This window comes from Microbispora sp. CSR-4, assembly GCF_008033685.1.
Taxonomy (GTDB): Bacteria; Actinomycetota; Actinomycetes; order Streptosporangiales; family Streptosporangiaceae; genus Microbispora.
This window is the reverse complement of the sequence record NZ_VJVX01000054.1, coordinates 1-57,671: the sequence shown is the minus strand read 5'-3', so window position 1 is coordinate 57,671 and position 57,671 is coordinate 1. Positions and strand designations below refer to the sequence as shown.

General features: G+C 70.7%; 50 protein-coding genes and 1 pseudogene (1 of these 51 running past the window's edge). 42 read left to right on the top strand and 9 right to left on the bottom strand.

What is annotated here, in order from left to right; all coding sequences use genetic code 11:
* From pdxS to FLV34_RS30970, 13 genes are all read left to right on the top strand, one after another.
* Positions 1 to 720 carry the 3' portion of a pyridoxal 5'-phosphate synthase lyase subunit PdxS gene (gene pdxS / locus FLV34_RS31030; RefSeq protein ID WP_147944781.1) on the top strand. The gene continues 195 nt to the left of window position 1, outside the view, so only the last 720 of its 915 coding nucleotides appear in the window; the start codon falls outside the window, past its left edge; its stop codon occupies positions 718 to 720.
* Between the two features lie 82 nt (positions 721 to 802).
* Entirely contained in the window at positions 803 to 1,228 is a 426-nt protein-coding gene (locus FLV34_RS31025) for a MarR family winged helix-turn-helix transcriptional regulator (RefSeq protein WP_147944780.1), read from the top strand.
* An 88-nt stretch (positions 1,229 to 1,316) separates the two neighbouring features.
* On the top strand, positions 1,317 to 1,907 hold the full coding sequence (gene pdxT / locus FLV34_RS31020) for a pyridoxal 5'-phosphate synthase glutaminase subunit PdxT (RefSeq protein ID WP_142648932.1): 591 nt from the start codon (positions 1,317 to 1,319) through the stop codon (positions 1,905 to 1,907).
* A 3-nt stretch (positions 1,908 to 1,910) separates the two neighbouring features.
* On the top strand, positions 1,911 to 2,663 hold the full coding sequence (locus tag FLV34_RS31015; protein WP_142648933.1) for a YebC/PmpR family DNA-binding transcriptional regulator: 753 nt from the start codon (positions 1,911 to 1,913) through the stop codon (positions 2,661 to 2,663).
* Between the two features lie 138 nt (positions 2,664 to 2,801).
* Positions 2,802 to 3,998 carry an enhanced intracellular survival protein Eis gene (eis, locus tag FLV34_RS31010; RefSeq protein WP_147944779.1) on the top strand — a complete coding sequence of 399 codons (1,197 nt, stop codon included), beginning with the start codon at positions 2,802 to 2,804 and terminating at the stop codon, positions 3,996 to 3,998.
* A gap of 110 nt (positions 3,999 to 4,108) precedes the next feature.
* Positions 4,109 to 4,738 (top strand): crossover junction endodeoxyribonuclease RuvC, encoded by a 630-nt coding sequence (gene ruvC, locus FLV34_RS31005; RefSeq protein ID WP_147944783.1) that lies wholly within the window; start codon positions 4,109 to 4,111, stop codon positions 4,736 to 4,738.
* A complete protein-coding gene (gene ruvA / locus FLV34_RS31000; RefSeq protein WP_142648935.1) occupies positions 4,735 to 5,355 on the top strand; it encodes a Holliday junction branch migration protein RuvA in 621 nt (206 codons plus the stop codon). Before ruvC ends, ruvA begins: the two co-directional genes overlap by 4 nt.
* 80 nt (positions 5,356 to 5,435) lie before the next feature.
* Positions 5,436 to 6,485 carry a Holliday junction branch migration DNA helicase RuvB gene (gene ruvB, locus FLV34_RS30995; protein WP_142648936.1) on the top strand — a complete coding sequence of 350 codons (1,050 nt, stop codon included), beginning with the start codon at positions 5,436 to 5,438 and terminating at the stop codon, positions 6,483 to 6,485.
* A 243-nt stretch (positions 6,486 to 6,728) separates the two neighbouring features.
* Positions 6,729 to 7,079 (top strand): preprotein translocase subunit YajC, encoded by a 351-nt coding sequence (gene yajC, locus FLV34_RS30990; RefSeq protein ID WP_142648937.1) that lies wholly within the window; start codon positions 6,729 to 6,731, stop codon positions 7,077 to 7,079.
* A gap of 41 nt (positions 7,080 to 7,120) precedes the next feature.
* Positions 7,121 to 8,911 carry a protein translocase subunit SecD gene (secD, locus tag FLV34_RS30985; RefSeq protein WP_312845752.1) on the top strand — a complete coding sequence of 597 codons (1,791 nt, stop codon included), beginning with the start codon at positions 7,121 to 7,123 and terminating at the stop codon, positions 8,909 to 8,911.
* A complete protein-coding gene (gene secF, locus FLV34_RS30980) occupies positions 8,911 to 9,945 on the top strand; it encodes a protein translocase subunit SecF (RefSeq protein ID WP_142648938.1) in 1,035 nt (344 codons plus the stop codon). The genes secD and secF overlap by 1 nt, the downstream gene beginning before the upstream one ends.
* Before the next feature lie 88 nt (positions 9,946 to 10,033).
* A complete protein-coding gene (locus FLV34_RS30975) occupies positions 10,034 to 10,540 on the top strand; it encodes an adenine phosphoribosyltransferase (protein ID WP_142648939.1) in 507 nt (168 codons plus the stop codon).
* A gap of 288 nt (positions 10,541 to 10,828) precedes the next feature.
* Complete coding sequence (locus FLV34_RS30970; RefSeq protein ID WP_142648980.1) at positions 10,829 to 13,009, top strand: bifunctional (p)ppGpp synthetase/guanosine-3',5'-bis(diphosphate) 3'-pyrophosphohydrolase; 2,181 nt, start codon at positions 10,829 to 10,831, stop codon at positions 13,007 to 13,009.
* A gap of 228 nt (positions 13,010 to 13,237) precedes the next feature.
* Here FLV34_RS30970 and FLV34_RS30965 read toward each other — a convergent pair whose 3' ends face one another.
* Together FLV34_RS30965 and FLV34_RS30960 are read right to left on the bottom strand one after the other, a co-directional pair.
* Positions 13,238 to 14,467 carry a DUF349 domain-containing protein gene (locus tag FLV34_RS30965; RefSeq protein ID WP_142648940.1) on the bottom strand — a complete coding sequence of 410 codons (1,230 nt, stop codon included), beginning with the start codon at positions 14,465 to 14,467 and terminating at the stop codon, positions 13,238 to 13,240.
* Positions 14,468 to 14,526: 59 nt separating this feature from the next.
* Positions 14,527 to 15,375 carry a peptidylprolyl isomerase gene (locus tag FLV34_RS30960; RefSeq protein WP_142648941.1) on the bottom strand — a complete coding sequence of 283 codons (849 nt, stop codon included), beginning with the start codon at positions 15,373 to 15,375 and terminating at the stop codon, positions 14,527 to 14,529.
* 269 nt (positions 15,376 to 15,644) lie between these two features.
* On the opposite strand from FLV34_RS30960, the gene FLV34_RS30955 reads away from it, so the two are divergent.
* Genes FLV34_RS30955 through aspS form a run of 3 tightly spaced genes read left to right on the top strand, consistent with a single transcriptional unit; the run spans position 15,645 to position 19,332 of the window.
* Positions 15,645 to 16,328: an MBL fold metallo-hydrolase gene (locus FLV34_RS30955; RefSeq protein WP_147944782.1), complete on the top strand. Its 684-nt coding sequence runs from the start codon at positions 15,645 to 15,647 to the stop codon at positions 16,326 to 16,328.
* Entirely contained in the window at positions 16,328 to 17,584 is a 1,257-nt protein-coding gene (gene hisS / locus FLV34_RS30950) for a histidine--tRNA ligase (RefSeq protein WP_142648942.1), read from the top strand. Before FLV34_RS30955 ends, hisS begins: the two co-directional genes overlap by 1 nt.
* Positions 17,581 to 19,332 carry an aspartate--tRNA ligase gene (gene aspS / locus FLV34_RS30945; protein WP_147944778.1) on the top strand — a complete coding sequence of 584 codons (1,752 nt, stop codon included), beginning with the start codon at positions 17,581 to 17,583 and terminating at the stop codon, positions 19,330 to 19,332. Before hisS ends, aspS begins: the two co-directional genes overlap by 4 nt.
* Before the next feature lie 71 nt (positions 19,333 to 19,403).
* Here aspS and FLV34_RS30940 read toward each other — a convergent pair whose 3' ends face one another.
* Positions 19,404 to 20,321, bottom strand: coding sequence for a peptidylprolyl isomerase (locus FLV34_RS30940; RefSeq protein ID WP_142648944.1), 918 nt, complete (start codon positions 20,319 to 20,321; stop codon positions 19,404 to 19,406).
* Between the two features lie 219 nt (positions 20,322 to 20,540).
* Here FLV34_RS30940 and FLV34_RS30935 point away from each other — a divergent pair, with 219 nt between their 5' ends.
* From FLV34_RS30935 to FLV34_RS30855, 17 genes are all read left to right on the top strand, one after another.
* A complete protein-coding gene (locus tag FLV34_RS30935) occupies positions 20,541 to 21,008 on the top strand; it encodes a DUF2231 domain-containing protein (RefSeq protein WP_142648945.1) in 468 nt (155 codons plus the stop codon).
* Positions 21,009 to 21,024: 16 nt separating this feature from the next.
* On the top strand, positions 21,025 to 22,344 hold the full coding sequence (locus FLV34_RS30930; RefSeq protein ID WP_147944777.1) for a replication-associated recombination protein A: 1,320 nt from the start codon (positions 21,025 to 21,027) through the stop codon (positions 22,342 to 22,344).
* Between the two features lie 126 nt (positions 22,345 to 22,470).
* Complete coding sequence (locus tag FLV34_RS30925) at positions 22,471 to 22,950, top strand: DUF948 domain-containing protein (protein WP_142648947.1); 480 nt, start codon at positions 22,471 to 22,473, stop codon at positions 22,948 to 22,950.
* The gene (locus FLV34_RS30920) at positions 22,950 to 23,219 is read left to right on the top strand and encodes a hypothetical protein (protein WP_142648948.1); all 270 of its coding nucleotides are present in this window, start codon (positions 22,950 to 22,952) and stop codon (positions 23,217 to 23,219) included. The genes FLV34_RS30925 and FLV34_RS30920 overlap by 1 nt, the downstream gene beginning before the upstream one ends.
* A 1-nt stretch (position 23,220) precedes the next feature.
* Positions 23,221 to 25,893 (top strand): alanine--tRNA ligase, encoded by a 2,673-nt coding sequence (gene alaS / locus FLV34_RS30915; protein WP_142648949.1) that lies wholly within the window; start codon positions 23,221 to 23,223, stop codon positions 25,891 to 25,893.
* Positions 25,894 to 25,900: 7 nt separating this feature from the next.
* Positions 25,901 to 26,404 (top strand): Holliday junction resolvase RuvX, encoded by a 504-nt coding sequence (gene ruvX, locus FLV34_RS30910; protein ID WP_142620615.1) that lies wholly within the window; start codon positions 25,901 to 25,903, stop codon positions 26,402 to 26,404.
* A complete protein-coding gene (gene mltG, locus FLV34_RS30905) occupies positions 26,401 to 27,435 on the top strand; it encodes an endolytic transglycosylase MltG (protein ID WP_168066096.1) in 1,035 nt (344 codons plus the stop codon). The genes ruvX and mltG (FLV34_RS30905) overlap by 4 nt, the downstream gene beginning before the upstream one ends.
* 198 nt (positions 27,436 to 27,633) lie before the next feature.
* Positions 27,634 to 28,788, top strand: a complete 1,155-nt coding sequence (mltG, locus tag FLV34_RS30900) for an endolytic transglycosylase MltG (RefSeq protein ID WP_147944776.1) — start codon at positions 27,634 to 27,636, stop codon at positions 28,786 to 28,788.
* The gene (locus tag FLV34_RS30895; RefSeq protein ID WP_147944775.1) at positions 28,785 to 29,648 is read left to right on the top strand and encodes a shikimate dehydrogenase; all 864 of its coding nucleotides are present in this window, start codon (positions 28,785 to 28,787) and stop codon (positions 29,646 to 29,648) included. Before mltG (FLV34_RS30900) ends, FLV34_RS30895 begins: the two co-directional genes overlap by 4 nt.
* Before the next feature lie 275 nt (positions 29,649 to 29,923).
* Positions 29,924 to 30,532, top strand: coding sequence for a translation initiation factor IF-3 (gene infC, locus FLV34_RS30890; RefSeq protein WP_221889944.1), 609 nt, complete (start codon positions 29,924 to 29,926; stop codon positions 30,530 to 30,532).
* Between the two features lie 141 nt (positions 30,533 to 30,673).
* Positions 30,674 to 30,868, top strand: coding sequence for a 50S ribosomal protein L35 (gene rpmI / locus FLV34_RS30885; protein ID WP_030504936.1), 195 nt, complete (start codon positions 30,674 to 30,676; stop codon positions 30,866 to 30,868).
* A 22-nt stretch (positions 30,869 to 30,890) separates the two neighbouring features.
* Complete coding sequence (gene rplT, locus FLV34_RS30880) at positions 30,891 to 31,271, top strand: 50S ribosomal protein L20 (RefSeq protein ID WP_139575007.1); 381 nt, start codon at positions 30,891 to 30,893, stop codon at positions 31,269 to 31,271.
* 76 nt (positions 31,272 to 31,347) lie between these two features.
* Entirely contained in the window at positions 31,348 to 32,181 is an 834-nt protein-coding gene (locus FLV34_RS30875; RefSeq protein ID WP_147944774.1) for an RNA methyltransferase, read from the top strand.
* A gap of 157 nt (positions 32,182 to 32,338) precedes the next feature.
* Positions 32,339 to 33,373 (top strand): ATP-binding protein, encoded by a 1,035-nt coding sequence (locus FLV34_RS30870; RefSeq protein ID WP_260617347.1) that lies wholly within the window; start codon positions 32,339 to 32,341, stop codon positions 33,371 to 33,373.
* Positions 33,374 to 33,482: 109 nt separating this feature from the next.
* Entirely contained in the window at positions 33,483 to 34,583 is a 1,101-nt protein-coding gene (gene pheS, locus FLV34_RS30865) for a phenylalanine--tRNA ligase subunit alpha (RefSeq protein WP_142648954.1), read from the top strand.
* Positions 34,583 to 37,153, top strand: a complete 2,571-nt coding sequence (locus FLV34_RS30860) for a phenylalanine--tRNA ligase subunit beta (RefSeq protein WP_142648955.1) — start codon at positions 34,583 to 34,585, stop codon at positions 37,151 to 37,153. Before pheS ends, FLV34_RS30860 begins: the two co-directional genes overlap by 1 nt.
* Positions 37,154 to 37,239: 86 nt before the next feature.
* A complete protein-coding gene (locus FLV34_RS30855; RefSeq protein ID WP_142648956.1) occupies positions 37,240 to 37,485 on the top strand; it encodes a hypothetical protein in 246 nt (81 codons plus the stop codon).
* A gap of 8 nt (positions 37,486 to 37,493) precedes the next feature.
* Here the strand turns inward: FLV34_RS30855 and FLV34_RS30850 are convergent, their stop codons facing one another.
* The 6 genes and pseudogenes from FLV34_RS30850 to FLV34_RS30825 all read right to left on the bottom strand — a co-directional run bounded on the left by FLV34_RS30850 (position 37,494) and on the right by FLV34_RS30825 (position 46,851).
* Entirely contained in the window at positions 37,494 to 40,673 is a 3,180-nt protein-coding gene (locus FLV34_RS30850) for a penicillin acylase family protein (RefSeq protein WP_147944773.1), read from the bottom strand.
* Positions 40,674 to 40,862: 189 nt separating this feature from the next.
* Positions 40,863 to 41,475: pseudogene (locus FLV34_RS30845) on the bottom strand (Uma2 family endonuclease).
* 247 nt (positions 41,476 to 41,722) lie between these two features.
* Positions 41,723 to 42,886, bottom strand: coding sequence for a polysaccharide deacetylase family protein (locus tag FLV34_RS30840; RefSeq protein WP_147944772.1), 1,164 nt, complete (start codon positions 42,884 to 42,886; stop codon positions 41,723 to 41,725).
* 487 nt (positions 42,887 to 43,373) lie between these two features.
* The gene (locus tag FLV34_RS30835; protein WP_147944771.1) at positions 43,374 to 44,417 is read right to left on the bottom strand and encodes a polysaccharide deacetylase family protein; all 1,044 of its coding nucleotides are present in this window, start codon (positions 44,415 to 44,417) and stop codon (positions 43,374 to 43,376) included.
* 327 nt (positions 44,418 to 44,744) lie between these two features.
* Entirely contained in the window at positions 44,745 to 45,110 is a 366-nt protein-coding gene (locus FLV34_RS30830; protein WP_147944770.1) for a nuclear transport factor 2 family protein, read from the bottom strand.
* An 85-nt stretch (positions 45,111 to 45,195) separates the two neighbouring features.
* Positions 45,196 to 46,851 (bottom strand): class I adenylate-forming enzyme family protein, encoded by a 1,656-nt coding sequence (locus tag FLV34_RS30825; protein WP_147944769.1) that lies wholly within the window; start codon positions 46,849 to 46,851, stop codon positions 45,196 to 45,198.
* Positions 46,852 to 47,070: 219 nt separating this feature from the next.
* Between FLV34_RS30825 and argC the strand changes: the two genes are divergently transcribed.
* The 9 genes from argC (at position 47,071) to tyrS (ending at position 56,975) form a co-directional block, all read left to right on the top strand.
* Positions 47,071 to 48,093, top strand: coding sequence for an N-acetyl-gamma-glutamyl-phosphate reductase (gene argC, locus FLV34_RS30820; protein ID WP_147944768.1), 1,023 nt, complete (start codon positions 47,071 to 47,073; stop codon positions 48,091 to 48,093).
* Positions 48,094 to 48,121: 28 nt separating this feature from the next.
* A complete protein-coding gene (argJ, locus tag FLV34_RS30815) occupies positions 48,122 to 49,276 on the top strand; it encodes a bifunctional glutamate N-acetyltransferase/amino-acid acetyltransferase ArgJ (protein ID WP_147944767.1) in 1,155 nt (384 codons plus the stop codon).
* Positions 49,273 to 50,229, top strand: coding sequence for an acetylglutamate kinase (gene argB, locus FLV34_RS30810; protein WP_142648964.1), 957 nt, complete (start codon positions 49,273 to 49,275; stop codon positions 50,227 to 50,229). The genes argJ and argB overlap by 4 nt, the downstream gene beginning before the upstream one ends.
* 41 nt (positions 50,230 to 50,270) lie before the next feature.
* Positions 50,271 to 51,416 (top strand): acetylornithine transaminase, encoded by a 1,146-nt coding sequence (locus FLV34_RS30805; RefSeq protein ID WP_261985969.1) that lies wholly within the window; start codon positions 50,271 to 50,273, stop codon positions 51,414 to 51,416.
* Positions 51,409 to 52,506, top strand: a complete 1,098-nt coding sequence (argF, locus tag FLV34_RS30800; RefSeq protein WP_147944765.1) for an ornithine carbamoyltransferase — start codon at positions 51,409 to 51,411, stop codon at positions 52,504 to 52,506. The genes FLV34_RS30805 and argF overlap by 8 nt, the downstream gene beginning before the upstream one ends.
* Positions 52,503 to 53,087 (top strand): arginine repressor, encoded by a 585-nt coding sequence (locus tag FLV34_RS30795; protein WP_260617345.1) that lies wholly within the window; start codon positions 52,503 to 52,505, stop codon positions 53,085 to 53,087. The genes argF and FLV34_RS30795 overlap by 4 nt, the downstream gene beginning before the upstream one ends.
* 412 nt (positions 53,088 to 53,499) lie before the next feature.
* Positions 53,500 to 54,912: an argininosuccinate lyase gene (argH, locus tag FLV34_RS30790; RefSeq protein WP_142648984.1), complete on the top strand. Its 1,413-nt coding sequence runs from the start codon at positions 53,500 to 53,502 to the stop codon at positions 54,910 to 54,912.
* Positions 54,894 to 55,577: a DNA-3-methyladenine glycosylase gene (locus FLV34_RS30785; protein WP_147944764.1), complete on the top strand. Its 684-nt coding sequence runs from the start codon at positions 54,894 to 54,896 to the stop codon at positions 55,575 to 55,577. The genes argH and FLV34_RS30785 overlap by 19 nt, the downstream gene beginning before the upstream one ends.
* Before the next feature lie 132 nt (positions 55,578 to 55,709).
* A complete protein-coding gene (gene tyrS, locus FLV34_RS30780; protein WP_142648985.1) occupies positions 55,710 to 56,975 on the top strand; it encodes a tyrosine--tRNA ligase in 1,266 nt (421 codons plus the stop codon).
* Positions 56,976 to 57,671 lie beyond the last annotated feature (696 nt).

Sequence of the window (57,671 nt, the reverse complement as noted above, 5' to 3'; positions counted from 1 at the left end):
GGCGGCGTGTCCCGGATGAGCGACCCCGACATGATCGAGGGCATCATCAACGCCGTCTCCATCCCGGTGATGGCCAAGGCCAGGATCGGCCACTTCGTCGAGGCCCAGGTGCTCCAGGCGCTCGGGGTCGACTACATCGACGAGTCCGAGGTCCTCACCCCGGCCGACTACGCCAACCACATCGACAAGTGGCAGTTCACCGTGCCCTTCGTGTGCGGGGCCACCAACCTCGGCGAGGCGCTGCGCCGCATCACCGAGGGCGCCGCGATGATCCGCTCCAAGGGCGAGGCCGGCACCGGCGACGTCTCCAACGCCACCACCCACATGCGCAAGATCCGCGGCGAGATCAAGCGCCTCACCTCGCTGCCCGAGGACGAGCTGTACGTCGCGGCCAAGGAACTGCAGGCGCCGTACGAGCTGGTGGCCGAGATCGCCAAGACCGGCAAGCTGCCGGTGGTGCTGTTCACCGCGGGCGGCATCGCCACCCCGGCCGACGCCGCGATGATGATGCAGCTCGGCGCCGAGGGCGTGTTCGTCGGCTCGGGCATCTTCAAGTCCGGCGACCCCGCCAGGCGCGCCGCCGCCATCGTCAAGGCCACCACGTTCTACGACGACCCCGACGTGATCGCCAAGGTCTCGCGCGGCCTGGGCGAGGCGATGGTCGGCATCAACGTCGACGACATCCCCGTGCCGCACCGCCTCGCCGAGCGCGGCTGGTAGGCGCCGGAAGCCGGAGCGAAGACGCCCGGCCGGACATCCCGGCCGGGCGTTCGTGCTGTCCGCCCCGTTATCGTGGCCTGCTATGACGACCGACGACACGGCACGGCTCGCCGAGAACCTGTCGCGTGAGCTGCGCCACATCGTGATGCTGCTGCGCCGTACGACGGCGGGGCAGCCGGTCACCGCCCAGCAATACTCCGTGCTCGGCTCCCTGGAGGAGGGCGCGCGCCGGATGACCGAGCTGGCCGAGGAGCACGGCGTGCAGCTCCCGACGATGAGCGTGCAGGTCAGCCGCCTGGAGGAGGCCGGTCTCGTCGCGCGGGGCACCGACGCCTCCGACGCGCGGGTGCGCACCGTCGAGCTGACCGGCGAGGGACGCGACCGCCTCCGGGCCGTACGGCGGGCCAGGATCGCCTACCTGTCCGACCGGCTGGACGCGCTGACCGTCGAGGAGCGCACGGCCATAGCCCACGCCCTGCCCGCCCTCGCGAAGCTGGGCCGTGCCTGACGGAACACGCCGGCCTCGTCCGATCCGTCGTTTTGGGCCCGCAAGACCGCGGCCATACCCTGAACACGTCAGCACAGGAAGGGAAACCGTGACGTCCGCACCCAAGATCGGCGTGCTCGCCCTGCAGGGCGACGTGCGCGAGCACATCCGCGCTCTGGAGGAGTCGGGCGCCACCGCCACGCCGGTGCGCAGGCAGGAGGAGCTCGCCGCGGTGGACGCGCTGGTCGTCCCGGGCGGGGAGTCGACCACGATGTGGAAGCTCGCCGTCACCTTCGAGCTGCTCGAACCGCTGCGGCTGCGGATCAAGGAGGGCATGCCCGCCTACGGCTCGTGCGCCGGGATGATCATGCTGGCCGACCGGATCGAGGGCGGCATCGAGGGCCAGGAGACGCTGGGCGGCATCGACATGGTGGTCCGCCGCAACGCCTTCGGCCGCCAGGTCGACTCGTTCGAGGCCGATCTCGACTTCGCCGGACGGGGGACGATCAGGGCCGTGTTCATCCGCGCGCCCTGGGTCGAGTCCGTGGGGCCCGACGTGGAAGTGCTGGGCCGCACCGAAGCTGGGGATAGGATCGTCGCGGTCCGACAGGGACCGCTGCTCGCGACGTCCTTCCATCCGGAGCTGACGGGCGACGCGCGGGTGCACTCGTATTTTGTCGAAATGGTGAGGGAGCTCTAGGCGATGTCCGGCCACTCCAAATGGGCGACGACGAAGCACAAGAAGGCGGCGCTGGACTCCAAGCGCGGCAAGCTTTTCGCCAAGCTCATCAAGAACATCGAGGTCGCGGCCAGGACCGGCGGGCCCGACCCGGACGGCAACCCCACGCTGTTCGACGCCATCACCAAGGCCAGGAAGAACTCGGTCCCGATCGACAACATCGAGCGGGCCCGCAAGCGCGGCGGCGGCCTCGAGGCCGGCGGCGCCGACTGGCAGACGATCATGTACGAGGGCTACGCCCCCGGCGGTGTCGCGGTTCTCATCGAGTGCCTCACCGACAACCGCAACCGTGCGGCGTCCGAGGTGCGCGTGGCGCTGACCCGCAACGGCGGCTCGCTCGCCGACCCCGGCTCGGTGTCGTACATGTTCAACCGCAAGGGCGTCGTGATCGTCCCCAAGGGGTCGCTGACCGAGGACGACGTGCTCATGGCCGTCCTCGACGCGGGCGCCGAGGAGGTCAACGACCTCGGCGAGAGCTTCGAGGTGGTCTCCGAGGCCTCCGACCTGATCCCCGTGCGCAAGGCGCTGCAGGACGCCGGCATCGACTACGAGTCGGCCGAGATGAGCTTCGTCCCCACGCTCAACGTCCCCCTCGACGAGGAGGGCGCCCGCAAGGTCTTCAAGCTCATCGACGCGCTCGAGGACAGCGACGACGTGCAGAACGTCTGGGCGAACTTCGACGTGAGCGACGAGGTCATGGAGAAGGTCGGCGCCTGACGCCGGAGGCGGGCACGGGCCCTCGGCCCACATGGGCACGGGCCCTCGGCCCACATGGGCGCGGGGCCCGGCCCGAGGCCCCCGCGTGAGCGGAAAACCGGTGGCATGGCCGCCGGGGCCCGCATAGCTTGGCCGGTTGTGGACATCCGTCATCTCACGAGCGACGACCTGGACGCCGTCCTCGACACCCGCAGGCGCGCCTTCGGCCCGCTGTCCGGCGGCGACGTGGAGACCTGGCGCAAGCTCGTCACCCCGATGCTGCCCGAGGGCCGTTATCTGGGCGCCTTCGACGGCCCCCGGCTCGTCGGCGCGGCCAGGATCAACCCGTACGTCCAGTGGTGGCACGGCCGCCCGCTGTCCATGGGCGGCGTGGGGGCTGTGACGGTGGCGCCGGAGGACCGCGGCAGGGGCGTGGGCCGGGCGCTCACGCACGCGGTCATCGAGCGCTGCGCCGAGCTGGGCCACGTGGTCTCCGCGCTCTACCCGGCCACCACGCCCATCTACCGGAGCGCGGGCTACGAGCACGCCGGCGTGCTCCAGCGGGTCACCGTGCCCGCCGAGGCGCTGCGTACGCTCGGCGGTCCATCCGGTCTATCCGGCGCGTCCGGCGCGGTCAAGCTGCGCAGGATGGGCCCCGCCGACGCGGCCGAGGTCGTCGCCCTGGTCGGCCGGGTGCACACCGCCGCCCGCGCGAGCGGCCCGCTCTGCTTCGACGAGCGGACCTGGCGGCTGTGGCTGGAGGACGACGACGACTTCTGCTACCTGGCCGAGGACGGGTTCGTCGTCTACCGGTGGAGCGACGGGGACATCGAGGTCGACAACCTGCTCGCGGGGTCGGAGGCGACGGCCAGGGCCCTGTGGTCGCTGGTCGGCAGCTCCTCAAGCGTCGCCAAGTCGGTGAAGGCGTTCGTGGACCCGGCCGACCCGGTGCTCTGGATGCTGCGGGAGCGGTCGAGGGACGAGGTCAGCCAGACCCGGTGGATGTTCCGGCTGATCGATCTGCCCGCCGCTGTCGAGGGGCGCGGCTTCCCCGCCGGAGTCCGCGCCGAGATCCCCGTCGAGGTGACCGACGCCCTGCGCCCGGGCAACGCGGGCGCGTGGCTGCTGCGGGTGGACGGCCGCGCCGGCTCCATGACACGGCGGGACGCGCCGGGCGGTGAGAAGGCCGCCGGCGACGCGACACGGCTCGCGATCGGCGGGATGTCCGCACTTTTCGCCGGCGTCCCCGCGGCCACCCTCCGCCGGGCCGGCCTGCTGAGCGGCGGATCTCCCGACACCGATGACGCGCTGGACGCCGCCTTCGGCTGCACCGCGTACATGATCGACTACTTCTGACGCCCCCGCGCGGCCGCTGATCGCGATAGAGTGACCGACCGAACAGATGTTCGGCGCAGCGGCGGCCGCGCCGCCGGGATCAGGGAGGCGTGCCGGTGCGGATGCCCCAGCTGCGGGTGATGGGCGTGGACCCGGGGTTGACGCGGTGCGGTCTCGGCGCCGTGGAGGGCAGCCCGGGCGCGCCGCTGAGCCTGCTGTCGGTCGGGGTGGTCCGCACCCCGCCCGACGACGACATCGGGTCCCGGCTGGTCGTCATCGAGGCCGAGATCGAGCGCTGGCTCGACGAGATCAGGCCCGACGCGGTCGCCGTCGAGCGGGTCTTCGCCCAGCACAACGTCCGCACGGTGATGGGGACGGCCCAGGCGTCGGCCGTCGCGATCGTCTGCGCGGCCCGGCGGGGGCTGCCGGTCGCGCTGCACACGCCCAGCGAGGTCAAGGCCGCGATCACCGGCAACGGCAACGCCGACAAGAAGCAGGTCGGCACGATGGTCACCCGGTTGCTGCGGCTCGACGCCATGCCCAGGCCCGCGGACGCGGCCGACGCGCTCGCCCTGGCCATCTGCCACGTCTGGCGCGGCGGCGTGCAGCATCGCCTGGCCGACGCCCTGGCCAGGGCCCGTTCCGGCGGTGCCGCCGCCATCGGCACTGGTGGCACCGGGGGCACCGGGGGCTCTGGTAGGACTGGGAGACCCGGCGAAGTCGCGGCCGGGCGTCAGGACCGGGGAGGGAACACGCGGTGATCGCATCCGTTGCGGGGCAGGTGGCGGCGATCGGCGCCGACAGCGCCGTGGTCGAGGTGGGCGGCGTCGGGATGCTCGTCCACTGCACCCCGGGCACCCTGGCCGGGCTGCGGGTCGGTGAGCCCGCCCGGCTGTCCACCTCGCTCGTCGTACGCGAGGACTCCCTCACGCTGTACGGCTTCGCCTCCGACGACGAGCGCACGGTCTTCGAGCTGCTCCAGACGGCCAGCGGGGTCGGGCCGCGCCTGGCCCTGGCCATGCTCGCGGTCCACGCGCCCAACGCGCTGCGGGTCGCGGTGGCGAGCGCCGACATCAAGGCCCTGACGATGGTGCCCGGCATCGGCCAGAAGGGCGCGCAGCGCATCGTGCTGGAACTCAAGGACAAGCTCGGCACCCCGGCGGCGGCCGTCGACGCCGCGCTCAACGGCGCGGCGGCGGCGCCCGTCTGGCGCGACCAGGTCCACTCCGGGCTGGTCGGGCTCGGCTACTCGTCCAGGGACGCCGACGAGGCGGTCGCGGCGGTCACCGCGGAGGCCGAGGCGGAGCTCGCGGCCGGCCGCGCCCCGCAGGTGGCGGCGCTGCTCAAGTCGGCGCTGCGCGTGCTGAGCGTGCGGTGACCCTCGTGGCGGGCTGAAGGTTCCATGAAATTTTCACCGGGAATCGGACGGGTCCCGGCAGGCCGAGCGGATGGTGTCGAGTGAGCTTCGAGCGGGATCTCGTGTCGCCGGAACCGGAGGGCGACGAGCGGGCGATCGAGGCCGCGCTGCGCCCCCGGCGCCTTGACGAGTTCATCGGGCAGGGCCGGGTGCGCGAGCAGCTGTCGCTGGTGCTGGAGAGCGCGCTGCGCCGCAACCGCCCGCCCGACCACGTGCTCATGAGCGGCGGTCCCGGGCTCGGGAAGACGACGCTCGCCATGATCATCGCCTCCGAGCTCGGCGCGCCGCTGCGGATGACCTCGGGCCCGGCGCTGGAGCGCGCGGGCGACCTGGCCGCGATCCTGTCCACGCTGACCGAGGGCGAGGTCCTGTTCATCGACGAGATCCACCGCATGGCCCGCCCGGCGGAGGAGATGCTCTATCTCGCCATGGAGGACTTCCGGGTGGACATCGTCGTCGGCAAGGGCCCCGGCGCCACCTCGATCCCCCTCGACATCGCCCCGTTCACCCTGGTCGGGGCGACCACCAGGGCGGGGCTGCTGCCCGCGCCGCTGCGCGACAGGTTCGGCTTCACCGCCCACATGGACTTCTACGACGTGGCCGAGCTGGAGCAGGTGCTGCGGCGCTCCGCGAAGCTGCTGTCGGTCGAGCTGCCGGACGAGGGCGCCCACGAGATCGCCCGCCGTTCGCGCGGCACGCCCCGCATCGCCAACCGCCTGCTCCGCCGGGTGCGCGACTTCGCCGAGGTCCGCGCGGAGGGCGTGATCGACCGGGAGATCGCGGCGGCGGCGCTCAACCTCTACGAGGTCGACGCCGAGGGGCTCGACCGGCTCGACCGGGCCGTGCTCGACGCGCTGCTGCGCAAGTTCGGCGGCGGCCCGGTGGGCCTGTCGACACTCGCGGTGGCGGTGGGGGAGGAGCCGGAGACCGTCGAGGTCGTGGCCGAGCCCTTCCTGGTGCGGCAGGGGCTGCTGGCCCGCACCCCGAGGGGCCGCGTCGCCACCGCGGCCGCCTGGGCGCACCTCGGCATGACCCCGCCTCCCGACGCGGTCGGCTCGGTGGCGGTGCCCTCGCTCTTCGACGACGCCTGAACGCCGGGCGCCAAGGCGGTAAGCGGAAACCGGGGCAAAGAGGTAACAGACCGATTGCGAAGCCCATGAAACGGGAACTTTCCCGCCCGCCTGCCCGTGGGTTCGTTGCCGGGCTTCTGCGTGCTCGCATACACTGCGTGGCTTGACTGGCCGCACACGCGAGAAGTCGCGGTGGCCCGCGTGTGAAGCGCACAAGACCTCCGGCGTCAGGCCGGTTCATCACGTTACGAAAGGGTGGCCCCCGTGGGTAACAACCCGCTTGGGACGTTCCTGCCACTGATCTTGTTGGTAGTGGTGTTCTACTTCCTCCTGATCCGCCCCCAGCGCAAGCGGCAGCAGGAACAGATCCAGATGCAGAACTCCCTCACCCCGGGCGCCCGGGTCATGACCACGACGGGGTTGTTCGCGACGGTGGTCGCGCTGCAGGACGACGACGTCGTGCTGGAGGTGGCCCCCGGTGTCGAGACCCGCTGGGTCAAGGCGGCGATCGGCCGGGTGATCACCCCCGCGGACGAGGTGACCGAAACCGAGGAGACCGTGACCGAGGGCACCGACACGGGGAACGGCGACGACACGAGCACCAAGCAGTCCTGAGTAGGCTGATCACAACTTTTCGACGAAAGAACTGACCTCCAGTGGCCCCACCGACCAGTAGCCAGAGCAAGCCGGGACGCACACTCCTGCTGCTCCTTGCGCTCATCATCGTCATGGGCGCGACGGTCGCCCTCCAGAAGGCGTTCGTCCCCAAGTTCGGCCTCGACCTCGCGGGCGGCACGACCGTGACGCTCTCGCCGGTCACGGCGGACGGGAAGGCGCCGTCGCAGGAGAGCCTCGACCGAGCCGTGACGATCATCCGGCAGCGCGTCAACGGCACCGGCATCTCCGACGCCCAGGTCGCGAAGTCGAACGACAACATCGTGATCCAGATCCCGGGCGCGGGCCGTGACGAGGCCCTCAAGCTGGTGTCGACCACCGCCGAACTGCGCATGCGGCAGGTGCTCGCGGTGGCCGCCGCGGCGAACCCGCCGGCCGAGGTGCCCACGGCGGCTCCGACGCCCAGCGGCTCGGCCACGGCGACGCCCGCGACCACCGCGGGCACGCCGACGCCGGCCGGGCAGGGCGCGGACAACGGCAACGCGACTCCCGCCGGGCGCGCCCTGTCGAAGGCGCTGACCGCGCCGTCGCCGGACCCGAGCGCCTCGGAGAGGGCCGGGAACCACCGCAAGGCGGGGGCGGGAGCCGCCCGCGCCAACCGGGCGAAGGCGTCGCCCTCGGCGGCCGCTCCCAGCCCCACGCCGACGGCCGCTCCGCAGGACGCGGGCGACCCACTGGCAGGTCAGGACACCAGCGGCATCGACCCGGCGCTGCTGACCGAGTTCCGCAACATCGACTGCACCGCGAAGAACCGCGGTCAGGGCGCCGCGGACGACCCGAACAAGCAGATCGTCGCCTGCAGCGACGACGGCACGGCCCGCTACATCCTGGACAAGGCCGCGGTGCAGGGCACCGAGATCAGCGGCGCCCAGGCGGGCACCGACCCCACCACCGGTGAGTGGATCGTCCAGGTCGACTTCAAGTCGAAGGGCGCCAGCCAGTTCGCCGACATCACCCGGCGCATCACGTCCCTGCCGGCCCCGCGCAACCAGCTCGCCAACGTGCTGGACGGCGTCGTCATCGTCGCTCCGACGATCGAGGAGGCCATCCCCGGCGGCAGCGCCCGGATCTCCGGCAGCTTCACGCAGACGACCGCCACCGAGCTGGCCGACCAGCTCAAGTACGGCGCGCTGCCGCTGAAGTTCCAGCAGAGCTCGGTCGTGTCGGTCTCCTCGACCCTCGGCCAGGACCAGCTCAACGGCGGTCTCATCTCCGGTGCGCTCGGCCTGCTCGTCGTCATGATCTACCTGTTGATCTACTACCGGGGCCTGGGGCTCATCGGCATCGCCAGCCTGTGCGTGGCCACCGTGTTCACGTACCTGACGGTGGACGTGCTGAGCCACAACGCCGGCTTCCGGCTTTCGCTGCCGCACATCATCGGTCTGGTGGTCTCGATCGGCATCACCGCGGACTCGTTCATCGTCTACTTCGAACGGATCCGTGACGAGATCAAGGAGGGCCACCGCACGCTGCGCTCGGCCGTGGAGGTGGCCTGGCGGCGCGCCCGGCGCACCATCCTGGTCGCCGACGCGGTCATGTTCATCGCCGCGGTGGTGCTCTACTTCCTCGCGGTCGGCGACGTGGCCGGCTTCGCGTTCGCGATGGGCCTGACGACGCTCATCGACATCGTGGTGGTGTTCCTGTTTACCAAGCCGCTGATGTCCCTCATGGGGCGGTTGCGGTTCTTCTCCAAGGGCCACAAGCTGTCCGGACTCGACGCGGAGCGCATGGGCCGCACCAGCCCCGCCGAGCAGACCCTGCAGGAGGCGTGATGCCGGGAGTGATCAGCCGCCTCTACCGCGGCGACATCAACATCGACTTCGTCGGCAAGCGCAAGATCTGGTACGGCCTGTCGGTGTTCCTGCTGGCCGTCTCGATCCTCGGCCTGGCGCTGAACGGGCTCAACCTGGGCGTGGAGTTCCGCGGCGGCTCGGTGTTCGACTTCACGCGCACGCCCGGCTCCAGCATCGAGCAGGTCCGCGAGACCGTCTCGGACGCCGGGGTCCACCAGGTCATCGTGCAGCAGGCCGGTCCGAACTGGCGGGTCACCACCGAGAGCCTCAAGGGCGACGAGGTGACCAAGGTCCAGACCACGATCGCCCAGAAGTACGGGATCAAGGAAGACCAGGTCAGCTCCCAGGTCATCGGCGCGACCTGGGGTGGCGAGGTCTCGCAGAAGGCCTGGATCGGCCTCGCGGTCTTCATGATCGCGATCATGCTGTACCTGTCGGTCGCCTTCGAGTGGCGGATGGCCCTCGCGGCGATCGTCGCCCTCGTCCACGACCTCGTGATCACCGCGGGCGTCTACGCCTGGTCGGGCTTCGAGGTCACCCCGGCGACCATGCTCGGCTTCCTCACGATCCTCGGTTACTCGTTGTACGACGCGGTCGTCGTCTTCGACATGATCAAGGAGGTCACGGGCAAGCTCGGCACGAGCGCGAAGATGACCTACACGCAGGCCGCCAACAACGCACTCAGCCACACGCTGATCCGGTCGCTGAACACCTCGCTGGTCGCGATCCTGCCGGTGGCGGCGATCCTGTTCATCGGCACCACGCTGCTCGGCGCCGGCACGCTGAAGGACCTGTCGCTGGCCCTGTTCGTCGGCATGATCGTCGGCACCTACTCGTCCCTGTGCGTGGCCACGCCGATCCTGGTCACGCTGAAGGAGCGGGAGCCCAAGTGGCAGGCGCTGGCCCAGCGGGTGCACGCCAAGCAGGTCTCCGCGGCCAAGGCCGCCGCGAAGGAGCCCGTCTCGGCCGGCACGCAGCAGGCCGCCGGCACGGAGAAGCGCAAGAAGCGCTGACCCCCGGCCCGTCCGACGCAGGCGCCCCCGGAACCCGCCGGTTCCGGGGGCGCCTTCATGTTCCCCTGTCCCGTTAGGCTTGGGCGTCGTGACTGACTGGACGGCTCTCATCAGGGATGTCCCGGACTACCCCAGGCCCGGCATCCTCTTCAAGGACATCACGCCGCTGCTGGCGGACCACGCGGCCTTCACGCAGGTCGTGGACGAGCTCGGCGAAGGCCTGACCTTCGACAAGGTGGTCGGCATCGAGGCGCGGGGCTTCATCCTGGCCGCGCCGGTGGCCTACCGCAGTGGCGCGGGATTCGTCCCAGTACGTAAAAAGGGTAAATTGCCCGCCGATACGTACGAGGAGTCCTACGATCTGGAGTACGGCTCCGCGACGATCGAGGTGCACGCCGACGCCTTCGACCCCGGCGACCGGGTCCTGATCGTGGACGACGTGCTCGCCACGGGCGGCACGGCCAGGGCGGCCGTGGAGCTGGTCAGAAGGACGGGCGCGGAGGTCGTGGCCGCGTCCTTCCTGATGGAGCTGTCCTTCCTCTCGGGCCGCGACCGGCTCCCGGGCCTGGAGGTCCGCACGCTGCTCACCGTCTGAGCCGTACGGGCCGTACGGGCCGGTCAGGGGGCACTCGGCCGAGAGTGCTGTGGCAGCACGGATACACTGTGGAATCTGGACTCGACGTGAGGAGTCTGTGTGCCCCGTGAAGTGGTCGTGCCCGACAGCGCGCGGGTCGATCGCGGAGTGATCTCCCGCGACGCCCCCGAGCCCGTCGCAGACGTGCCCCCCGACGCGGCACGCGACCCCGCGGCGGTCCCGGAGGACAAGCCGGCGTCGCCGGCCACGCGACGGAGGCTCGCCCGTTTCGGGGGGCAGTGGGGTGCTATGAATCCGGTGTTGGAACCGCTCTTCAAGACGGTCCGTGCCACCCATCCCAAAGCAGACCTGCGGCTGATCGAGCGGGCGTACGACGTCGCCGCCTATCACCACCGCGATCAGAAGCGCAAGAGCGGCGACCCGTACATCACCCACCCGCTCGCGGTCGCGACGATCCTGGCGGAGCTGGGCACGGACGACGAGACGCTGTGCGCGGCCCTGCTGCACGACACCGTGGAGGACACCGCCTACAGCCTCGACGAGTTACGAGCCGACTTCGGCGACAACATCGCGTTGCTCGTCGACGGGGTGACCAAGCTCGACAAGGTGAAGTTCGGCGACGCGGCGCAGGCCGAGACCGTGCGCAAGATGGTCGTCGCGATGTCGCGCGACATCCGCGTGCTGGTCATCAAGCTGGCCGACCGGCTGCACAACATGCGCACCATGCGCTACATGCCCGAGCACAAGCGGCAGCAGAAGTCCCGGGAGACGCTGGAGATCTTCGCGCCGCTGGCCCACCGGCTCGGCATGAACACCATCAAGTGGGAGCTGGAGGACCTCGCGTTCGCCATGCTCTACCCGAAGCGATACGACGAGATCGCCCGGATGGTGTCGGAGCGCGCGCCGCGCCGCGACCTGTTCCTGCACGAGGTCATCGAGAAGGTCTCCGCCGACCTGCGCGAGGCGAAGATCAAGGCGACCGTGCGGGGCCGTCCCAAGCACTACTACTCGATCTACCAGAAGATGATCGCCAAGGGCGTGGCCTTCGACGACATCTACGACCTGGTGGGCATCCGCGTACTGGTCGACACGGTCCGCGACTGCTATGCGGCGCTCGGAACGATCCACGCCCAGTGGAAGCCGGTGCCGGGGCGGTTCAAGGACTACATCGCCATGCCCAAGTTCAACATGTACCAGTCGCTGCACACGACGGTCATGGGACCCGAGGGCAAGGCCATCGAGCTCCAGATCCGCACGCGGGCCATGCACAACCGGGCCGAGTACGGCGTGGCCGCGCACTGGAAGTACAAGGAGGAGATGACCGGCGCCGGGGCCGGCAAGGTCAAGCAGGTCAACGACATGGCCTGGCTGCGCCAGCTGCTCGACTGGCAGAAGGAGACCTCCGACCCGGGGGAGTTCCTCGAGTCGCTGCGCTTCGACCTGTCGGTCTCCGAGGTGTTCGTCTTCACCCCGCGCGGTCAGGTGATCGCGCTGCCCGAGGGCGCCACCCCGGTCGACTTCGCGTACGCCGTGCACACCGAGGTCGGCCACCGATGTATCGGCGCGCGGGTCAACGGCAGGCTGGTGCCGCTGGAGTCCCGCCTCGGCAACGGCGACACCGTCGAGATCTTCACGTCGAAGTCGCCGGACGCGGGGCCGTCGCGAGACTGGCTGAAGTTCGTCAAGAGCGGCCGGGCCCGCAACAAGATCCGTCAGTGGTTCACCAAGGAGCGCCGCGAGACCGCCATCGAGGCGGGCAAGGAGGCGATCGGGCGGGCCATGCGCAAGCAGGGCCTGCCGCTGCAGCGGCTGATGTCCGGCGAGGCGCTGCTGGCCCTGGCCAGGGATCTGCGCTACGCCGACGTGTCCGCCCTGTACGCGGCCGTCGGCGAGGGGCACGTCACCGCACAGTCGGTCGTGGACAAGCTCGTACAGGCCCTGGGAGGCGTCGAGGGGGCCGAGGAGGACATCGCCGAGGCCCAGGTCCCGACGCGGCTCAAGGGCCGTCTGAGGGCCAACTCGAACGCCGGGGTGATGGTCGCGGGAGACCCGGACGTGTGGGTCCGCCTGTCGCGCTGCTGCACCCCGGTGCCGGGGGACGAGATCGTCGGGTTCGTCACGCGGGGGCACGGCGTTTCCGTGCACCGCACCAACTGCCCCAACGTGGAGCAGCTCAGCGCCCACCCCGACCGGCTGGTGGAGGTCGCCTGGTCGCCCGGGGACGACTCGGTCTTCCTCGTCGCCATCCAGGTGGAGGCGCTCGACCGGCCCCGCCTGCTGTCGGACGTCACGCGGACCCTGTCCGACCAGCACGTGAACATCCTGTCGGCGTCGGTCACGACCAGCCGCGACCGGGTGGCGATCAGCAAGTTCACCTTCGAGATGGGCGACCCCAAGCACCTCGGCCACGTGCTCAAGGCGGTGCGCAGCGTCGCCGGCGTCTACGACGTCTACCGCGTGACCAGCTGACGGCCCGCCAGGCCACCCGGAATCGGCGACCGGCCGGCCGCCCCTGCCCGGGCGGCCGCCGCACGCGCCCTCAGGGAGCTCTCAGGAAGCCGCCCTCAGGGAGCCGCCCTCAGGGAGGGGCCTCATACGGCGCCCCTCGTTCGGCGGCGGACATGCGAATCCCGGCGTGAGGGTCACGCCGGGATTCGTTCGAATCGGTTCAGCGGCCGAAGCCGGTCAGGAGCCGGGTCAGGAGAACTCGGCGAGCGTCCGCTCGGCCTCCTGGAGCCAGGAGCGGCGGGCGGCCAGGGCCTCCTCCGCCTCCTTGACGTCCTTGTCCCGGCCGGCCGCCTGGGCCTTGGCCAGCCGCGTCTCCAGCTGGTCGATCGACCTGCGGAGCTGGTTGACCGTGTCCTGGGCGCGGGCCCTGGCCTCGGGGTTGGAGCGCTTCCACTCGTTCTCCTCGGCCCTGCGGACCGCGTCGTCGACCTTGCGCAGCCCGCCCTCCAGGCGGTCGCGCTGGTCGCGCGGCACCGGCCCCGCGGCCTCCCAGCGCTCCAGGATGCTCCGCAGCGCCGTGCGCGCGGCCCGGGCGTCGGTGACCGGCAGCAGCTTCTCGGCCTCGGCCAGCAGGCCCTCCTTGACCTCCGCGTTGGCCGCGAAGGAGGCGTCCCGCTCCGCGAACACCGCCGAGCGGGCCTGGAAGAACTGGTCCTGGGCGGCCTTGAAACGCGCCCACAGCTCGTCCTCGACCTCACGGGAGGCGCGCCCGGCGGCCTTCCACTCGCGCATCAGCTCGCGGTAGGCCGCCGCGGTGGCGTTCCAGTCGGTCGAGTCCGCCAGCGCCTCCGCCTCGGTGACGATGCGCTCCTTGGTGCCGCGCACCGCGTCGCGCTGCTGGTCGAGCGAGGAGAAGTACGCCTTGCGCCGCTTGGCGAAGGCCGTACGCGCCGTGGACAGCCGCTTCCACAGCGTCGCCTCGGTGGCCCGGTCGACCCGCTCGGCGGCCTTCCACTCCTCGACGAGCTGCCGCAGCCGCTCGCCGCCTGACTTCCAGTGCGTCGTCTCCTCGGCGATGCGCTCGGCCTCGGCGACGATGCGCTCCTTCACCTCGCGGGCGTGCGCCCGGGCCTGGTCACGTGCCGCCCGCAGCTCCTCGCGGCGCTTGCCGACCAGCTCGGTGAGCGCCGTCAGCCGGTCCTGCAGGGAGCCGAGATCGCCGACCGCGTGCGCCTCGGCCACCGACTCCCGCAGCTTGGCGATGCTCGCCTCGGCCTGGGCCGGCGCGAGGTCGGTGCCGCGCACCCGCTGCTCCAGGAGCTGCACCTGGCCCGCCAGCTCGTCGAACTTCCGGCGGTAGTAGGCCAGCGCCTCCTCCGGCTCACCGGCCTGCCAGGACCCGACGGCCCGTTCTCCCTCAGCCGTACGCACGTAGACGGTGCCGTCCTCGTCTACCCGGCCCCACGGGTCGGTGCTCACCGTGTCCTCCCGCACTTGAATCAGCCTCCAGGGCTCGATGTGCCCTTGGTTGTATTACGTCAGCTCTTGCTGGTGATTGTCACGTCTTTGATGACCACGGGCTGCTTCGGGGCACCAGTGCCGTCCCCGCCCGGACTGGCGATGACGCCCTTCTTGGCGACCTTGTCCACGATTTCGAGTCCTTTGGTCACCGTACCGAAAGGCGTGTAGTCGGGGCTCAGCCCGGTGTCCCCGTACACGATGAAGAACTGGCTCCCGTTAGTGTTCGGGCCGCTGTTCGCCATCGCGAGCACGCCACGCGTGTACTTCGCGCCCGCCAGGTTCTCGTTGGCGAAGCGGTAGCCGGGGCCGCCCTGGCCGTCGGTCGGGTTCTTGCCGTCCGCCTTGGCCAGCGGGTCGCCGCACTGCAGGATCGGGAAGTCCGTGCCCATCCGGTGGCACTTCGTGTCGTCGAAGTAGTCCTTGGACGCCAGGAACTTGAACGAGTTGACCGTGCAGGGCGCCTTCTCGCTGTCCAGCTTCGCGACGATGTCGCCGAGGTTGGTCTTGATGGTCATGGTCGCCGGGGCGGTGCTCACCTGCTCCGGCGGCATGCCGACGTTCTTGACCTGTCCGCTGCCCTCGTCGGGGACATAGCCGCAGGTGCCCTTGGCCGGGTCGTACGGCTTGGGGTCGTTCGCGAGGGGCTGGCTGCTCGCCGACGCCGACGCGGCCGCCGTGGCGTCGCCGTCGTCGCTGCCGAGCAGGGTCGTCGCCGCGACCACACCGCCGATCACCACCACCACGGCCGCGGTGGTGCCTATGATCGCGGCGCGCCGCGACTTCTGCTCGCGTTCCGCCCGGGCCCGCAGCTGCCGTTCGTAGTGTTCCCGGGCCAGCTGCTTCTGCCGGTCCTTGCCGGTGACCACTTCGACCTCCCGACTCGTCCTGTTTCCCATGGTCGTACGCCCGGACGCGGTCTCGCCGGAGCGTGCCCGCCACACCCGGGAGGTGCTCCGGGAACGGCGGCCCGTTCTATAGCATCCGGCTCGACTGCTCCAAGAATGACTATTGAGGTGGGCGAATCGTATCGGCTGACGGGTATTGGTTCGCAGCCTGCCGACCCGCACCGGTACCCTTCGGTTACATTCGCTCGCGCAATCCTTGATTGATCCGTACAGACGCAGAGGCCGCTTCCGTGCTCGTCGCCGGGTTTCCCGCAGGGTCGTTCCAGACCAACTGTTACATCGTCGCTCCCGCAGCAGGCGAGGAGTGCGTGGTCGTCGACCCAGGTCAGGACGCCGTGGAGGGCCTCGACGCGCTGCTGCGCGAGCACCGGCTGAAGCCGGTCGCGGTGCTGCTCACCCACGGTCACATCGATCACGTGTGGTCTGTGGCCCCGGTGTGCGGCGCCCGCGACGTGCCCGCGTGGATCCATCCCGAGGATCGCGATCTGCTGTCGGACCCGGGAAAGGCGTTCCCGCCGCAGGCGGGCCAGCTCTTCGGCGGCCTGAAACTTTCCGAGCCCGACGACGTGCGGGAGCTGGCCGACGGGGCCGTGCTGTCGCTGGCCGGGCTGGAGCTCACGGTCGAGCACAGGCCGGGCCATACCAGGGGGTCGGTGACGTTCCGGACGCCCGTCGAGGACACCCAGGTCCTGTTCGCGGGCGACCTGCTGTTCGCCGGCTCCATCGGCCGTACCGACCTGCCCGGCGGCGACCACGCCGCCATGCTGCGCAGCCTCGCCAAGACGCTGACGCTGCCGGACGAGACCACGGTCCTGCCCGGCCACGGACCTCAGACGACCATCGGCCGCGAGCGCGCGACCAACCCCTTCCTCAGGGACGTCGCGCCGCACGCAGGCCCGACCAGGGGATTGTGATGACCTTTCAGGCGCCCAAGGGCACCTTCGACTGGATGCCCCCGCGTTCGGAGTGGGCTCTCGCCGTACGGGACGCCCTGGCCGCACCGGCACGCCGCGCCGGCTACGGCTACATCGAGACGCCGGCCTTCGAGGACACGGCGCTGTTCTCGCGCGGCGTCGGCGAGTCGACCGACATCGTGACCAAGGAGATGTACACGTTCACGAGCCGGGGCGGCCAGTCGCTGACGCTGCGCCCCGAGGGCACCGCGAGCGTGATGCGGGCCGTGCTCGAACACGGCCTGTACGGCGGGCCGCTGCCGATCAAGCTCTGGTATTCGGGCAGCTACTTCCGCTACGAGCGGGCCCAGGCGGGGCGCTACCGCCACTTCTCGCAGGTGGGGGCGGAGGCCCTGGGGGCCGAGGACCCCGCGCTCGACGCCGAGCTGATCGTGCTGGCGATGGACGGCTACGCCTCGCTGGGCCTGCGCGGCGTGCGGCTGCTGCTGAACTCGCTCGGCTGCAAGGAGTGCCGACCGGCCTACCGCGCCGCGCTGCAGGACTTCCTGCGCGGCCTGGACCTCGACGAGGCCACCCGCCACCGGATCGAGATCAACCCGCTGCGGGTGCTCGACGACAAGCGTCCCGAGGTGCGCGCGCAGCTGGAGAACGCGCCGCTGGTCACCGATCACCTGTGCGGGGCCTGCAAGGCCTACCACGAGGAGGTCAGGGGCCTGCTGACGGCGGCCGGCGTGACGTACGAGGACGACCCCCGGCTCGTGCGCGGCCTGGACTACTACACGCGCACGACCTTCGAGTTCCTGCACGACGGCCTGGGCGCCCAGTCGGCGGTCGGCGGGGGAGGACGCTACGACGGGCTGAGCGAGCAGATCGGCGGCCCGGCGCTGCCCAGCGTGGGCTGGGCCCTCGGGGTGGACCGCACGGTGCTCGCGATGGAGGCCGAGGGCCTGCTGGCCGAGCGGCCCCGCGGCGTCGAGGTGTTCGCCGTGCCGCTCGGCGAGGAGGCCAGGAGGCGCGTGTTCCCGCTCGTGAGCGAGCTGCGCAGGGCCGGCCTCGCCGTCGACATGGCCTTCGGCGGCCGTGGCGTCAAGGGCGCGATGAAGGCCGCCGACCGCAGCGGCGCGCGGTACGCGCTCATCCTCGGCGACCGAGATATCGAGGCGGGCGCCGTGCAAGTGAAGGACCTGACCACAGCCGACCAGACCGCGGTTCCGTTCGCGGAGGTCGTCCAGTTCTTGAAGGGGAAACTCTCGTGATCCGCACCCACGAGGCAGGCACGCTCCGCAAGGAGCACGCGGGCCAGAAGGTGACGCTGGCCGGATGGGTGGCGCGCAGGCGCGACCACGGCGGCGTGGTCTTCATCGACCTGCGCGACGCCTCCGGCTCGGCCCAGGTGGTCTTCCGCGAGGAGGACCACGCCCACGACCTGCGCGCGGAATACTGCGTCAAGGTCACCGGCGAGGTACGCCTGCGTCCGGCCGGCAACGAGAACCCCGATCTGCCCACGGGCGAGATCGAGGTCGTCGCCTCCGAGGTGGAGGTGCTGAGCGAGTCGGCGCCGCTGCCGTTCCCGATCGAGGGCAGCTCGGGCGTGTCGGAGGAGGCGCGGCTGAAGTACCGCTACCTCGACATCCGCCGCCAGAAGATCGCCGACGCGCTGCGGATCCGCTCCCAGGCGACCTACCTCGCCAACGAGGTCATGCGCGAGCGCGGGTTCGTCTACGTCGAGACCCCGCACCTGACCCGCTCGACGCCCGAGGGCGCCCGCGACTTCCTGGTGCCCGTGCGGCTCCAGCCGGGCAACTGGTACGCCCTGCCGCAGTCGCCGCAGCTGTTCAAGCAGCTCCTCATGGTCTCCGGCCTGGAGCGCTACTACCAGCTCGCCCGCTGCTTCCGCGACGAGGACCTGCGGGCCGACCGGCAGCCCGAGTTCACCCAGATCGACATCGAGATGTCGTTCGTCGACCAGGACGACGTCATCGAGCTGGGCGAGGCGCTCATCGGGCGGATCTGGAAGGAGACGATCGGCTACGAGCTGCCGACGCCGCTGCCCCGGATGACGTACGCCGAGGCGATGGCGCGGTATGGCTCGGACAAGCCGGACCTGCGTTTCGGCGTCGAGCTGACCGACCTCACGGACTACTTCTCCGGCACCTCGTTCCGCGTCTTCCAGGCGCCGTACGTGGGCGCGGTCGTGATGCCCGGCGGCGCCTCGCAGACCCGCAGGGAGCTCGACGCCTGGCAGGAGTGGGCCAAGTCGCGCGGCGCGCGCGGCCTGGCGTACGTGCTGGTGCAGGAGGACGGCACGCTCGGCGGCCCGGTGGCCAAGAACCTCTCGGAGACCGAGCTGGGCGGCCTCGCCGAGGCGACCGGCGCCAAGCCCGGCGACGCGATCTTCTTCGCGGCCGGCGCGCCCTCGGCCTCGCGCGACCTGCTCGGCGCGGCCCGCCTGGAGATCGGCCGCCGCTGCGACCTGATCGACGAGTCGCAGTGGTCGTTCCTGTGGATCGTCGACGCCCCGATGTTCGAGGAGGACGGCGAGGGCGGCTGGACCCCGGTCCACCACCCGTTCACCTCCCCGAAGCCGGAGTGGGCCGACAACTTCCAGGACAACCCGGGCGAGGCCCTGGCGTACGCCTACGACATGGTCTGCAACGGCATGGAGATCGGCGGCGGCTCGATCCGTATCCACCGGGCCGAGATGCAGCAGCGCGTGTTCGACGTGCTCGGCATCTCCAAGGAGGAGGCGGAGAGCAAGTTCGGCTGGCTGCTGGAGGCGTTCAAGTACGGCCCGCCGCCGCACGGAGGCATCGCCTACGGCTGGGACCGCGTCTGCATGCTGCTGGCGGGCGGCGAGTCGATCCGGGACGTCATCGCGTTCCCGAAGACGGCGTCCGGCTACGACCCACTGAGCGGCGCGCCCACCCCGATCAGCCCGGAGCAGCGCAAGGAGGCCGGCGTGGACGCCACGCCGAAGGCCGACAAGCCCGAGCCCGCGCAGTAGGCGGCAGGCGGCAGAACGCGAGACGGCCCCCGCGACATCGGTCGCGGGGGCCGTCTCGTGTCCGGGGCCGGTCAGACGACGGCCACGTCCTTGATCACGACCTTCAGCTTGGGGGCGTTGGAGCCCTCGCCCCGCACGTCGGCCGTGGGGTCGCCGTTGAACGGGATGATGCCGCCCTTGGCGATCTTGTCGATGATGTCCATGCCCTGGGTCACGACGCCGATCATCGTGAAGGCCGCGCCCATGGCGTTGAGCTGGGTGTTCTCGTCCGTGAAGGAGATGAAGAACTGGCTGCCGTTGGAGTTGGCGTCCTCCGTGCCCTGTGCCAGCCCGACCGTGCCGCGGGAGAGCGGCATCCCGTCGAGGTTCTCGTCGTTGAACAGGTATCCGGGGCCGCCCGCGCCGTCGTTCTTGCTCTTGCCGTCGCCCTTGGCCAGCGGGTCGCCGCACTGCAGCATGCCGAGGCCGACGGTCTCCACCGTCGCGAGGCGGTGGCAGACGGTGTTGTCGAAGAAGTTCTTCTTGGCCAGGAACGCGAAGGAGTTCACCGCGCACGGCGCGTCCCTGGTGGCCAGGGTGATGACGATCCGGCCCCGGTTCGTGGTGATGATCATCTTCTTCGCCGCGATGACCGACCTGCTCAGCTTGCTGGGCGGGAAGCCCACGAACTTCGCCGGGGCGCCCGTGTCGTCCTTGCGATACTCGCAGGTGACCTGGCGCAGGCTGGTGGGCCGGGTCGTCGGCGTGGGCGGCGTCAGCTCGGTGTGCTGCACCGTGGGGCCATCGGCGTCGGAGGCCGAGGGCGAGGCCGACGGGGTGGCCTCGGCTGTGCTGGCCGACCCGTCACTGCAGGCCACAAGGCCGCCCGCCAGCGCGAGGAGCCCCAGCCCGGCGCCGAGGGTGCTCCGCAGGCGGCGACGGGGGGTGGTCGCGCGCCCGGCCGTGCTCACGCGCGAAGCCGGTTGCTTCTGCCGATCAGTGTCGGTCACCGCTATGCCTTCCCTTTCCCCTTTTGTTACGACTGAGGCGCCACTCTATCCGTGATCCCGTTGGCTTCGTGTAAAACGGACGTCCCGGGGGTATCACATCGGTTTGCGCTCATCTTGCTCTCAGATCTGCCTGGGAACCTCCTGGCGAGCGAATCCGTACAAACCGGGGGACGGTTCGCGATCCGCGCCCCGGTCGCCGTCTCAGGAGGCGTTGCAACGATGTTCGACCAGGTCTTCGGACTCCCGGCCCACGCCCTCATCGTCCACGCGGCGGTGATCTTCGTGCCGCTGCTCGTGGCGCTGTCGATCGCGTACGCCGTGCTGCCCCGCGTGCGGCACAAGCTCGACTGGGCCCTGGTGGCGACCGCCGTGGTGGCCCTGGGCGCGGCGTTCGCGGCCAAGGAGAGCGGGGAGGCGCTGGAGCAGCGGCTGTTCCAGGGCCGCCCGTCCCCGGCGATCGACGTCCACAGCGGGTTCGCGGACGTCCTGGTGCCGGTGACCGCGGTGCTGACCGTCCTGTCCCTGCTGATGGTGTGGCTCACCCGGGCCCGCCGCGCCCCCGAGGGCGGCGGCGCGCGGGCCGTCACCCTGGTCGTGTCGGCCGCCTCCGTGATCCTCGCCGTGGTCGTCGGCTACTACGTCCTGCGGACCGGGCACACGGGTGCGACGGCCGTGTGGGGCGGCTGACGGTAGTGTCGGCGATGTGGAGAGCCTGTTCGATTCGGCCGCCGAGGAGGCGCATCGGGGCCAGGAGCCGCTGGCCGTGCGGATGCGGCCGCGCTCGCTGGAGGAGGTGATCGGCCAGCGGCACCTGCTGGGGCCCGGCACGCCGCTGCGCCGGCTGGTGGAGAGCGACGCGCCGATGTCGCTGTTCCTGTGGGGCCCCCCGGGCACCGGCAAGACCACGCTGGCCTACGTCGTGGCGGGTGCGACCAAGCGGAGGTTCGTGGAGATCTCGGCCGTCTCCGCCGGGGTCAAGGACGTGCGCGCCGCCATCGACCAGGCCCGCCGCGAGCTCGGCATGACCGGCAGGCAGACCGTGCTGTTCGTGGACGAGGTCCACCGGTTCAACAAGGCGCAGCAGGACGCGCTGCTGCCGGCGGTGGAGAACCGCTGGGTCACGTTCATCGGCGCGACCACCGAGAACCCGTTCTTCTCCGTCATCTCGCCGCTGCTGTCCCGCTCGCTGCTGCTCACCCTCGAACCGCTGGCCGAAGACGACGTCCGCGGCGTCCTGGAGCGGGCGGTGACCGACCCGCGCGGCCTCGGTGGGCGCGTCACCCTGCACCCCGACGCCCTCGACCAGCTCGTACGGCTGGCCGGCGGCGACGCCCGGCGCTCGCTGACCTACCTGGAGGCCGCCGCGATGCTGGCCGACGGGGTCGCCGCCGAGGTCACGGTGGAGGTCGTGGAGAAGGCCGTCGACAAGGCGGCCGTGCGCTACGACCGCCAGGGCGACCAGCACTACGACGTGGTCAGCGCGTTCATCAAGAGCATGCGGGGCTCGGACGCCGACGCGGCGTTGCACTATCTCGCCCGGATGGTGGAGGCGGGGGAGGACCCGCGGTTCATCGCCCGCCGGATCGTGATCTTCGCCAGCGAGGACGTGGGGATGGCCGACCCGACGTGCCTGCAGGTCGCGGTGGCCGCCGCCCAGGCCGTGGAGTTCATCGGCCTGCCTGAAGGGAGGATCAACCTCGCCCAGGCCGTCATCCACTGCGCGCTGGCGCCCAAGTCGAACGCGGTGGTCAAGGCGATCGGCGCGGCCTCCGACGACGTGCGGCGCGGGATGGTGGGCCGCATCCCCGACCACCTGCGCGATGCCCACTATCCGGGCGCGAAGAAGCTCGGCCACGGCAGGGGTTACCAATACCCGCACGACTTCGAGCACGGCCTCGTCCGCCAGGACTACGCGCCCGAGGAGCTGCGGGAGCGCCGCTACTACGAGCCGACCACGCACGGCGCGGAGGCGCGGTTCGCCGAACGCTGGGCGAAGATCAGGAGCTTCCTGCGCGGCGGCTGAGCCCCCGGCACGCGGCCCCGCGTGCGTGATGCGAAGCGGCCCTGGGTGTGTGGTGCGGAACGGCGGGCAGGTCGTTCGCGGTAAGGTCTTGCCATTCCAGCTCCGTTGATCTAGGGAGATCGGCACATGCTTACCGCGGGAGAGCTGGCGGGCCTCGTGGTCGCCATTTTCTGGGTGATCCTGGTCTGCTTCCTGGTCGTCGTGCTGGTCAGGCTGGCCAGACTGCTGACCGAGACCCGCAAGTCGGTGGCCGAGCTGAGCGACCGCATCGCCCCGCTCCTCGACGACATGAGCCAGACCGTCTCCGAGGCCAACCGGCGGCTGGCCGCCGCCGAGGAGATCACGGACAACATGCGTGACGTCAGCGGCAACATGGTCAAGATCACCGGCGTGGCGTCCACGCTGCTCGCCGGCCCGGTGCTCAAGATCTCCGCTTTCCGGGACGGCTTCCGCGTGGCGCTGGCCCGGCGTGCCTCCCGCAGGGCCCCGGCCCGGCGGGTCGCCCGCGGCGGTCCCCGCACCGGCCCCCGGACGGCGGAGAGGATCAACGAGCGGCACGCCGCCGAGCGAGCCGTGGAGCGCCGGGCCATCGGGAGGGGACGCTGATGATCCGGCGGCTCTTCTACATGTCCCTGGGCGCGTTCCTCACGGTCTGGACCATGCGTAAGCTTCAGTCGTTGCGGCCTGACCACGTGGCCAGGCGCACCGCCGACCGCGCGGTGACCCTCGCGGATCAGCTCAGGGACTTCGCCGGCGAGGTGCGCCGGGAGTCGGCGAGCAGGGAAACCGAGTTGCGCGCCGAGTTCGGGCTCGACACGGTTGATGGCATAACCACAGGCAAAAACAAAATCTACGACGTAAAGGACGGCCGCTGAAATGGAGTCGGCAGAGATCGCGCGCCGCTTCCTGCGCTTCTTCGAGGAGCGCGGGCACACAGTCGTGCCCTCGGCCAGCCTGGTCGCCGAGGACCCGACACTGCTTCTCGTGAACGCGGGAATGGTCCCGTTCAAGCCCTACTTCCTGGCGCAGCAGACGCCGCCGTACCGGCGGGCGACCAGCGCCCAGAAGGTCATGCGCACCCTCGACATCGACGAGGTCGGCAAGACCACCCGCCACGCCAGCTTCTTCCAGATGCTCGGCAACTTCTCCTTCGGCGACTACTTCAAGGAGCAGGCGATCCCGTTCGCCTGGGAGCTGCTGACGCGGCCCGAGTCCGAGGGCGGCTTCGGCTTCCCCGAGGAGCGCCTGTGGGCGACCGTCTACCTGGACGACGACGAGGCCCAGGACATCTGGCACCGCAAGGTGGGCCTGCCGCTCGACCGCATCCAGCGCCGCGACCTCGCCGACAACTACTGGCACATGGGCGTCCCCGGGCCCGGCGGCCCGTGCTCGGAGATCTACTACGACCGCGGCCCCGAGTACGGCCGCGAGGGCGGGCCGATCGCCGACGAGAACCGCTACCTGGAGGTGTGGAACCTCGTCTTCATGCAGTTCCAGCTCAGCCAGGTCCGCAGCAAGATCGACTTCGACGTCGCGGGCGAGCTGCCGGCGAAGAACATCGACACCGGCATGGGCCTGGAGCGCATGGCGGCCATCCTCCAGGGCGTCGACAACATCTACGAGATCGACACGACGTACAAGATCCTCGACACGGCGGCCGAGCTGACCCGGTCGCGCTACGGGCGCGACAAGCGCGCCGACGTGTCGCTGCGGGTGATCGCCGACCACATGCGGGCGGGCGTCATGCTCGTCGGCGACGGCGTGCTGCCCTCCAACGAGGGCCGCGGCTACGTGCTGCGCCGCATGCTGCGCCGCGCGATCCGCAACCTCCGCCTGCTCGGCGCGGGCGAGGAGCGGCACATGCACGCGCTCACCGCCGTCACCATCGACGTGATGGGCGAGCAGTACCCGGAGCTCAAGGCCGACGCCGCCAACATCCACACGGTCATCGACGCCGAGGAGGCGTCGTTCCTCGGCACGCTCCGCACCGGTACGGCGATCTTCGACGTCGCGGTGGAGGAGACCAAGCGCAAGGGCGCTTCGACGCTCAGCGGCGACCAGGCGTTCCAGCTCCACGACACCTACGGCTTCCCGATCGACCTCACCCTGGAGATGGCGGCCGAGCAGGGCCTTCAGGTGGACGAGGAGGGTTTCCGCCGGCTCATGAAGGAGCAGCGGGACCGCGCCAAGGCCGACGCCGCGGCGAAGAAGACCGGCAACGCCGACATCTCGGTGTTCACCGGCATTCTGGAGAAGTCCGGGAAGGTCGACTTCCTCGGCTATGACCACACCACCGCCGAGGCGAACGTCATCGGCCTGCTCGTCGACGGCGCGTCGGTCCCGGCGGCGGGCGCGGGGACCACGCTGGAGGTCGTGCTCGACCGCACCCCGTTCTACGCGGAGGGCGGTGGCCAGCTCTCCGACCAGGGCCTGATCCGCACCAGCGGCGCGGAGATCGAGATCGTCGACGTCCAGTCGCCGGTGGCGGGTCTCATCGTGCACCGCGGCAAGGTGCGTACGGGCGAGGTGCGGGTCGGCGACCAGGCGCAGGCGGACATCGACCTGGAGCGGCGGCGTGCGATCTCCCGCAGCCACACCGCGACCCACCTGGTCCACCGGGGCTTCCGCAACGCCCTCGGCGAGTCGGCGGCCCAGGCGGGCTCGGAGAACTCCCCGGGCCGCTTCCGCTTCGACTTCACCGCGGCAGGGGCGGTCTCCCCGTCGATGCTGCGCGACGTCGAAGACGAGGTGAACGCCGTCCTGATCAACGACCTCAAGGTCAACGCGTTCTACACCAGCCAGGCGCAGGCCCGCGCGATGGGCGCGCTCGCGCTGTTCGGCGAGAAGTACGGCGACGAGGTCCGCGTGGTCGAGGTCGGCGACTACTCCCGCGAGCTGTGCGGCGGCACGCACGTCGCCAGCTCCGGTCAGCTCGGCCTCGTGAAGGTGCTGGGCGAGTCGTCCATCGGCGCGGGCGTGCGCCGCGTGGAGGCGCTCGTCGGCCTCGACGCGTTCCGGTTCCTGGCCCGCGAGAGCGTGCTGGTCGCCCAGCTCAGCGAGCAGCTCAAGACCCGCCGCGAGGAGCTGCCCGAGCGGATCGAGGGCATCGTCACCCGGCTGCGCACGGCAGAGAAGGAGCTGGAGAAGCTGCGCTCGGCCCAGGTGCTCGCGGTCGCCGGCGAGCTCGCCGCGCAGGCCCGCGACGTGCACGGCGTCTCGGTGGTGACGCACCGCGCGCCTGATGGCACCACCCCCGACGACCTGCGTAAACTCGCCCTCGATGTGCGCGGCAGGTTCCCTGGCGACCGCGCCGCGGTCGTCGTCGTCTCCGGCGTCCCCTCCGACCGGCCGGTCGTCGTCGCCGCGGTCAACGAGGCGGGACGCGAGCGCGGCCTGAAGGCGGGCCGGCTCGTCGGCGTCGCCGCCAAGGCACTCGGGGGTGGCGGTGGCGGCAAGGACGACGTGGCCCAGGGCGGCGGCACGCGGCCCGAGGCGATCGATGACGCGCTTCGCGCGGTCGAGGAGGCCATCTCCTCCGCGGTGGCGTGAGCGGCCGATGAGGCACGGCGTCAGGATCGGGGTCGACGTCGGCTCCGTCCGCATCGGCGTGGCCCGCAGCGACCCGTCGGGTCTGCTGGCCACGCCGGTGGAGACCGTCCGGCGCGGCCGGGGCGACCTCGCGAGGATCGCCGAGATCACGGCCGAGCACGAGGCGATCGAGATCGTGGTCGGGCTGCCCACGTCGCTGTCGGGCAGGGAGAGCCACGCCGCCGGGGCGGCGCGCGAGTTCGCCGCGCGGCTGGCCCCGCGGGTGGCTCCGGTCCCGATCCGGCTGGTGGACGAGCGGCTCACCACCGTCAGCGCCCAGCAGGGCCTGCGTTCCAGTGGCGTGAAGGCCCGCAACCAGCGTGACGTGATCGACCAGGCGGCGGCCGTCGTGCTGTTGCAGGCCGCGCTCGACGGCGAGCGCGCCACCGGCAATCCCCCCGGCAGACCTCTCGAACCACCGCGGCCCGGCGCCGGGCCCGGTGAGGAAGCGAGCGGCGGGACCGCACGGTGAAGCGGACCGTGGCCGCCGTGGCCGGGGGGCTCGCCTTGGTCGCGGCGGCGGTGACGTATGGCGTGCACCAGGTGGTCGGGCAGTCCGACGAGGCCCCCGACTTCTCCGGCGAGGGCACGGGGACGGTCACGATCGAGATCAGGCCGGGGGCGAGCGCCGCCGAGATCGGCAGGACGCTGGAGCGCGCCGGTGTGGTGGCCAGCGCCCAGTCGTTCGTCGAGCAGGTCGTCATGCGCTCCAAGGAGACCGGCCTGCATCCGGGCCGTTACACGATGCGACGGCGCATGGCCGCCGCCAGCGCTCTCGACCTGCTGCTCGCGCCCGCGAGCAGGGTCGTGCGCACGGTCACCGTGCCCGAGGGGCTGCGTACGAGCGAGGTGCTGCGCATCCTCGCGGAGCGCACCGGCATCCCGCTGAAGGACTTCACGGCCGCCGTCGCCGAGCCCCGGAGCCTGCGCCTGCCCGCGTACGCCGAGGGGGAGGCCGAGGGCTTCCTGTTCCCCGCGACGTACGAGATCGAGCCGGACATGACCGCCGCCGACCTGCTCAGGAAGATGGTGGCCCGGTTCCGCGTCGCCGCCGAGAAGGTGCGGCTCAAGGAGCTGGCGCCGCGGGTGAAGCTCAGGCCCAGGCAGGTGGTGACGGTCGCCAGCATCGTGCAGGCCGAGGGCGGCGTCCCGGCCGACTACCCCAAGATCGCCAGAGTGGTGTACAACCGTCTCGCGCGCGGCGCGAAGCTGGAGATGGACAGCACCATCAACTACGCGCTCGACCGCCACACCCTCAAGGTCAGCATCGAGGACACGCGGGTCGACTCGCCTTACAACACCTACGCGCGTCCCGGGCTGCCGCCCGGGCCCATCGGCAACCCGGGGGAGAGCGCGCTCACGGCCGCCCTCCATCCCGCCGAGGGCGCGTGGTACTGGTTCGTGACCACAGATCCTCGTCATAAAATCACCAAATTCACAGACAAAGAGGCGGAGTTCCGGAAATATCGGGAGGAGCTGAACAGGTATCTCGGGACGAACTGATCGCTTCCCGGGGCATCCGCGCGGCTCCGCCTCGCGGGTTCCCTAGCGTGCTCGGTGCGTCCGCACGGCCCCGCCACCCCCGGGCGGGGCTCCATATATCGGGAACGCCCCCCGCGGAACCCCCTGTCCCGAACCCCCTCGGTTTGGCACACTCGCTTGACGGGAGGCCTCTCGTACCGAGAGATTGGCCAGCGCACTATGAATGATCTGGACATGGACTTCCTGCTCGGCGCCGAGGACGACGACGGTCCTCCCCGGCGCCGGCCCCCTGGCAGCCGGACCCAGCAGCGGCGCAGCCGCAAACGCCGCAAGAAACAGCGGCGCAAGGGCAGGGTCGCCACGCTTTTCGCCCTTGTGATCATCGTCGGGGTCCTCGGCGGTCTCGGCTATTTCGGATTCACCTGGGCACGCAGCGTGATGATCCCCAAGGACTTCACCGGGGAGGGACGCGGCGAGGTCGTCGTCGAGATCGAGGAGGGCGCCAGCGCCACCGACGTCGCCCAGATGCTGGAGAACGAGGGCGTGGTGGCGAGCGCGCGGGCGTTCATCAACGCCATCGGCGCGGCCGGGAAGAGCTCCTCGCTCCAGCCGGGCCAGTATGAGATGCGCAAGGGCATGTCCGCAGAGTCGGCCCTGGCCCTGCTCGACCCGAAGAACCGGGTGCTCAACCGGCTGACCATCCGCGAGGGACTGCGGCTCAGCAAGATCTACGAGGAGCTGTCGACGGCCACGGGCAAGCCGGTCTCGGAGTTCAAGAAGGCCGCCCGCTCCGACATCGGACTGCCCAAGTACGCCAAGGGCAACCTGGAGGGCTTCGCGTTCCCCGCGACGTACGAGATCAACAGCAAGCTCACCCCGCAGCAGATCCTCACCAAGATGGTCGACCGGTTCAACCAGACCGCGGACCGGGTCGACCTGGAGGGCCAGGCGAAGCAGCTCGGCTTCACCCCCAAGCAGATCATCACCATCGCCAGCATCGTGCAGGCGGAGTCCGGCAGCGCCGAGGACATGCCGAAGGTCGCCCGGGTCATCTACAACCGGCTGACCTCCAACCCGCAGATGAAGCTCGGCATGGACAGCACGGTCATGTACGGCCTGAACAAGTACGGCATCGCGGCCACGCACGCCGAGACGGAGAGCAACTCGCGCTACAACACCTACAAGTACTACGGCCTGCCGCCGGGCCCGATCAGCAACCCGGGCGACCACGCGATCGAGGCCGCGCTGCACCCGGCGGACGGCAACTGGCTCTACTTCGTGACGGTCGACCCCAAGCGGGGCATCACCAAGTTCACCGACAAGGAGTCGGAGTTCTGGAAGCTCCGCGACGAGTTCAACAGGAACAACAAATGACCGATACCGGTCAGGGGGCCGGCCAGGAGGTTGGTCGCCGGGCCGCCGTGCTGGGCTCCCCGATCGCGCACTCGCTGTCCCCGGTCCTGCACCGGGCGGCGTACGCGGCAATGGGCCTGCACGACTGGCGCTATGCCGCGATCGAATGCCCCGAAGACGGCCTGGCGGGCCTTATCGGTGGGTTCGGCCCGGAGTGGGCCGGTCTGTCGCTCACGATGCCGCTCAAGCGCGTCGTGCTGCCGCTGCTCGACACGGTCTCCGACCTCGCGCTGGCGGTCGGCGGCGCCAACACCGTGGTGTTCCGCGACGGTGCGCGGCACGGCGAGAACACCGACGTCCACGGCATCGTCCAGGCGCTCGCGGAGGCGGGCGTGTCCGCGCCGGCCTCCGCGGTCGTCCTCGGCGGCGGCGCCACCGCGGCCTCGGCCATCGCCGCCCTGCGGGAGACGGGCCTGGCGGAGGTCACACTGGTCGTGCGTGATCCGGGCCGCGCGGAGGAGACCCTGCGGGTCGCCGAGCGCCTCGGCACCACCGTGACCGTGCGCTCCTTCGACGACCTCGATCCCGAGGCCGACCTGGTGATCTCCACGCTGCCGTCCGGCGCGGCCGACGCGCTCGCCGAGCGGGTCGCGGCCCGCCTGCCCGAGAAGGCGGCGCTGTTCGACGTCGTCTACGCGCCCTGGCCGACGCCGCTGGCGACGGCGGTGGAGGCGCGGGGGCGCGCCGTGATCGGCGGCCTGCCGATGCTGCTGCATCAGGCCGTACGGCAGGTCGAGCTGATGACCGGCCGTACGGACGTGCCGGTGGAGGCCATGCGCGCCGCCGGCGAGGCCGAGCTCGCCCGCCGCGCGGCCTCCTGAGCGGCGTCCTGCTGAGCCTGGGGCACCCCACGGGGGCCCCAGGAATACGTCGGAGAAGCTTCGGGTTTGTGGTAGCGTAGGAACTCGATCGGTCCGGCATGAGCTGGACGCGCAAGCGGAGGTCCTCCTCCCACCTGCTCCGCCGAAAGGCGGACGGGTCAAGGATCACACCGGAGTTTTCGGCAGGAGAGCTCAGTGACCCCGCATGCGTGACGTGCGGGGTTTTGTTTTTTACCCCGCACGGTCGAGACAAGCGGAAGTCTTTTGGAGGTCCCATCAGCACCGAGCCCCGCATCAACGACCGTATTCGCGTGCCCGAGGTGCGCCTCGTCGGCCCGAACGGCGAACAGGTCGGCATCGTCTCCATCGGCGACGCACTGAAGCTGGCGCAGGAGAGCGATCTCGACTTGGTGGAGGTCGCGGCCACGGCCCGCCCGCCCGTCTGCAAGCTCATGGACTACGGCAAGTTCAAGTACGAGTCGGCCATGAAGGCACGCGAGGCCCGCCGCAACCAGGCGCACACGATCATCAAGGAGATCAAGCTCCGGCCGAAGATCGACCCGCACGACTACGAGACCAAGAAAGGTCACGTCGTGCGCTTCCTGAAGGCGGGAGACAAGGTCAAGGTCACGATCATGTTCCGAGGCCGCGAGCAGTCCCGGCCAGAGCTGGGATTCCGGCTCCTGCAGCGCCTCGCCGAGGACGTCACCGACCTGGGGTTCGTCGAGTCGCAGCCGAAGCAGGACGGTCGCAACATGATCATGGTGATCGGGCCGCACAAGAAGAAGGCCGAGGCGAAGGCCGAGAAGGCCGCCGCCAAGGCCCGCGGCACCGGCCAGCAGGAGGCGGAGCCCGCCCAGGAGCAGGCCGCACAGCCGCAGTGACGCCCGCCTGAACCACCAGGCGGGGCGCCGCAGACATTCACGGATACCGAGACCGGGACGGTCTCGCGGAGTAAGGCAGGCCGCCGGCCCGGGTCACCGGCCCGGGCCGTCGGCACGGACGAAAGAGGAGAGACGGCTGAGATGCCGAAGATGAAGACGCACAGCGGTGCGAAGAAGCGGTTCCGGCTCACCGGATCCGGCAAGGTTGTCCGCCGCCGCGCCAACCGGCAGCACCTGTTCGAGCACAAGCCGTCCACTCGCACGCGCCGCCTTGAGGGCGTCGTCGTCATGTCCGACGCCGACACCAAGAAGATCAAGAAGCTGCTCGCGAAGTAACGACCCGGGGAGATAGAACAACATGGCACGCGTGAAGCGGGCGCTCAACGCCAAGAAGAAGCGCCGGGTCGTCCTCGAGCGGGCGAGCGGTTACCGGGGGCAGCGGTCGCGCCTCTACCGCAAGGCCAAGGAGCAGATGCTCCACTCGATGACCTATGCATACCGGGACCGCAAGGACAAGAAGGGCACGTTCCGCCGGCTGTGGATCCAGCGGATCAACGCCGCGGCCCGTGCCAACGGCATCACCTACAACCGGTTCATCCAGGGCCTGCGCCTGGCCGGCATCGAGGTGGACCGCAAGATCCTCGCGGACCTCGCGGTGAACGACACGCAGACCTTCGCCACGCTGGTCGAGTCCGCCCGCAAGGCGCTCCCGTCCGACGTGAACGCGCCGGTCGCCTGAGACCTGCACCTGCGCACACACGAGGGCCCGTCGCCTGCGGCGGGCCCTCATCCACGTCGAGGGGGGACATGCGGGCATGGCGGAGCTCACCAACACCAAGTCGCCGCGCGTCAAGGCGGCCCGCAGGCTGACCAAGCGCGCGTTCCGCGATCGCGACCGGGCGTTCCTGGCGGAAGGGCCGCAGGCGGTCCGTGAGGCACTCGCGCTCAAGGACGTCACGGTCGAGCTGTTCACGACGGTCGAGGCGGAGACGCGGCACGCCGACATCGTGGCCGCCGCCGTAGCGGCGGGCGTCCCGGTCCACCGCGCGAGCGGCGAGGTCATGTCGGAGCTGACCCAGACGGTCACCCCGCAGGGCCTGCTCGCCGTGTGCCGGTTCGTGCACGTGCCGCTGGCCGAGGCGGTGCCGCGGGGAGCCCGGCTGGTGGCGATCCTCGCCCACGTACGCGACCCCGGCAACGCGGGGACGGTCCTGCGCACCGCCGACGCCGCGGGCGCCGACGCGGTGGTGTTCACCGACGCGTCGGTCGACCCGTACAACGGCAAGTGCGTGCGGGCCAGCGCGGGGAGCCTTTTCCACCTGCCGGTCGTGACCGGAACTCCCGTGGCCGACGCCGTACGGCACGCGCGGGAGGCGGGGCTGCGCGTGTTCGCGGCAGACGGCGCGGGCACCCGGACGCTCGACGAGGTCGCCCTGGACACGCCCGCCGCCTGGCTGTTCGGCAACGAGGCGTGGGGACTGCCGCCCGAGCTCCTCGCGCTGGCCGACGAGGTGGTGCGCGTCCCGATTTACGGGCGGGCGGAAAGCCTGAATCTCGCCACCGCCGCCGCGGTCTGCCTGTACGCCTCCGCGCGTGCTCAACGGCAGACCTTACATTCCGTGGAAGATCCCACTACCCCGGCGCTCTGAGGCTGCTGCCGAGCCCGGGAAACCCGCTATTGTCGGCGAAGGAGTCGCGCAGGACGTCGGCGGCGCGCGCAGTTCCGGAGCTCGAGGAGGCGGTCTCGTGCGAGGTGACGACACCCCCGGCGGCGCCCTTGCAGGGGACGCCGGAGGGCGGGCGCACATCGACGTCGACGACCTTCCCGACGGCCTCGTCGCCACCGACGCCGACGGCGTGATCCTGATGGTCAACCGGGCCGCCGAGCGGCTGACCGGGGTGACCCGTGAGGCGGCGGTGGGCAGGCCCATCGGCGACGTGCTGCCGATGCGCGACCAGGACGGCCGCGACTGGTGGAAGTGGCTCGACCCGCACGGCGGGCTGGCCATCCGCAGCCGCCAGCCGGAGCGGCCGCTGCACCTGCCCGGCCGCCAGGAGATGCTGGTCGCCGCGCGCTTCGTCCGCACGCCGCCGCGTGGCGGCCGCGTGGAGCGCGTCGTGATCACGCTGCGGGACGCCTCGGCGCGCGCCCGGATCGAGCGCAGCCGCGCCGACCTGGTCTCGACCGTGGCCCACGAGCTGCGCTCGCCGCTGACCAGCGTCAAGGGGTTCACCGCGACGCTGCTGGCCAAGTGGGACCGCTTCACCGACGCCCAGAAGCGCGTGATGCTGGAGACGGTCAACGCGGACGCCGACCGGGTGACGCGGCTGATCACCGAGCTGCTCGACGTCTCGCGCATCGAGTCGGGCCGTTTGGAGATCCACCGCCAGATCGTGGACGTGCCCGCGCGGGCCCGCAGGATCATCGCGGGCCGGGTGGCGGCGGGGGAGCCGGAGGACCGTTTCCGGCTGGAGGTTCTCGGCGAACTGCCGGAGATGTGGCTCGATCAGGACAAGATTGACCAGATTCTCGCGAACCTGGTGGAAAACGCGGTGCGCCACGGACGCGGTACGGTGACCATAGTGGTGGAGCCGGTCGAATGGGGAGTGGCGGTGTCGGTGCGGGACCAGGGTGAGGGCGTGGCGCCCGAGCTGGTCGGCCGTGTCTTCCGCCAGTTCTGGCGGGGCAACGGCCGCCGCCGCGGAGGGACCGGCCTCGGTCTTTTCATCGTCAAGGGCCTCGTGGAGGCCCACGGCGGCACCATCAGCGTGCAGCGCGCGCCCGGCGGCGGCGCGGAGTTCCGATTTACCTTGCCCACCGGCACCCCTGAATTCGCCTGAGCCTTTCCACAGGCCGATCGCGCGGAGGACGGCCCGGTGGGCTGATCGGACTAGACTCGTTGCCGCTGAGCGCAGGGCGCTCGCAGGCCCCTGGATACGGAGCTCTCTCTTGTCGAACACCTATGACCCGGTCGAGGTGACGCCGCTGCACGCCGACGAGGTCGCGCGGGCACAGGCCGACGCTCTCGCCGCGATCGCCGCGGCGCGCGACCTCGACGATCTGAAGCAGGCAAGGCTCGCGCACGCGGGCGACCGCTCGCCCATCGCGCTGGCGAACCGTGAGATCGGCGCACTGCCACCCGCCGCGCGCGCCGAGGCGGGCAAGCGGATCGGCGCCGCGCGCAAGGCGATCGGCGAGGCGCTCGCCGCCCGCCAGGCCGAGCTGGAGGCCGAGCGGGACGCGCGGGTCCTCATCGAGGAGACCGTCGACGTCACGCTGCCCTGGGACCGCGCGCCGCGCGGCGCCCGGCACCCGCTGACCACGCTGCAGGAGCGCATCGCCGACGCGTTCGTGGCGATGGGCTACGAGGTGGCGGAGGGCCCCGAGCTCGAAGGCGAGTGGTTCAACTTCGACGCGCTGAACATCGCCCCCGATCACCCGGCCAGGTCCGACCACGACACGTTCTTCGTGGAGAGCGTCGACTCCGGCAAGGTGCTGCGCACGCAGACCTCGCCGGTGCAGATCAGGGCGCTGCTGTCGCGCCCGCTGCCCGTCTACGTGGTGTCGCCGGGCAAGACCTTCCGCACCGACGAGCTGGACGCCACACACACGCCGGTCTTCCACCAGGTCGAGGGCCTGGCGGTCGACAAGGGGCTGACGATGGCCCACCTGAAGGGCACGCTCGACCGGTTCGCCGAGGTGATGTTCGGCGCGGGGATCACCACCCGGTTCCGGCCGCACTACTTCCCCTTCACCGAGCCGTCGGCCGAGCTCGACCTGCGCTGCTTCGTCTGCCGCGGCTCCTCGGCGGTGCCGGGCAACCCGCCCTGCCGCACCTGCAAGTCGGAGGGCTGGATCGAGTGGGGCGGCTGCGGCATGGTCAACCCGCGCGTGCTGCTGGCCTGCGGCGTCGACCCCGCCGTCTATTCGGGATTCGCCTTCGGCATGGGCGTGGAGCGGACGCTGATGTTCCGCCACAACGCCGAGGACATGCGTGACATGGTCGAGGGCGACATCCGGTTCACCCTGCCGTTCGGGATGGAGGTCTGATGAAGGTCCCGCTTTCATGGCTGCGGGAGTACGTCGATCTCCCCGCGGTCACCGCCCAGGAGGTGGCCGACCGGCTCACCGCCGCCGGCCTCAAGCTGGAGGCCATCCACTCGCACGGCCACGAGATCAAGAACGTCGTGGTCGGCCGGGTCCTCGAGATCGAGGAGCTGACCGGGTTCAAGAAGCCCATCCGGCACTGCAAGGTCGAGGTCGGGGAGGCGACGCCGCGCGAGATCGTCTGCGGCGCGACGAACTTCTCCGTGGGCGCCGTGGTCCCGGTCGCGCTGCCCGGCGCGGTGCTCCCCGGCGGCTTCGAGATCGGCTCCCGCAAGACCTACGGGCGGCTGTCCGACGGCATGATCTGCTCCGAGGCCGAGCTCGGCATCGCCGAGTCGTCCCCGGGCATCCTGCTGCTGCCGGATGACACCCCGATCGGCGCCGACGTGGTCGAGCTGCTCGGCCTGCGTGACGACGTGCTCGAACTGGAGGTCGCCACCGACCGCGGCTACGCCCTGTCGATCCGCGGCGTCGCCCGCGAGGCGGCCATCGCCTTCGGCGTGCCGTTCCGCGACCCGGCCGCGACCGAGGCGGAGTCCGGCGGCGGCGAGTCGTGGCCCGCGGAGATCGCCGACCCTTCCGCCTGCGACCGCTTCGTGCTGCGCTCGGTCACCGGCTTCGACCCGGCCGCCGAGTCGCCGCTGTGGATGCGGGTGCGGCTGGCCCGCGCCGGCATGCGCTCGGTCTCGCTGGCCGTCGACATCACCAACTACGTGATGCTGGAGCTCGGCCAGCCCCTGCACGCCTTCGACCGGTCGCGCCTGTCCGGCCCGATCGTCGTACGGCGGGCCCGGCCGGGGGAGACGCTGGAGACGCTCGACCACGTGGTGCGGACGCTCCACGAGGAGGACATCCTCATCACCGACGACTCGGGCCCGATCTCCATGGCCGGCACGATGGGCGGCCTGCACACGGAGATCTCCGACACCTCGACCGACATCGTCATCGAGGCGGCGCACTTCTCGGCCACCGGCATCGCCCGCGAGTCGCGGCGGCACAACCTGGTTAGCGAGGCGTCCAAGCGGTTCGAGCGCGGCGTCGACCGCGAGCTGCCCCTCGCCGCGTCGTGGCGTGCCGTGCAGCTCCTGGTCGAGCTCGGCGGTGCCGTCGCCGACCCCGGAGTGACCCACACCCAGGTCGACGTCTCGCCGGTGCGGATCACCATCCCGGCCGATCACCCGAGCCGTGTGGCGGGTGTGACGTACGAGCGGGAGACCGTGATCCGCAGGCTGGAGCAGATCGGCTGCACGGTGACGGAGGGCGCCGTCTCCGCAGGCCCGGCCGGGCACGGCGTCGCGGCCACCGGCGTGCTCGCCTCCGGCGACCTCGCCGGCCGGCTGGCCGTCCCCGGCGACGACCTGATCACGGTCACGCCGCCGACGTGGCGCCCCGACCTGACCGATCCGAACGACCTCGCCGAGGAGGTCATCCGGCTTGAGGGGTACGACCGCATCCCGTCGGTCCTGCCCCCTGCCCCGGCCGGGGGCGGGCTGACCGAGGCGCAGCGGCTGCGCCGCCGGGTGGGCCGCGCCCTGGCCCACGCGGGATACGTGGAGGTGCTCGCCTACCCGTTCATGGGGCCGCGCGACCTCGACAACCTCCTGCTGCCCGAGGACGACCCCCGCAGGCGGGCGACCCGGCTGGTCAACCCGCTCAGCGAGGACGAGCCGTTCATGCGGACCACGCTGCTGCCGGGCCTGCTGAAGACCCTGGTGCGCAACGTGGGCCGCGGCCACGCCGACGTGGCGCTGTTCGAGTCCGGGCTGGTCTACCGGCCCGAGCCGCAGGCGCCCGCGACGGCCCCGGTGCTCCCGGTCGACCGCAGGCCCACGGAGGAGGAGCTGGCGGCGATCGAGACGGCGCTGCCGAGGCAGCCGCTGCGGGTGGCCGTGGTGCTGGCCGGGGAGTTCGAGCGCTCCGGCTGGTGGGGCGAGGGCCGGCAGGCGTCCTGGGCGGACGCCGTCGAGGCGGCCCGCACGGTCGCGCGGGCGGCGGGCGTGGAGCTCGGCGTCCGGGCCGACCAGCACGAGCCGTGGCATCCCGGGCGGTGCGCCGCGCTGACCGTCACCGACGCCGAGACCGGTGAGACGGTGCTGGTGGGTCACGCAGGCGAGCTGCACCCGCGGGTCGTCGAGGCGTACGGGCTGCCGCCGCGCACCTGCGCGATGGAGATTGAGCTGTCGCTGCTGACCCCCGCCGGGCCGGTGCAGACGCCCGCCGTGTCCGCCTATCCGGTGGCGACGCAGGACGTCGCGCTGACCGTCGCCGTCTCCACCCCGGTCGCCGAGGTCGAGGCCGCTCTCCGGGAGGGGGCGGGCGAGCTGCTGGAGTCGATCAGGCTGTTCGACGTCTACACGGGCCCGCAGGTGGGCGAGGGCAACAAGTCCCTGGCCTACACGCTGCGGTTCCGGGCGCCCGACCGCACGCTCACGGCCGAGGAGACCACGGCCGCGCGTGACGCCGCCGTCGCCCTCGCCGCCGAGCGCACCGGAGCCCAGCTCCGCGGCGCCTGAGTAGCCGCTGATCACTTGAGCGGGTGCCGGCACGGTGTCTTGTCGACACGGTGCCGGCGCCCGCGGTCGTCTCTCCCGGAGGAGCGGTGCGTCACCTGCTGGTCTTCCCCGAGCGGGACAGCGCGGAGGAGTCCGCGGAGACCGTGGCCGAGCTGTTCCCGGCGCTCGGCGTTCCCGGCGTCGTCCGTGAGCTGCTCGCGGGCGAGGACGACGCCGAGGACGCCCAGTGGGTGGTCGTCGTGGACGACCCGGACGGCGCCCTCGGCCCGGCGGACCTGGCCCGGCTCGACGCCCTCGCCGAGGAGGGCGAGGGCTGGCGCGAGCCGGGCTGACCGCCGCCCTACCTGCCGTACACCTCGAAGGAGTACAGCGAGTAGCCGTAGCCGGTGCCGCGCTTGACGCCCTGCATCCGCACATAGCGCGCCCCGGTCGGGGCGAACGCGACGTTGTCCACGCCGCCGTCGCCCGTGGTCGTCTGCGCGACGGTGGTCCACGTGGAGCCGTCCGCCGAGGCCTGGATCCGGTACGACGAGCCGTAGGCCGTCTCCCAGCGCAGGATCACCCGTCCCACGGACTTCAGCGAGCCGAGATCGACCTGGATGTACTGGTTGTCGCTCCACCCGCTGGCCCACCGGCTCGCCGGGTCGCCGTCCACGGCCTTGGCCGGGGTGTAGGAGTCCTGCGTGCTCGACGCGCTCGCCGTACGGCCCAGGGCGAGGTCGGTCACGTCGTCGCCGCGGTGCGCGGGGAACGAGACCACCTGCTGATAGGTCGGCCGGTTCTGCCAGGAGATCAGCGAGTGCTTGACGCCGCCGAGCGGCGACTGCCGTACCGCGTCGGCGCACCACTGGTCGCCCGCCGAGCAGGAGTCGTCACCCGGATAGGTCGTCGCCGCCGGTTCGGCCAGCGCCGCCGCCAGGCTGTCGAGCAGGACCGTACGGCAGGCCGCCACGGTCGCCCCGCAATACTTGGCCGGCAGGGGAGCGGCCACCGGGTCGCCGAGCACGGCCCGGATGTCCTTGTCCACGTAGCCCCACCAGCCGTACTGGAACGACGACCCCTTGTGGGGCTGCGCCTCGTTGGCCGAGCCGGGCAGCGAGGAGACGTCGCCCTGCTGGTGCCCGGACGGCGACTCGTTGATCTGCAGGGCGTTGACCAGCGCCTGGTAGAGCCCGTCGCCCAGCCCGGGGCGGAACTGGGCCCGCACCAGCTTGGGCCACCAGGCGTCGAAGATCCGGATGGCGTCGGCGTGGGCGTACTTCTTGCTGCCCGTGCTCGTCTCCTCCCGCCTGGCGCCCGCGCCGGCCCAGGCGGACAGCTTGGAGACGGCCGAGGCGAGGGCGGGGTCGGAGACGGACGCACTGTTGATCACGCGGAGCAGCGCGGGCAGCACCTTCCATCCGCGCAGGTCGGTCGTCGCCGCCGACGCCATGATCTTCACGACCCCGGCGCGGTCGAGGGTGCCCGAGGACAGGGCCGCCTTGACCGGCGCGTCGAGCAGGTCGGCCCGGTGGACCGCCCCGAAGCTGAAGTTGCCGTCGGCCGCGCCGAAGTCCTTGGCCTGCTTGTTGTTCCAGCTCACGAAGTAGTCCTGGTTGACCGCCTGCGGATGCGCCGAGGGCGGGAGATAGGACGCGGTGTTGGCCGCCGGGTCGAAGCCGCTCCACTCGTGCGCGGCGTCGGCCGTCATGGGCAGGTTCGGGTCGGACTCCGGCGACCGCACAGGGACGTTGCCGGACATGAAGTACGCCGCGTCGGTGGAGTTCACGTAGAACCAGTTGAACGCGAAGCCGATGGTGGAGGCCGAGTTGGCGAAGGCCGCCGCCGAGCCCATCTCCGCCGGGTCGTTGAACATCTGGAAGCCGATCGCCGAGTCCGCCTCGTGCTGGTAGGTCGAGCGCAGCGTGGTGAACGCCGTCGACACGCCGCCGACCGTGCCCCGCCAGGTGACCAGGCCATATTTGGTGCGCTTGATGACCAGATCGTACGACCCGGCGGCGGTGGAGTCGGCCGTGTTGGGCTTCCAGGAGTTGGTCTTCTTCAGCGTCTCCATGGGCGTGCAGACGCCGTGGTAGAGGTAGTGGTCGCTGGAGACCGCGGGCGTGCCGCCGTCCGGGTCGCACAGCGTCACGGCGTAGGTGTCGGTGATGTCCTCGGCGGCCGAGGTGGCGCTCCAGGCGTAGTCGGTGCCGCGTCCGAGCAGCACGTAGAGGTTGAGCCCGGCGAAGGCCGCGCCGCGCGCCCGGATGCCGGGCCCGGACAGCTCCTCCAGCATGAGCAGTTGCGGCGCGAAGTAGCCGGTCTGCGGGCCGAACACGGCGATCGGGTGTCCGCCGGTCGCCTTCGCGGCCGAGACCACGATGGCGTTGGACATCTCCGGCTTGGAGTTGTCCACGGTGAGCCCGGTCAGCGCGCTCTTGACCTGCGTGGTGGCGGTCCTCGCGGTGCCGGTCTCGTTGGCCGTGATGTCGACCGGCGTGGTCGTGCCCGCGTCGGGCAGCACCACTCCGGTCGCGCCGGCCGGTGCCGCGCCGAAGGGGAAGCTCTGGTCGCCGTGCAGGGTCAGCACGGTCTCCGGGTCGTTCTGCGAGCGGAACGCCGCCCACACCTGGTCGCCCTGGGCGGCGCCGTACTTCGCCCGTGCGGCCACGCGTACGAGGGCCGACTGCATCTCGGCGCCGCCGCCCCCGCCGAACAGACCGCCGATCACGCCGGAGATCGCGATCAGGTCGGTCATCCGGAAGTCCTCCGGGCCGCCCTTGTTCGTGATCGCGTCGAGGTGGCCGGTGAGCACGTACTCACCCGGGCAGTCGCGGTTGGCCATGCAGTGGTCGATGTACGAGTTGATCCCGGCGACGTAGTTCTGCACGTCCGAATAGAGCTGGGCGCCCCGGGTGCCGGCCGTCTTCAGCCGGTCGACCTGGGCCTGGAGGTCGGCCTCCGTGTAGGGGGAGTTGCGCCAGACGCTCTGCTCCAGCTCCCTGTTGCCCGCGGCCCCGCCGGCGAACGGCGTCAGCTCGCCCCGGCCGACGTGGCGCATGAGGTCCATCAGCCACAGCCGGTCCTGCGCGCCGGCGTAGCCCGCGCCGAACATCGTGCCCTCGCGGGTGGTGCCGGTGATGTGGGGGACGCCGGTCGCCTTGTCGCGCACGATGGTGACGCCCGAGCGCGGGCTCACCGTGCTCTCGACCTGGTTCGCCGGCACGCCGAACGAGCTGTCGTTGAAGAACGCGGTGATCTGCTCGTCGGTCAGGCCGGTGTAGCCCGAGAGCAGGCCGGAGTATTTGCCGAGCTGGTCCTTGCTGTGGGCCGGATAGGTGCCGAGGAGCTGGTTGCCCAGGATGTCCACGAGGGTGGCGTTGCCGTTCTGGCCGGGCGGCAGGACGTCAGCGCACTGGCCGAGGCAGTAGTCGTCGGGCGGGTAGTAGGGGGCCGCGGCGGCCGGCGCCGCCGGCAGGCCGACGGCGACGAGGGCCAGCGCGGCGGCAGCGGTGATCGCCCGTCGAAGGCGCGCGTGCATGGGGGAACTTCCCTTCGCGATGTCAGGGGGTGAAGGGACCGATGGTGGTGCTGTTCACGCGCGTGAATATGAGCAGTGCTCAACTCTGGACGATACGCGCGGGTAACCAGAGGATCAATGGGGGAAATGCCCGCCGGTGAGTCCGATGCCGCCGGGGGCCGCAGGGACGCCGGCTCGCGTGGGGAAAGTTCAGAGCGTGTCGATCTCGGTGAGGTCGATGTCGATGTCGAACGGCACCGACAGCTTGAGCCGGTCGTGGTAGATCCCGGTCAGCGCGTACGTCGTGGTGGCCGGGTCGAGTTCGTACACGTAGACCGTGGGCCGCCCGGCCTGGTTCTCGATCCGCCAGAAGTGGGCGATCCCCGCCTCCGCGTAGAGCTGCGGCTTGCGCTTGCGATCCCGCTCCTCCGAGTCCGGCGAGACGACCTCGACGGCCGGCAGCACGTCACTCGCCTCGTACGCGGTTTCATCCGTCCCCTGCACCGCCTCGGCGTGAAGAACCACCATGTCGGGCTCGGGCCTTTGGCGAAGCCCGAGGACGACACTCATCTCACGGCGCACGCGCAGGTGTGCTGGGCAGAACCGGCGCAGTTCCCGTTCCAGCAGGAACAGCGTCAAGGTGTGAAAGGAGGCTTGGGGGGCTCGCGAAGACCAAGCTTCCATCGATCAACTCTGTGTGTGCGGGAAGTTGCGGCATGTGATCGAGGTCGGCCGCCGTGAAGCCTTCCACCGGAGGGAAGACCCAGCTCGGGAGACCGTGCGTGTCACTCAATGGTGCTTCGCTCCATGCCTCTGCCGTCATGCGCTCACCGTAGTAACGCATGAGCGCCTCGCGTTGTGTTTCCCCCGTGGCGTGGTGCCGGGACACCCCGTCCGAAGGCGACGAGCAGACGACAGCGGGTGCGGCGCTTCCGGGAAGCGCCGCACCGTTCCCGGCGGTCAGCCCGTGGGGCAGGAGACCGGCGGCCGGGTTCATACGACAAAGGGGTGGCCGGGTCGTGGCCCGCGGTGCGCCGGGGGTGTTCCGCACCGCGGGCCACAGGTCCGAGCTATCTGTTCCAGGTCCACTTCTGGTTGTTACCGCCGTGGCAGGAGTAGAGCTGGATCTGGGTGCCGTTGCCGGTGCCCTGCCCGACGGCGTCCAGGCACAGCCCGGACTGGACGCCCTGGATGCTGCCGTCGGAGTTCACACGCCACTTCTGGTTGTCGCCACCCCAGCAGCTGTAGATCTGAATCCTCGCGCCGTTGCCGCTGCCGGCCGCGTCCAGGCACTTGTTGCCGTACACCCGGATCTCACCGGCAGAGGTGGAGCTCCAGGTCTGGTTGCTCTGGCCATGGCAGTCCCACAGCTGCACCTGCGTGCCGTCCGAGGTGCTGGCGTTCGGCACGTCCAGGCAGCGGCCCGAGGCGACACCCCTGATCTGCCCACTGCCACCCCCGGAGGTAGGAGTCGCGCTGGGCGACTGGGGGGTCGTCGGCGACGGGGAGGCGGGTCCGCTGCCGTCGGGGGCGACGGCGCGTCCGGGGGGGGGGGGGATCATGCCGGCGCAGAGGTTGCGGCTGCGGAGGTTGGCGGCGATCTGGGGGATGGCCTGGAGGGTGGTGGCGTACTGGTCGTGCATGAGGATGATCTGGCCGTTTTGGAGTCGGCTGGCGGCCTGGACGATCTGGGAGGTGCTGGCGCCGTTCCAGTCCTGGGAGTCGACGTCCCAGATGATCTCCTTGAGGCCGAGCTGCTGTTCGATCGACTGGAGGGTGTAGTTGGTTTCGCCGTAGGGCGGGCGGAACAGCTTGGGGGCCTGTCCGGTGGCCTGCTGGATGGCCTGCTGGGTCCGCTGCAGCTCCGACTGGATCTGCGAGCTGCTCATCTGGGTCAGGTGGGGGTGGGTGTAGCTGTGGTTGCCGACCCACATGCCGGCGTCGACCTGGGCGCGTACGAGGGATTGGTTGTTCTGGGCGTTCTGGCCGATGTTGAAGAAGGTGGCGCGCAGGCCGTTGGCCTTCAACGTGTTGAGCAGGTTGGTGGTGTTGCTGGGGTTGGGGCCGTCGTCGTAGGTGAGGCCCACATACCCGGCGCTGCAGTCGGCGGCCTGGGCTGCGGTGGCGGAAAGGGTCACGGTCGCGAGCGCCGCGGTGACCACGCCCGCGAGCGCCGCGGCGAGCGTCTTCCGTAACCCTGCACGTCCTGCGGTGCGTATGGCGCTGTCGGCCATGTCTGCTCCTCCGATCGGGGAGAGGGCCGGACGGCGCTTTTCAATGACAGGTGAGCGCCGCCCGGCCCCCGTGGTTCGCCGGAGCTCATTCTGAGAAGCGTCGCTGAAACATGTCAAAGAATGGTTGGAAATGTTTCAGCCGGATGAACCGATCAAGCGCGCGATGCCCTGCCGGAACGCCGATGAACCTTTCACGCCGTCACGGACTCCGGGGCGCGGAGGGCGAGGGCGTGCTCGTCGATCCGCGCGTCGTACCTGCGGAACCTGGGCAAGACGGCCGCCATCACGCCGACCGCGGCCACGCACAGCAGCCCGCCTGCCCACACCCGTGCGGGCGGGGCGCCAGCGCGTTGACGAGCAGGAGGCGGTCGCCCGAGGCCGGTGCGCGGACCCCGGCACATGACGGCCGTACGGCGAGAGGGTCGTCCCCTCCCGCCGTACGGCCGGGCCGGCCTCCCTCGGGGTCAGGGGGCCGTCGTGAGGTCCGTCAGGACGCGCTACAGGTCAGGGCCGGCGTGGCAGCGGTGCCGTTGGCGACGAAGCCGAAGGTGGTGGAGGCACTCGCGCCCAGGCTGCCGTTCCAGGACTCGTTGCGCACGGTGATCGAGGAGCCGGAACCGGACTGGACACCTCCCCACAGCTGGCTGATCGACTGCGAACCGGGCCAGCTCCAGGTCACCGTCCAGCCCCTGATGGCCGAGCTGCCCGCGCGCACCGTGACGTTGGACTGGAACCCACCCGTCCAGGCGTTCACGGTCTCCATCGTCGCGGTGCATCCACCCTGTCCCGTCGGAGGCGTGGGCGAGGAAGAGGGGGAGGGGCTGGGCGACTGCGGGTTCGATGGGGATGGGGAGGCGGGTCCGCTGCCGTCGGGGGCGACGGCGCGTCCGGGGGGGGGGGGGATCATGCCGGCGCAGAGGGTGCGGCTGCGGAGGTTGGCGGCGATCTGGGGGATGGCCTGGACGGTGGTGGCGTACTGGTCGTGCATGAGGATGATCTGGCCGTTTTGGAGTCGGCTGGCGGCCTGGACGATCTGGGAGGTGCTGGCGCCGTTCCAGTCCTGGGAGTCGACGTCCCAGATGATCTCCTTGAGGCCGAGCTGCTGTTCGATCGACTGGAGGGTGTAGTTGGTTTCGCCGTAGGGCGGGCGGAACAGCTTGGGGGCCTGTCCGGTGGCCTGCTGGATGGCCTGCTGGGTCCGCTGCAGCTCCGACTGGATCTGCGAGCTGCTCATCTGGGTCAGGTGGGGGTGGGTGTAGCTGTGGTTGCCGACCCACATGCCGGCGTCGACCTGGGCGCGTACGAGGGATTGGTTGTTCTGGGCGTTCTGGCCGATGTTGAAGAAGGTGGCGCGCAGGCCGTTGGCCTTCAACGTGTTGAGCAGGTTGGTGGTGTTGCTGGGGTTGGGGCCGTCGTCGTAGGTGAGGCCCACATACCCGGCGCTGCAGTCGGCGGCCTGGGCTGCGGTGGCGGAAAGGGTCACGGTCGCGAGCGCCGCGGTGACCACGCCCGCGAGCGCCGCGGCGAGCATCTTCCGTAAGCCTGCACGTCGTGTGGGGGGTGCGGCGCTGTCGGCCATGTCTGCTCCTCCGATCGGGGAGAGGGCCGGACGGCGCGTGTGTTCGCCGGTAGGGGGTGCGCCGCCCGGCCCCGGGGTTCGCCGGTGCAACATTCTGGGAAGCGCCCTTGAAACATGTCAAAGATCGGCCGAAACGTTTCTATCCGAGACCCCATGAAAGAAGGCCTGTAGTGCCGAAACGCCGATGAACTTTTCAGGCCCGATGAGCACCGCTCCCGGGCATCCGGAGCCGCCCGGGAGCGGACGCCCCGGCCGGGCTCCGGAGCCCCAGGAACACGATCAGGCGGGGACCTTGTCCAGGAAGCCGTACACGTTCCGGATCCGGCCGTCCTCGGCGAAGGCCACGACGTCGAAGCCGATCACCACGGGCTCCGCCGCGCCTTCGGGGGCGAGGTGCCAGGTGAAGCGCGCGATGTCGTGGTGGCCGTCCACCGGCCCGCCCAGGGTGAACACGAACCCGGGGAACATCTCCTGCGCTCCGGCGATCACCGCGGCGACACCCTCGTGCCCGGTGACGGCGGCCAGCGGGTCGGTGTAGCCGCCGTCCTCGGTCCACAGCTCGGCCACCGCCTTCGCCCTGGCCTCGGCGTCGCGCTCGTTCCAGGCGGCGATGTAACGCTCGGCCAGGGTGGTGTAGTCGGTCATTTCCACTCCTTCGGGGATGTCTTCGTGACGACACGTGAACGGTGTCACGCACCCCCGAGGAGCGGCGATTACGCGGCAGGTAACGCTAGAGACCGAGGGTCTCCCTGCGCAGGTGGGTCTTGAGCACCTTGCCGCCGGGGTTGCGCGGCAGCTCGGCCTCCCTGAACCAGAACCGCACCGGCACCTTGAACGCCGCGATACGGCCGCGCAGGAACTCCTGGAGCTCCTCGCCGGTGGCGCTCGCGCCCCGCTTGAGCCGTACGACCGCGCCGACCTGCTCGCCCAGCTCGTCGTCGGGGATGCCGATCACGGCCGCGTCGTCCACCGCGGGGTGCTCGAACAGGGCGGCCTCGACTTCGGCGCAGTAGACGTTCTCGCCGCCCCTGATGACCATGTCCTTGGCCCGGTCGACGATGTAGACGTAGCCGTCCTCGTCGATGCGGGCCAGGTCGCCCGTGTGCAGCCAGCCGTCCACGAACGTCTCCGCCGTGGCGTCCGGGCGGTTCCAGTAGCCCATGATCACGATCGGTCCGCGGATGCACAGCTCGCCGACCATGCCGGGCGGCAGCTCCGCGCCGAGCGGGTCGCAGATCCTGACGTCCACGACGGCGAGCGGCAGTCCGATGCTGTCGGGCCTGGCCAGGTAGTCCCTGCCGCTGTTGTAGATCGCGAGCGCCGTCGTCTCGGTCATGCCGTACCCGTTGGCCGGCGTGCGGTTGGGGAGCGACTCGGTGATCCGCTCCAGCAGCTTCGGCGGGGCCGGAGCGCCGCCGTACGAGACGGAGCCGAGCGAGGAGATGTCGTGCTTGTCCAGATCGGGGTGTGACAGCAGCTGCCAGGCGTTGGTCGGCACGCCGCTCATCACGGTGACCTTCTCGCGCTCGATGAGCTCCAGGGCCCGCTTGGGGTCCCACTTGTACATGAGCACGAGCCCGCCGCCGCTGAACATCGTGGTCATCAGCACGGCGAAGCACCCGGTGACGTGGAAGAGGGGCACGGTCAGCAGGGTGATCCTGCGCTTTTCCGCCGCCGCGGCCACGTCCCGGCCGGCCATCGCCACCGTGCGCATCATCGCGTACGCGACGGTCATCGGCGCCTGGCCGAGGTTGCGGTGGCTGCCGAGTGCGCCCTTGGACCTGCCGGTGGTGCCGGAAGTGTAGAAGATCGTGGCGGGGTCGTCGGGGCCGAGCTCGACCTGCGGCAGCGTCACGTCGGCGCGGACCTCGCCGAGGACCTCGGACCAGTTGGCGCCCTCACCGCGGGTGACGATCATCGGCAGGCCGCTGCCGGCCATCCGCGCGGCGCGCTCGCCGTCGGCGATCACGACCTTGGCGCCCGAGTCGCTCAGGCCATATTCCAGCTCCTGCTCGGTCCACCAGGCGTTGAGCGGTACGGCCACCGCCCCTGCGGCGAGCACGGCGGAGAAGGAGACGATCCATTCGGGGTAGTTGCGCATGGCCACGGCGACGCGGTCGCCCTTGCGTACGCCATAGTCGTTCACCAGGCGGTTGGCGAGGGTCGCGGCCAGCCGGAAATGCTCCTCATAGGTGAGGTGTTCGTCCTCGTAGACGACGAACACCTTGTCCCCATGAAACCGGGTGATTTCCAGGAGGGCCCGGAAGGTCGCGGGAGCGTGCTTCCACGCCCGGATCTTGTGACCGCCGACCTCGACCTCTTCCATTTCGAAGAGCTGCCCGGGCGCCGTGAGCTGGGCCTGGACCTGTTCGTTCGTGATCGTCATGCTGGCGCACTCCCGGACTCGTTCGTTAACCGGATGTTTCACGATACCGACCGGTAGGTACGTCGGCTAGATGTCCCTCTCTCGGAACGCCGCTTGCATGCTCATGCTTTACGATGCATACTCTCTACACCAGCAAGAACATGAGGTCCGCTGCATGATCATGCAGTGACCGGGATACAGATCCCTTGAGACAGGGCTCAGTGAAGACAGGGGGCGCGGATGAGGGCGGCCATCGCCGGAGCCAGCGGCTACGCGGGAGGAGAGCTGCTCCGTCTGCTGCTCGGGCATCCCGCTGTCGAGATCGGTGCCCTGACCGCCGCGTCCAGCGCGGGCAGCAGGCTCGGCGCCCACCAGCCCCACCTGCCGTCGCTGGCCGACCGGGTGATCGAAGAGACCACCCCCGACGTGCTCGCCGGTCACGACGTCGTCTTCCTCGCCCTCCCGCACGGTCAGTCGGCCGCGGTCGCCGCCGAGCTCGGCGACGGCGCACTCGTCGTCGACTGCGGCGCCGACTTCCGGCTGACCAGCGCGCAAGAGTGGACCGCATTCTACGGCGGCGTCCACGCCGGCACGTGGCCCTACGGCCTGCCCGAGCTGCCCGGTCAGCGCGAGGTCCTGCGCGGCGCCCGGCGCATCGCCGTCCCCGGCTGCTACCCGACGGCGGTGACGCTCGCGCTGTTCCCCGCCTTCGCGGCCGGGCTGGCCGAGCCCGACGTCGTGGTCGTCGCCGCGAGCGGCACCTCCGGAGCCGGCCGGGCGCCCAAGGCCCATCTGCTCGGCAGCGAGGTGATGGGCTCGGTCAGCGCGTACGGCGTGGGCGGGGTCCACCGGCACACCCCCGAGATGGAGCAGAACCTGTCGGCGGTCGCCGGACGGCCGGTCCGCGTGTCGTTCACGCCGACCCTCGCGCCGATGAGCCGCGGCATCCTCGCCACCTGTACGGCTCCCGCCGTGCCGGGCGTCACCCGAGCCGCGCTCCGGGAGGCGTACGAGACGGCGGTGAAGGACGAGCCGTTCCTCCACCTGCTGCCCGAGGGGACATGGCCGGCGACCGCGATGACGGTCGGGGCCAACACCGCGGTGCTGCAGGTCACCCTCGACGAGCGGGCCGGACGGATCGTCGCCGTCGTCGCCATCGACAACCTCACCAAGGGGACCGCGGGCGGCGCGATCCAGAGCGCCAATCTCGCTCTCGGCCTTCCGGAAGAAGTCGGTCTTCCCACCAATGGAGTCGCCCCGTGATGAACATCGTCCCCTGTGAGGAGCGCGCATGAGTGTGACCGCACCCCTGGGTTTCCGCGCCGCAGGAGTCGCCGCGGGGATCAAGAGCGGCGGCGCCCGCGACCTGGCCCTGGTCGTCAACGACGGCCCCTCGCGTGCCGCGGCCGGCGTCTTCACCAGCAACCGTTTCAAGGCCGCGCCGGTCCTGTGGTCGGCCCAGGTCCTCTCCGGCGGCCGGGTGAGGGCCGTCGTCCTCAACTCCGGCGGCGCCAACGCCTGCACCGGCCCGCTCGGCTTCCAGGACACCCACGCCACCGCCGAGAAGGTGGCGGAGGTCCTCGACGACTCCGCGGCCGAGATCGCGGTCTGCTCCACCGGCCTGATCGGCGAGCGGCTGCCGATGGACGCGCTGCTCGGCGGCGTGGGGACCGCGGCCGCCCAGCTCAGCCGCGACGGCGGCCTGGCGGCGGCCGACGCGATCCGCACCACCGACACCGTCAGCAAGATCTCCTTCCGCCGTGGCGAGACGGGCTACATGGTGGGCGGCATGGCGAAGGGCGCCGGGATGCTCGCGCCCGCGCTCGCCACGATGCTGTGCGTGATCACCACCGACGCCGACCTCACATCCGAGGAACTCGACACGGTGCTGCGCAAGGCGACGTCCGTGACGTTCGACCGGCTCGACACCGACGGCTGCATGTCGACCAACGACACCGTGCTGCTGCTCGCGAGCGGAGCGTCGGGCGTGCGCCCCGACCTCGTCGAGTTCGAGAAGGTCGTCACCGCGGTCTGCGCGGACCTGGCCCGGCAGCTTCTGGTCGACGCCGAGGGCGCCACGAAGGCGATCGCCATCGAGGTCGTCGGCGCGGCGTCGGAGGAGGACGCGGTGGCGGTGGGCCGGGCGGTCGCCCGCTCGAACCTGCTCAAGTGCGCGATCCACGGCGAGGACCCCAACTGGGGCCGCGTGGTCAGCGCGGTCGGCACCACCGACGCCGTGTTCGACGCCGATCGGGTCAACGTGGCGGTCAACGGCATCTGGATCTGCCGTGGCGGCGCGGCGGGAGACGACCGCGACAAGGTCGACCTGCGCCCCCGCGACGTCACCATCACCATCGACCTGTCCGCCGGCCCGCACACCGCGACCGTGCACACCACCGACCTCACGGCGGCGTACGTGCACGAGAACTCGGCGTACTCGTCATGAGCGTCAGGCGGAACGGCGCCCTGGACAAGGCGCACACCCTGATCGAGGCGCTGCCCTGGCTCGCGCGCTTCCACGGCGCGACCGTCGTCATCAAATACGGCGGCAACGCCATGACGGAGGAGCACCTGCGGGCCAAGTTCGCGGCCGACGTGGTGTTCCTCCGCTACGCGGGACTGCGGCCGGTGATCGTGCACGGCGGCGGCCCGCAGATCCAGTCGCACCTCGATCTGCTCGGGATCGACAGCCACTTCGTGTCCGGGCTGCGGGTGACCACACCCGAGGCGATGCAGGTCGTCCGGATGGTGCTGGTCGGCCAGGTCAACCGCGACGTGGTCGGGCTGATCAACGGGCACGGGCCGTTCGCGGTCGGCATGTCCGGCGAGGACGCCCACCTGTTCACGGCCGAGCGCAAGCATGTCGTGGTCGACGGCGTCAAGGTGGACATCGGCCAGGTCGGGGAGATCGTCCGGGTCGAGGCGGGCGCCGTCCGGGCGCTTCTCGACGACGGCCGCATCCCGGTGGTGTCGTCCGTGGCCCGTGGCGAGGACGGCGGGATCTACAACGTCAACGCCGACACCGCCGCCGCGGCCCTCGCCGTGGCGCTCCAGGCGTCGAAGCTCATCGTGCTCACCGACGTCGAAGGGCTGTACGCCGACTGGCCGAACAGCGAAGAGGTCGTCAGCCGGATCGGGGCGTCCGAACTCGCCGCGCTGCTGCCCTCACTGTCGAGCGGCATGGTGCCGAAGATGGAGGCATGCCTGTCCGCGGTGCGCGGCGGCGTCCCCCAGGCCCACGTGCTCGACGGGCGGGTGCCGCACGCGCTGCTGCTGGAGGTCTTCACCGACGAAGGCATCGGGACGATGGTCGAGCCCGACGACGCCGCTCCGGCGGCGCGAGGCGAGGCCGACGGAGCGGCGGCGGACGGCGCCGTCAACGGGGAGGTTGCCAGGTGACCACCAATGACGAACTGCGCGCACGCTTCGAAGCGGCGTTCATGCGCAACTACGGGGTGCCGCCGGTCGCCATCGCCCGCGGTGAGGGCTGCTCCGTCTGGGATGTGGACGGCCGCCACTACCTCGATCTCATCGGCGGCATCGCGGTGACCTCGCTCGGCCACAACCACCCGGCCCTGGTCGAGGCGGTGTCCCGCCAGGTGGCCACTCTCGCGCACACCTCGAACCTCTACCTGCACGAGCCCGAGGTGCTGCTCGCCGAGAAACTGCTCGGACTGCTCGGAGAGCCCGCGCGGGTCTTCCTCTCCAACTCCGGCACCGAGGCCAACGAGGCGGCCGTCAAGATCGCCATCAAGTACGGCAAGACGCACGGCCGCGGCTACGTCGTAGCGACGGAGAACGGCTTCCATGGCCGCACGCTCGGCGCGCTGTCGCTGACGGGCAAGCCCTCGATCCGCGACCAGTTCGGGCCGTTCCCGCTAGACGTCCGGTTCGTACAGTTCGGGGATGCGGACGCGCTCAAGAGCGCGGTGACCGAAGACTGCGCCGCGGTCTTCCTGGAGCCCGCCCAGGGTGAGGCGGGCGTCATACCGGCGCCCGACGGCTACTTCCGCGCCGCAAGGGAGATCTGCTCCTCGGCGGGGGCACTGTTCGTCGCCGACGAGATCCAGTCGGCCATCGGCCGCATCGGGCACTGGTTCGCCCACCAGGCGGAGGGGGTCGTCCCCGACGTCCTGACGCTGGCCAAGGGCCTCGGCGGAGGACTGCCCATCGGTGCCTGCATCGGCTTCGGCGAGGCCGGCGAGGTCTTCGCGAAGGGCGACCACGGCTCGACCTTCGGCGGCAACCCGGTCTCGTGCGCGGCGGCGCTCGCCGTGCTCGACACGATCGAGAGCGACGGGCTGCTCGGCAACGTCGCGAAGATGGGGGCGCTGCTGTCCGAGGGCATCGCCGCCGTGCGGCATCCGCTGCTCAAGGGGGTCAGGGGGCGCGGGCTCTGGCTGGCCGCCGTGCTCACCGCGCCGAAGTCGGCGCAGGTGCAGGCGGCGGCGCAGGAGGCCGGCTTCCTGGTCAACGCCCTGCAGCCCGACGCGGTACGGCTCGCGCCGCCGCTTGTCATCACCGAGTCCGACGTTCAGACCTTCCTCGACGCGCTGCCCGGGATCCTGGAGGCCGCAGATGCCTGACAACGTTGTGAACCCCGCCACCGGCCCGGCCCCGCACGGCTCCGCGGCGCAGGTGAGGCAGGGCGCGGACCCGGCGCAGGTGAGGCAGGGCGCGGACCCGGCGCAGGTGAGGCAGGGCGCGGACCCGGCGCAGGTGAGGCAGGGCGCGGACCCGGCGCAAGTTAGACACTTCCTGCGGGACGACGATCTGTCGCCGGAGGAGCAGGCCCAGGTGCTCGACCTCGCCGAGGCGATGAAGAAGGACCGGTTCGGCTACCGGCCCTTCGAGGGCCCTCGCACGGTCGCCGTGCTGTTCGACAAGCCGTCCACCCGCACCCGGTTCTCGTTCGCGGTCGGCGTCGCCGAGCTGGGCGGCCAGCCTCTGATCATGGACCTCGGCACCTCGCAGATGGGGCGCGGGGAGCCGATCGAGGACACCGCGCGGGTGCTGTGCCGCCAGGTCGCGGCGATCGTGTGGCGGACGGCCGGTCAGGAGCGCATCGAGGCGATGGCGGCGTACTCGACGGTGCCGGTGGTGAACGCGCTGACCGACGAGTTCCACCCCTGCCAGATCCTCGCCGACCTCCAGACGATCCGGGAGCACAAGGGCTCGCCGCGGGGCCTCACGCTCGCCTACCTCGGCGACGGCGCCAACAACATGGCCCACTCCTACCTGCTGGGCGGGGCCACGGCCGGCATGCACGTCCGGATCGGGGCGCCGGTGGGCTACCTGCCCGACGCCCTGGTCGTGGAGCGGGCCGCCGAGATCGCGGCGACCACCGGCGGATCGGTCACGGTGGTGAGCGACCCGGAGGCCGCGGTGGCCGGCGCGCATGTCGTCGCGACCGACACCTGGGTGTCCATGGGCCAGGACGGCAAGGACGAGCGGATCGCGGCCTTCGCCTCCTACCAGGTGAGCGCCGCCCTGCTCGGCCTGGCGAATCCTGACGCGATCGTGCTTCACTGTCTCCCGGCATACCGGGGATTGGAAATCGCCGCGGACGTCATCGACGGGCCGCAGAGCGTGGTGTGGGATCAGGCGGAAAACCGGCTGCACGCCCAGAAGGCACTGCTGCACTGGCTGACGACGCGGGGTGCGGAGGGATCGTGACCATCCCGCTGACGAAGGCGGCCCGTCACGCGCGAATCGTGGAACTGCTGACCAGGCACAAGGTCCGCTCGCAACCCGAGCTGGCCAAGCTCCTGGCGGAGCAGGGAGTGGAGGTCACCCAGGCCACGCTCTCCCGCGATCTCGACGAGCTGGGCGCGCTGAAGTTGCGGGCCGACGACGGCACGCTGGTCTACGCGCTGCCAGGCGAGGGCGGGGGACGGATACCGCTCTATCGCACCGGCGCCGTGAACGGCATGCCGGAAAACCCCGACGCGCGGCTGCGGAGGATCGCGGAGGAGCTCCTGGTGTCGGCCGAGGCGTCGGCCAACCTCGTGATACTGCGCACGCCGCCGGGAGCGGCACAGTTTCTCGCCTCGGCGATCGACCACGCGGGCTGGGAGTCCATTCTCGGCACGGTGGCCGGCGACGACACGATCCTCGTCATCAGCCGTGACCCGACCGGGGGGAAGGCGCTGGCGGAGTCCCTGCTGAGCCTGGCCACCCGCCGTGCGCCCGACGTGAGCAGGCCCAAGATCGCCGTGGAGGTCCGCGACCACGGCAGCGGGAAGCGGGAAGCATGACGGACCGGGTCCGTTCGCCGGCGGACTTGGCCCGCCGAAGGGCATTTCCCGGGCAATGGGAAGACCGGCGTGGACACCACCCGAGAAGGGCCCGCCGATCGACGTCAGCGGGAGATCGCCGAACTGATGGATCACAACGAGATCGCGGCCGCGCGGGGCGCCCGCCAGGCCTGATTCACCCGGCATACGCCCCGGTTCCAATGCAGGGACCGGGGCGTACGTCGGCTAAGGTCGCGGATTAGTCCCGCAGAAGGATCCGCGTGAAGGATTTGCGCGCCCGAGATTCGGCAGAGAATCCCGGAGAAGACGCGAAGACCCACATACGACGGCCCCGGGCGGGAACGGCGCGCGGTCATCTTTTCTGCAGGGACTCGAATATCGGAGGGAGAAGACGGTGGCGGACAACAAGCCGATGCGGCTCTGGGGTGGCAGGTTCGAGGGGGGACCCGCGGACGCCCTCACGCGCCTGTCGGTGAGCGTGCAGTTCGACTGGCGGCTCGCGCCGTACGATCTGCTGGCCTCGCGCGCGCACGCGCGCGTGCTGCACCGCGCCGGGCTGCTGACCCAGGAGGAGCTCGACCGCATGCTGGGCGCGCTCGACGACCTCGACCAGGCGTGCCGCAAGGGAGAGTTCCGCCCCACCGTGGCCGACGAGGACGTGCACACCGCGCTGGAGCGCGGCCTGCTCGAACGGCTCGGTTCGCTGGGCGGCAAGCTCCGCGCCGGCCGCAGCCGCAACGACCAGATCGCCACCGACCTGCGCCTCTACCTGCGTGACCACGTCCGCGTGATCGTCTCCCGGCTCGTCGAGCTGGAGACGGCGCTGATCAGCCAGGCAGAGGAGAACACCGACGTCGCCGCCCCCGGCATGACACACCTGCAGCACGCCCAGCCCGTGTCGTTCGGCCACCAGCTCCTGGCCCACGTGCACGCGCTCACCCGCGACGTGGACCGCCTCCGCGACTGGGACAGGCGCGCGGCGATCTCGCCGCTCGGCTCGGGCGCGCTGGCCGGGTCCTCCCTGCCGCTCGACCCCGCCGCCGTCGCCGCGGAGCTCGGTTTTGACGCCCCCGCGCCGAACTCGATGGACGCGGTCGCCGACCGCGACTTCGCGGCCGAGTTCCTGTTCTGCGCGGCGCTGATCGGCGTGCACATCTCCCGGCTCGGCGAGGAGATCGTGCTGTGGGCCTCGCAGGAGTTCCGATGGATCGAGGTGGACGACGCCTACTCCACCGGCTCGTCGATCATGCCGCAGAAGAAGAACCCCGACGTCGCCGAGCTGGCGAGGGGCAAGAGCGGCCGGCTGATCGGTTCGCTGATGTCGCTGCTGACGACCCTCAAGGGCCTGCCGCTCACCTACAACCGCGACCTGCAGGAGGACAAGGAGCCGGTGTTCGACGCGGTCGACACCCTGCTCCTCGTGCTCCCCGCCGTGTCGGGCATGGTGTCCACGATGCGCGTCAACAAGGCCAAGCTGGAGGCCAGCGCGCCCGACGGCTTCGCCCTGGCCACCGACCTCGCCGAACTGCTGGTCCGCCGTGGGGTGCCGTTCCGCGAGGCGCACGAGGCCGTCGGCCACCTGGTGGTGTGGTGCCAGGTGAACGACAAGGACCTCGGTGAGCTCACCGACGACGAGCTGGCCAAGGTCTCGCCGCACTTCGCCGTCGACGCATCCGGCGCGAGCGTCCGTGACGTGCTGAACGTGCACGGAGCGCTGGCCGCCCGCAGCGCATTCGGCGGCACCGCGCCCGACCGGGTCCGCGACCAGATCGCGAACCTCCGCGATGTCGTCGACGGTCAGGCGGCATGGGCGAACGAGAGCTGATCGAAGACGTCGCGGGCGCTCCGCTCGGCCGCGACTTCTTCGACCGCCCATCGGACGTGGTCGCGCCCGACCTGCTCGGCCGCGTGGTCGTGCACGGGTCGGTGGCCGTGCGGCTGAGCGAGGTCGAGGCGTACGGCGGGCCGGGGCCGGACCCGGCCGCCCACACCTACCGGGGCCGCACGCCACGCAACGCGGTCATGTTCGGCCCGCCGGGGCACCTCTACGTCTACTTCACGTACGGCATGCACTACTGCGCCAATCTCGTGTGCATGCCCGAGGGCACCGGCTCGGCCGTCCTGTTACGCGCCGGCGAGGTGATCGCGGGCGTGCACAGCGCGCGCATCCGGCGCATGCCGCACGCCGACGGCCCGGACCTTGAGGGATTGGTGCGGCGCGTGCCCGACCGCGACCTCGCACGCGGACCGGCCCGGCTCACGGTCGCGCTCGGCCTGGTCCGGGAGCACAACGGAACGGACTGCTGCTCCGGCGGCCCGATCCGGGTGCACGAGGGCAGGCCCGTGCCGTCCGGCCAGGTCAGGACGGGTCCTCGCACCGGCGTGTCGGCGGGCGCCGAGACGCCCTGGAGGTTCTGGATCGACGGCGACCCCACCGTCTCGCCCTACCGTGCCCACGTTCCCCGGCGTCGCGGCCGTGCCACGAGCTGACGCGCGGGTAAGAAGTGGCGATAAAGTTCCGTGATCAGGCAGGCTTGTACGGAAGCCCCGTACATCCACCATCGATAAGCGAAAGCCACGACCGTGACCGCAACTTCAGGCAACCTCGTGCCGACGTCGGAGATGGCTGACATCCTCGACGAGCTCGAGTGGCGCGACGTGATCGCGCAGACGACCGACATCGACGCGCTGCGCAAGGCGCTGGCCGACGGTCCGATCACCGTGTATGCGGGCTTCGACCCGACCGCACCCTCGCTGCACGTGGGCAACCTGGCCACGCTGCTGATCCTGACCCGCTTTCAGCGGGCGGGGCACCGGCCTATCGGCCTGGTCGGAGGCGCCACCGGTTTGATCGGCGACCCGAGCGGCCGCAGCACCGAGCGGGCACTCAACTCCAGCGACATCGTCGCGGAATGGGTGTCACGAATCCGGGTGCAGGTCGAGAAGTTCCTGTCCTTCGAGGAGGGGCCGACAGCCGCCACGCTGGTCAGCAACCTCGACTGGACCGCGAAACTGTCGGCGATCGACTTCCTGCGGGACGTCGGCAAGCACTTCCCCGTCAACCGCATGCTGGCAAGGGAGTCGGTCTCCGCCCGGCTCTCCGGCGAGGGGCTCAGCTACACCGAGTTCAGCTACCAGATCCTGCAGGCCAACGACTACCTCGAGCTGTACCGGCGGCACGGATGCATGTTGCAGGTCGGCGGCAGCGACCAGTGGGGCAACATCACGGCCGGAGTCGATCTGATCCGCCGGGTCGAGGGCGCGCATGTCCACGCGTTGACCGGCAAGCTGATCACCAAGGCCGACGGCACGAAGTTCGGCAAGACGGCCGGTGGTGCGGTCTGGCTTGATCCCGCGCTCACCTCGCCGTACGCGTTCTACCAATACTGGTTGAACGCCGACGACCGAGACGTGGTGCGGTTCCTCAAGGTCTTCACCTTCCGTACGCGGGAGGAGATCGACGAGCTGGAGAAGGCCGTGGCCGAGCGGCCGGCCGCTCGTGAGGCGCAGCGCGCCCTGGCCGAGGACCTGACCACTCTGGTCCACGGCGCCGATGAGCTCGCCCGGGTGATCGCCGCCTCGCGTGCGCTGTTCGGGCAGGGCTCGCTCGCCGAGCTCGACGCCCGGACACTGGAGTCCGCCCTCGCCGAGGTGCCCAAGGCGGTCGTGCCCGCCCTGGGGGCGCCGTACGTCGAGCTGCTCGCGCAGAGCGGTCTGGTGGAGTCGAAGTCGGCGGCGCGCCGGGCAGTGAAGGAGGGCGGCGCGTACCTGAACAACGTGAAGATCACCGATGAGGAGTACGTGCCCTCGGCGGACGACCTGCTGCACGGCCGGTTCCTCGTGCTGCGCAGGGGCAAGAAGACGGTCGGCGGCATCGAGGTCGCCTGATCTACCGCATTGAACAGCCGCTTCGGTCCGAGACCGGGGCGGCTGTTTCATGCCCAAGAGTCGTTGTGGCGAAGGTAACAGTCGTATGACCTGGAAGGTAGCCGGCGCCGGAAGTTCCCGTCTGACTTGGGGTTTCGGCCATCTCGGCGTGATTTGACGGCAGAGTCGGTGTTGCCTAATGTTTTCCTCGCCCCCGGGGGGTGCGGGACGCCGAGAGGCGGCCGGACCCGGAGGGCAAGCCACTCCGACAGCCACCCAGGCGAGGCGCTTGCGTCAAGTCCGGGTCGCTCGTGGCGCGATCAGACCGAAAGGTTTGACACGAAGCGGGCGAGGGTTTAGTATGGAGTGGTTGCCCCGAAAGGGGCGGTCACTCTAACAAGAGCATCGACCGAGATCGTGTGGCCCTCCAGGTCCGCGACGCGGCGATAGTCGTAGAGTCGGCCGAACGGAAGTCATCGCCCTGGATCTCGGGACTCCTTCGTGGGTTTCGGGTGATGGTGGTCGCGTCCGTTTCTTGAGAACTCAACAGTGTGCTAAAAGCCAGTGCATGAATCATGCATGACCCCGTCATAGCGGCATCGTTGGTGGTGCCGGTGACGGATTCCTTTGACGGCACCTTTCCTTAGCCGGGGGGTGCCGGCCAGAGTGATCTCTTTTCAAGCATTGTTTGGAGAGTTTGATCCTGGCTCAGGACGA

What these genes read in the sequence shown, in the direction of transcription:
- mltG (WP_147944776.1), top strand. Translation starts at nt 27,634, where the DNA reads ATGAATGATCTGGACATGGACTTCCTGCTCGGCGCCGAGGACGACGAC.
- FLV34_RS30835 (WP_147944771.1), bottom strand. Translation starts at nt 44,417, where the DNA reads ATGCTCGCCGCGGCGCTCGCGGGCGTGGTCACCGCGGCGCTCGCGACC.
- FLV34_RS30805 (WP_261985969.1), top strand. Translation starts at nt 50,271, where the DNA reads ATGCGCAACTACGGGGTGCCGCCGGTCGCCATCGCCCGCGGTGAGGGC.
- argF (WP_147944765.1), top strand. Translation starts at nt 51,409, where the DNA reads ATGCCTGACAACGTTGTGAACCCCGCCACCGGCCCGGCCCCGCACGGC.
- FLV34_RS30895 (WP_147944775.1), top strand. Translation starts at nt 28,785, where the DNA reads ATGACCGATACCGGTCAGGGGGCCGGCCAGGAGGTTGGTCGCCGGGCC.
- FLV34_RS31015 (WP_142648933.1), top strand. Translation starts at nt 1,911, where the DNA reads ATGTCCGGCCACTCCAAATGGGCGACGACGAAGCACAAGAAGGCGGCG.
- rpmI (WP_030504936.1), top strand. Translation starts at nt 30,674, where the DNA reads ATGCCGAAGATGAAGACGCACAGCGGTGCGAAGAAGCGGTTCCGGCTC.
- FLV34_RS30785 (WP_147944764.1), top strand. Translation starts at nt 54,894, where the DNA reads ATGGGCGAACGAGAGCTGATCGAAGACGTCGCGGGCGCTCCGCTCGGC.
- argJ (WP_147944767.1), top strand. Translation starts at nt 48,122, where the DNA reads ATGAGTGTGACCGCACCCCTGGGTTTCCGCGCCGCAGGAGTCGCCGCG.
- rplT (WP_139575007.1), top strand. Translation starts at nt 30,891, where the DNA reads ATGGCACGCGTGAAGCGGGCGCTCAACGCCAAGAAGAAGCGCCGGGTC.
- FLV34_RS30860 (WP_142648955.1), top strand. Translation starts at nt 34,583, where the DNA reads ATGAAGGTCCCGCTTTCATGGCTGCGGGAGTACGTCGATCTCCCCGCG.
- FLV34_RS30920 (WP_142648948.1), top strand. Translation starts at nt 22,950, where the DNA reads ATGATCCGGCGGCTCTTCTACATGTCCCTGGGCGCGTTCCTCACGGTC.
- FLV34_RS30875 (WP_147944774.1), top strand. Translation starts at nt 31,348, where the DNA reads ATGGCGGAGCTCACCAACACCAAGTCGCCGCGCGTCAAGGCGGCCCGC.
- FLV34_RS30935 (WP_142648945.1), top strand. Translation starts at nt 20,541, where the DNA reads ATGTTCGACCAGGTCTTCGGACTCCCGGCCCACGCCCTCATCGTCCAC.
- argB (WP_142648964.1), top strand. Translation starts at nt 49,273, where the DNA reads ATGAGCGTCAGGCGGAACGGCGCCCTGGACAAGGCGCACACCCTGATC.
- tyrS (WP_142648985.1), top strand. Translation starts at nt 55,710, where the DNA reads ATGGCTGACATCCTCGACGAGCTCGAGTGGCGCGACGTGATCGCGCAG.
- argC (WP_147944768.1), top strand. Translation starts at nt 47,071, where the DNA reads ATGAGGGCGGCCATCGCCGGAGCCAGCGGCTACGCGGGAGGAGAGCTG.
- FLV34_RS30850 (WP_147944773.1), bottom strand. Translation starts at nt 40,673, where the DNA reads ATGCACGCGCGCCTTCGACGGGCGATCACCGCTGCCGCCGCGCTGGCC.
- FLV34_RS30830 (WP_147944770.1), bottom strand. Translation starts at nt 45,110, where the DNA reads ATGACCGACTACACCACCCTGGCCGAGCGTTACATCGCCGCCTGGAAC.
- argH (WP_142648984.1), top strand. Translation starts at nt 53,500, where the DNA reads ATGCGGCTCTGGGGTGGCAGGTTCGAGGGGGGACCCGCGGACGCCCTC.
- FLV34_RS31025 (WP_147944780.1), top strand. Translation starts at nt 803, where the DNA reads ATGACGACCGACGACACGGCACGGCTCGCCGAGAACCTGTCGCGTGAG.
- FLV34_RS30825 (WP_147944769.1), bottom strand. Translation starts at nt 46,851, where the DNA reads ATGACGATCACGAACGAACAGGTCCAGGCCCAGCTCACGGCGCCCGGG.
- FLV34_RS30970 (WP_142648980.1), top strand. Translation starts at nt 10,829, where the DNA reads ATGAATCCGGTGTTGGAACCGCTCTTCAAGACGGTCCGTGCCACCCAT.
- secF (WP_142648938.1), top strand. Translation starts at nt 8,911, where the DNA reads ATGCCGGGAGTGATCAGCCGCCTCTACCGCGGCGACATCAACATCGAC.
- FLV34_RS30840 (WP_147944772.1), bottom strand. Translation starts at nt 42,886, where the DNA reads ATGGCCGACAGCGCCATACGCACCGCAGGACGTGCAGGGTTACGGAAG.
- ruvX (WP_142620615.1), top strand. Translation starts at nt 25,901, where the DNA reads ATGAGGCACGGCGTCAGGATCGGGGTCGACGTCGGCTCCGTCCGCATC.
- hisS (WP_142648942.1), top strand. Translation starts at nt 16,328, where the DNA reads ATGACCTTTCAGGCGCCCAAGGGCACCTTCGACTGGATGCCCCCGCGT.
- FLV34_RS30925 (WP_142648947.1), top strand. Translation starts at nt 22,471, where the DNA reads ATGCTTACCGCGGGAGAGCTGGCGGGCCTCGTGGTCGCCATTTTCTGG.
- alaS (WP_142648949.1), top strand. Translation starts at nt 23,221, where the DNA reads ATGGAGTCGGCAGAGATCGCGCGCCGCTTCCTGCGCTTCTTCGAGGAG.